Origin of the sequence: Vibrio kyushuensis, assembly GCF_050337325.1 — a bacterium.
In the GTDB taxonomy this organism is placed as follows: domain Bacteria; phylum Pseudomonadota; class Gammaproteobacteria; order Enterobacterales; family Vibrionaceae; genus Vibrio; species Vibrio kyushuensis.
In genome coordinates this window covers 1-57,671 of record NZ_JAKJSV010000009.1, presented here as the reverse complement: position 1 = coordinate 57,671, position 57,671 = coordinate 1, and the positions used below count along the sequence as shown (strand labels likewise).

The 57,671-nt window shown below is 42.8% G+C and carries 49 protein-coding genes, 1 tRNA gene, 3 rRNA genes and 1 other RNA gene (1 of these 54 running past the window's edge); 16 read left to right on the top strand and 38 right to left on the bottom strand.

Going from position 1 to position 57,671, the window contains the following annotated elements; all coding sequences use genetic code 11:
* Positions 1 to 1,058, top strand: the 3' portion of a protein-coding gene (locus L4D20_RS19175) for a multifunctional CCA addition/repair protein (RefSeq protein ID WP_428803196.1). Its footprint begins 154 nt before the window's first position; 1,058 of the gene's 1,212 nt are visible here — the last part of the coding sequence; its start codon lies beyond the left edge, outside the window; the stop codon is at positions 1,056 to 1,058.
* Positions 1,059 to 1,124: 66 nt separating this feature from the next.
* On the opposite strand, the gene L4D20_RS19170 is transcribed toward L4D20_RS19175, so the two are convergent.
* The 6 genes from L4D20_RS19170 to rlmD all read right to left on the bottom strand — a co-directional run bounded on the left by L4D20_RS19170 (position 1,125) and on the right by rlmD (position 10,579).
* On the bottom strand, positions 1,125 to 2,306 hold the full coding sequence (locus tag L4D20_RS19170; RefSeq protein WP_428803195.1) for an MFS transporter: 1,182 nt from the start codon (positions 2,304 to 2,306) through the stop codon (positions 1,125 to 1,127).
* A gap of 351 nt (positions 2,307 to 2,657) precedes the next feature.
* Complete coding sequence (gene eno, locus L4D20_RS19165; RefSeq protein ID WP_428803194.1) at positions 2,658 to 3,956, bottom strand: phosphopyruvate hydratase; 1,299 nt, start codon at positions 3,954 to 3,956, stop codon at positions 2,658 to 2,660.
* Between the two features lie 91 nt (positions 3,957 to 4,047).
* Positions 4,048 to 5,688 carry a CTP synthase gene (gene pyrG, locus L4D20_RS19160; RefSeq protein ID WP_428803193.1) on the bottom strand — a complete coding sequence of 547 codons (1,641 nt, stop codon included), beginning with the start codon at positions 5,686 to 5,688 and terminating at the stop codon, positions 4,048 to 4,050.
* A gap of 209 nt (positions 5,689 to 5,897) precedes the next feature.
* Positions 5,898 to 6,734, bottom strand: coding sequence for a nucleoside triphosphate pyrophosphohydrolase (mazG, locus tag L4D20_RS19155; RefSeq protein WP_428803192.1), 837 nt, complete (start codon positions 6,732 to 6,734; stop codon positions 5,898 to 5,900).
* Between the two features lie 206 nt (positions 6,735 to 6,940).
* Positions 6,941 to 9,163, bottom strand: coding sequence for a GTP diphosphokinase (gene relA, locus L4D20_RS19150; protein ID WP_428803191.1), 2,223 nt, complete (start codon positions 9,161 to 9,163; stop codon positions 6,941 to 6,943).
* A gap of 99 nt (positions 9,164 to 9,262) precedes the next feature.
* Positions 9,263 to 10,579, bottom strand: coding sequence for a 23S rRNA (uracil(1939)-C(5))-methyltransferase RlmD (gene rlmD, locus L4D20_RS19145; protein WP_428803190.1), 1,317 nt, complete (start codon positions 10,577 to 10,579; stop codon positions 9,263 to 9,265).
* A 168-nt stretch (positions 10,580 to 10,747) separates the two neighbouring features.
* Here rlmD and barA point away from each other — a divergent pair, with 168 nt between their 5' ends.
* Entirely contained in the window at positions 10,748 to 13,549 is a 2,802-nt protein-coding gene (gene barA, locus L4D20_RS19140) for a two-component sensor histidine kinase BarA (RefSeq protein WP_428803189.1), read from the top strand.
* A gap of 53 nt (positions 13,550 to 13,602) precedes the next feature.
* On the opposite strand, the gene L4D20_RS19135 is transcribed toward barA, so the two are convergent.
* From L4D20_RS19135 to rpoE, 14 genes are all read right to left on the bottom strand, one after another.
* Positions 13,603 to 14,838: a diguanylate cyclase domain-containing protein gene (locus tag L4D20_RS19135; protein ID WP_428803188.1), complete on the bottom strand. Its 1,236-nt coding sequence runs from the start codon at positions 14,836 to 14,838 to the stop codon at positions 13,603 to 13,605.
* The gene (locus L4D20_RS19130) at positions 14,831 to 15,241 is read right to left on the bottom strand and encodes a hypothetical protein (RefSeq protein WP_428803187.1); all 411 of its coding nucleotides are present in this window, start codon (positions 15,239 to 15,241) and stop codon (positions 14,831 to 14,833) included. The genes L4D20_RS19135 and L4D20_RS19130 overlap by 8 nt, the downstream gene beginning before the upstream one ends.
* Positions 15,242 to 15,250: 9 nt before the next feature.
* Positions 15,251 to 16,519: a hypothetical protein gene (locus L4D20_RS19125; protein ID WP_428803186.1), complete on the bottom strand. Its 1,269-nt coding sequence runs from the start codon at positions 16,517 to 16,519 to the stop codon at positions 15,251 to 15,253.
* 123 nt (positions 16,520 to 16,642) lie between these two features.
* Complete coding sequence (acpS, locus tag L4D20_RS19120) at positions 16,643 to 17,023, bottom strand: holo-ACP synthase (RefSeq protein ID WP_428803185.1); 381 nt, start codon at positions 17,021 to 17,023, stop codon at positions 16,643 to 16,645.
* 5 nt (positions 17,024 to 17,028) lie between these two features.
* A complete protein-coding gene (gene pdxJ / locus L4D20_RS19115) occupies positions 17,029 to 17,760 on the bottom strand; it encodes a pyridoxine 5'-phosphate synthase (protein ID WP_428803184.1) in 732 nt (243 codons plus the stop codon).
* Between the two features lie 2 nt (positions 17,761 to 17,762).
* Positions 17,763 to 18,485, bottom strand: coding sequence for a DNA repair protein RecO (gene recO / locus L4D20_RS19110; protein WP_428803183.1), 723 nt, complete (start codon positions 18,483 to 18,485; stop codon positions 17,763 to 17,765).
* Between the two features lie 72 nt (positions 18,486 to 18,557).
* A complete protein-coding gene (gene era, locus L4D20_RS19105) occupies positions 18,558 to 19,520 on the bottom strand; it encodes a GTPase Era (protein ID WP_428803182.1) in 963 nt (320 codons plus the stop codon).
* Complete coding sequence (rnc, locus tag L4D20_RS19100) at positions 19,513 to 20,190, bottom strand: ribonuclease III (RefSeq protein WP_428803181.1); 678 nt, start codon at positions 20,188 to 20,190, stop codon at positions 19,513 to 19,515. The genes era and rnc overlap by 8 nt, the downstream gene beginning before the upstream one ends.
* A 35-nt stretch (positions 20,191 to 20,225) precedes the next feature.
* Positions 20,226 to 21,122 carry a signal peptidase I gene (lepB, locus tag L4D20_RS19095; RefSeq protein WP_428803180.1) on the bottom strand — a complete coding sequence of 299 codons (897 nt, stop codon included), beginning with the start codon at positions 21,120 to 21,122 and terminating at the stop codon, positions 20,226 to 20,228.
* Positions 21,123 to 21,229: 107 nt separating this feature from the next.
* On the bottom strand, positions 21,230 to 23,023 hold the full coding sequence (lepA, locus tag L4D20_RS19090) for a translation elongation factor 4 (RefSeq protein ID WP_428803179.1): 1,794 nt from the start codon (positions 23,021 to 23,023) through the stop codon (positions 21,230 to 21,232).
* A gap of 98 nt (positions 23,024 to 23,121) precedes the next feature.
* Positions 23,122 to 23,616: a SoxR reducing system RseC family protein gene (locus L4D20_RS19085; RefSeq protein ID WP_428803178.1), complete on the bottom strand. Its 495-nt coding sequence runs from the start codon at positions 23,614 to 23,616 to the stop codon at positions 23,122 to 23,124.
* Positions 23,613 to 24,593 (bottom strand): sigma-E factor regulatory protein RseB, encoded by a 981-nt coding sequence (rseB, locus tag L4D20_RS19080; RefSeq protein WP_428803177.1) that lies wholly within the window; start codon positions 24,591 to 24,593, stop codon positions 23,613 to 23,615. Before rseB ends, L4D20_RS19085 begins: the two co-directional genes overlap by 4 nt.
* Positions 24,590 to 25,231: an RseA family anti-sigma factor gene (locus tag L4D20_RS19075; protein ID WP_428803176.1), complete on the bottom strand. Its 642-nt coding sequence runs from the start codon at positions 25,229 to 25,231 to the stop codon at positions 24,590 to 24,592. Before L4D20_RS19075 ends, rseB begins: the two co-directional genes overlap by 4 nt.
* A 25-nt stretch (positions 25,232 to 25,256) precedes the next feature.
* Positions 25,257 to 25,835: an RNA polymerase sigma factor RpoE gene (gene rpoE / locus L4D20_RS19070; RefSeq protein WP_428803175.1), complete on the bottom strand. Its 579-nt coding sequence runs from the start codon at positions 25,833 to 25,835 to the stop codon at positions 25,257 to 25,259.
* 341 nt (positions 25,836 to 26,176) lie between these two features.
* Here rpoE and nadB point away from each other — a divergent pair, with 341 nt between their 5' ends.
* Positions 26,177 to 27,790 (top strand): L-aspartate oxidase, encoded by a 1,614-nt coding sequence (gene nadB, locus L4D20_RS19065; protein ID WP_428803312.1) that lies wholly within the window; start codon positions 26,177 to 26,179, stop codon positions 27,788 to 27,790.
* A gap of 95 nt (positions 27,791 to 27,885) precedes the next feature.
* On the opposite strand, the gene L4D20_RS19060 is transcribed toward nadB, so the two are convergent.
* Together L4D20_RS19060 and L4D20_RS19055 are read right to left on the bottom strand one after the other, a co-directional pair.
* A complete protein-coding gene (locus L4D20_RS19060; protein WP_428803174.1) occupies positions 27,886 to 28,311 on the bottom strand; it encodes a protein YgfX in 426 nt (141 codons plus the stop codon).
* The gene (locus tag L4D20_RS19055) at positions 28,259 to 28,519 is read right to left on the bottom strand and encodes an FAD assembly factor SdhE (RefSeq protein WP_428803173.1); all 261 of its coding nucleotides are present in this window, start codon (positions 28,517 to 28,519) and stop codon (positions 28,259 to 28,261) included. The genes L4D20_RS19060 and L4D20_RS19055 overlap by 53 nt, the downstream gene beginning before the upstream one ends.
* A gap of 180 nt (positions 28,520 to 28,699) precedes the next feature.
* On the opposite strand from L4D20_RS19055, the gene ygfZ reads away from it, so the two are divergent.
* From ygfZ to L4D20_RS19040, 3 genes are all read left to right on the top strand, one after another.
* Positions 28,700 to 29,671 carry a tRNA-modifying protein YgfZ gene (ygfZ, locus tag L4D20_RS19050; RefSeq protein ID WP_428803172.1) on the top strand — a complete coding sequence of 324 codons (972 nt, stop codon included), beginning with the start codon at positions 28,700 to 28,702 and terminating at the stop codon, positions 29,669 to 29,671.
* The gene (locus L4D20_RS19045; protein ID WP_428803311.1) at positions 29,664 to 30,143 is read left to right on the top strand and encodes an aminoacyl-tRNA deacylase; all 480 of its coding nucleotides are present in this window, start codon (positions 29,664 to 29,666) and stop codon (positions 30,141 to 30,143) included. Before ygfZ ends, L4D20_RS19045 begins: the two co-directional genes overlap by 8 nt.
* Positions 30,144 to 30,739: 596 nt before the next feature.
* The gene (locus tag L4D20_RS19040) at positions 30,740 to 30,946 is read left to right on the top strand and encodes a DUF1107 domain-containing protein (protein WP_428803171.1); all 207 of its coding nucleotides are present in this window, start codon (positions 30,740 to 30,742) and stop codon (positions 30,944 to 30,946) included.
* An 86-nt stretch (positions 30,947 to 31,032) separates the two neighbouring features.
* Here L4D20_RS19040 and L4D20_RS19035 read toward each other — a convergent pair whose 3' ends face one another.
* Genes L4D20_RS19035 through L4D20_RS19025 form a run of 3 tightly spaced genes read right to left on the bottom strand, consistent with a single transcriptional unit; the run spans position 31,033 to position 34,119 of the window.
* Positions 31,033 to 32,259: an FAD-dependent 2-octaprenylphenol hydroxylase gene (locus L4D20_RS19035; protein ID WP_428803170.1), complete on the bottom strand. Its 1,227-nt coding sequence runs from the start codon at positions 32,257 to 32,259 to the stop codon at positions 31,033 to 31,035.
* Between the two features lie 36 nt (positions 32,260 to 32,295).
* Entirely contained in the window at positions 32,296 to 33,528 is a 1,233-nt protein-coding gene (gene ubiH, locus L4D20_RS19030; protein WP_428803169.1) for a 2-octaprenyl-6-methoxyphenyl hydroxylase, read from the bottom strand.
* A gap of 12 nt (positions 33,529 to 33,540) precedes the next feature.
* A complete protein-coding gene (locus tag L4D20_RS19025) occupies positions 33,541 to 34,119 on the bottom strand; it encodes a YecA/YgfB family protein (protein WP_428803168.1) in 579 nt (192 codons plus the stop codon).
* A gap of 276 nt (positions 34,120 to 34,395) precedes the next feature.
* On the opposite strand from L4D20_RS19025, the gene L4D20_RS19020 reads away from it, so the two are divergent.
* From L4D20_RS19020 to serA, 5 genes are all read left to right on the top strand, one after another.
* Entirely contained in the window at positions 34,396 to 34,704 is a 309-nt protein-coding gene (locus L4D20_RS19020; RefSeq protein ID WP_428803167.1) for a cell division protein ZapA, read from the top strand.
* Positions 34,705 to 34,781: 77 nt separating this feature from the next.
* Positions 34,782 to 34,966: non-coding RNA, 6S RNA (gene ssrS, locus L4D20_RS19015), on the top strand.
* Between the two features lie 31 nt (positions 34,967 to 34,997).
* The gene (locus L4D20_RS19010; protein ID WP_428803166.1) at positions 34,998 to 35,588 is read left to right on the top strand and encodes a 5-formyltetrahydrofolate cyclo-ligase; all 591 of its coding nucleotides are present in this window, start codon (positions 34,998 to 35,000) and stop codon (positions 35,586 to 35,588) included.
* 83 nt (positions 35,589 to 35,671) lie between these two features.
* Positions 35,672 to 36,328: a ribose-5-phosphate isomerase RpiA gene (rpiA, locus tag L4D20_RS19005; RefSeq protein WP_428803165.1), complete on the top strand. Its 657-nt coding sequence runs from the start codon at positions 35,672 to 35,674 to the stop codon at positions 36,326 to 36,328.
* 258 nt (positions 36,329 to 36,586) lie between these two features.
* The gene (serA, locus tag L4D20_RS19000; protein ID WP_428803164.1) at positions 36,587 to 37,816 is read left to right on the top strand and encodes a phosphoglycerate dehydrogenase; all 1,230 of its coding nucleotides are present in this window, start codon (positions 36,587 to 36,589) and stop codon (positions 37,814 to 37,816) included.
* A gap of 76 nt (positions 37,817 to 37,892) precedes the next feature.
* On the opposite strand, the gene ilvN is transcribed toward serA, so the two are convergent.
* The 9 genes from ilvN to L4D20_RS18955 all read right to left on the bottom strand — a co-directional run bounded on the left by ilvN (position 37,893) and on the right by L4D20_RS18955 (position 50,736).
* The gene (gene ilvN / locus L4D20_RS18995) at positions 37,893 to 38,387 is read right to left on the bottom strand and encodes an acetolactate synthase small subunit (protein WP_428803163.1); all 495 of its coding nucleotides are present in this window, start codon (positions 38,385 to 38,387) and stop codon (positions 37,893 to 37,895) included.
* 1 nt (position 38,388) lies between these two features.
* Complete coding sequence (locus tag L4D20_RS18990; protein WP_428803162.1) at positions 38,389 to 40,110, bottom strand: acetolactate synthase 3 large subunit; 1,722 nt, start codon at positions 40,108 to 40,110, stop codon at positions 38,389 to 38,391.
* 424 nt (positions 40,111 to 40,534) lie between these two features.
* Complete coding sequence (locus L4D20_RS18985; RefSeq protein WP_428803161.1) at positions 40,535 to 42,343, bottom strand: AMP-dependent synthetase/ligase; 1,809 nt, start codon at positions 42,341 to 42,343, stop codon at positions 40,535 to 40,537.
* 202 nt (positions 42,344 to 42,545) lie between these two features.
* A complete protein-coding gene (gene leuO, locus L4D20_RS18980; protein ID WP_428803160.1) occupies positions 42,546 to 43,505 on the bottom strand; it encodes a transcriptional regulator LeuO in 960 nt (319 codons plus the stop codon).
* 354 nt (positions 43,506 to 43,859) lie between these two features.
* Complete coding sequence (locus L4D20_RS18975; protein WP_428803159.1) at positions 43,860 to 44,906, bottom strand: MJ1255/VC2487 family glycosyltransferase; 1,047 nt, start codon at positions 44,904 to 44,906, stop codon at positions 43,860 to 43,862.
* Positions 44,907 to 44,909: 3 nt separating this feature from the next.
* Positions 44,910 to 45,437, bottom strand: a complete 528-nt coding sequence (locus L4D20_RS18970) for a phosphatase PAP2 family protein (RefSeq protein WP_428803310.1) — start codon at positions 45,435 to 45,437, stop codon at positions 44,910 to 44,912.
* A 199-nt stretch (positions 45,438 to 45,636) separates the two neighbouring features.
* The gene (locus L4D20_RS18965) at positions 45,637 to 48,744 is read right to left on the bottom strand and encodes an efflux RND transporter permease subunit (RefSeq protein ID WP_428803158.1); all 3,108 of its coding nucleotides are present in this window, start codon (positions 48,742 to 48,744) and stop codon (positions 45,637 to 45,639) included.
* Entirely contained in the window at positions 48,741 to 50,063 is a 1,323-nt protein-coding gene (locus L4D20_RS18960; RefSeq protein WP_428803157.1) for an efflux RND transporter periplasmic adaptor subunit, read from the bottom strand. The genes L4D20_RS18965 and L4D20_RS18960 overlap by 4 nt, the downstream gene beginning before the upstream one ends.
* Before the next feature lie 10 nt (positions 50,064 to 50,073).
* Complete coding sequence (locus L4D20_RS18955) at positions 50,074 to 50,736, bottom strand: TetR/AcrR family transcriptional regulator (protein WP_428803156.1); 663 nt, start codon at positions 50,734 to 50,736, stop codon at positions 50,074 to 50,076.
* A 433-nt stretch (positions 50,737 to 51,169) separates the two neighbouring features.
* Between L4D20_RS18955 and leuA the strand changes: the two genes are divergently transcribed.
* From leuA to L4D20_RS18930, 5 genes are all read left to right on the top strand, one after another.
* A complete protein-coding gene (gene leuA, locus L4D20_RS18950) occupies positions 51,170 to 52,717 on the top strand; it encodes a 2-isopropylmalate synthase (protein WP_428803155.1) in 1,548 nt (515 codons plus the stop codon).
* A 76-nt stretch (positions 52,718 to 52,793) separates the two neighbouring features.
* Complete coding sequence (gene leuB, locus L4D20_RS18945) at positions 52,794 to 53,885, top strand: 3-isopropylmalate dehydrogenase (RefSeq protein WP_428803154.1); 1,092 nt, start codon at positions 52,794 to 52,796, stop codon at positions 53,883 to 53,885.
* An 87-nt stretch (positions 53,886 to 53,972) separates the two neighbouring features.
* A complete protein-coding gene (gene leuC / locus L4D20_RS18940) occupies positions 53,973 to 55,370 on the top strand; it encodes a 3-isopropylmalate dehydratase large subunit (protein ID WP_428803153.1) in 1,398 nt (465 codons plus the stop codon).
* A 12-nt stretch (positions 55,371 to 55,382) separates the two neighbouring features.
* Positions 55,383 to 55,985, top strand: coding sequence for a 3-isopropylmalate dehydratase small subunit (leuD, locus tag L4D20_RS18935; RefSeq protein ID WP_428803152.1), 603 nt, complete (start codon positions 55,383 to 55,385; stop codon positions 55,983 to 55,985).
* Between the two features lie 144 nt (positions 55,986 to 56,129).
* Positions 56,130 to 56,909, top strand: a complete 780-nt coding sequence (locus L4D20_RS18930; RefSeq protein WP_428803151.1) for a DUF547 domain-containing protein — start codon at positions 56,130 to 56,132, stop codon at positions 56,907 to 56,909.
* Between the two features lie 118 nt (positions 56,910 to 57,027).
* Here the strand turns inward: L4D20_RS18930 and rrf (L4D20_RS18925) are convergent.
* The 4 genes from rrf (L4D20_RS18925) to L4D20_RS18910 form a co-directional block, all read right to left on the bottom strand.
* Positions 57,028 to 57,143 (bottom strand): 5S ribosomal RNA (rrf, locus tag L4D20_RS18925).
* A gap of 38 nt (positions 57,144 to 57,181) precedes the next feature.
* A tRNA-Thr gene (locus L4D20_RS18920) sits at positions 57,182 to 57,258 on the bottom strand.
* An 89-nt stretch (positions 57,259 to 57,347) separates the two neighbouring features.
* A 5S ribosomal RNA gene (gene rrf, locus L4D20_RS18915) occupies positions 57,348 to 57,463 on the bottom strand.
* A gap of 97 nt (positions 57,464 to 57,560) precedes the next feature.
* Positions 57,561 to 57,671 (bottom strand): 23S ribosomal RNA (locus tag L4D20_RS18910); the annotation flags it as partial.

Here is a 57,671-nt window from a genome sequence, read left to right as displayed (position 1 = left end):
CTAAGACGAAACAAGAGCATGCGCTGGCACGTACAGAGCGAAAAACGGCGGCTGGATATACTGGCTTTGATTGCTATTTCTCAACTGATGTCACTCTAGAAGAGGATCTTCTTCGCCGAGATTTAACTATCAATGCTATTGCACAAGATAATCAAGGGAAATTGATTGATCCCTACGGCGGTCAAAACGATATAAATGATCGTATCCTACGCCACGTATCTGATGCCTTTACCGAAGATCCCCTGCGAGTACTTCGTGTTGCACGCTTCGCCGCTAAGCTTAAACACCTTGGTTTTACCATCGCGCCTGAAACAATGAAGCTGATGAAAACCATCAGTCAATCAGGAGAGTTAGAACACCTCACCGCCGAGCGTGTTTGGCAAGAGTGGCATAAGTCACTCTCGACTCAAGACCCACAGGAGTTTCTTTCGGTACTACAGGAGTGTGGTGCTTTGAAAGTTGTTTTGCCTGAAGTCTCTCAGCTCTTTGGTGTACCTCAACCAGAACAGTGGCACCCAGAAATAGATACTGGCATTCATACCCTAATGGTGGCTAAGCAAGCCGCTCGACTATCTGAATCACTGCCCGTTCGTTTCGCGTCGCAAGTTCACGACTTAGGCAAAGGCATAACGCCGAAAGAGGAATGGCCGAGTCATAAGATGCATTGCCATACTGGGGTTAAGTTGATTAAGACCCTCTGTGATCGCGTCCGTGTACCCAATGAGTTTAAAGAGCTTGCTCTCATAGTTTGTGAGCAGCACTCAAACATTCATCGAGCTGACGAGCTTAAGGCAAGCACAAAACTTAAGGTTCTAAATAAGTTTGATGTATGGCGTAAGCCTGATCGCCTCGTTGATATCCTACTTTGCTGTATGGCTGATAGCCGAGGAAGAACTGGATTTGAAGATATTGAGTACCCACAAAAAAACACCTTCGAACAAGCTTATCAAGCCGCGTTAAGCGTCAATGTTCAAGACATCATTGCTGATGGGTTTACGGGAAAAGATATTAGAACTGAAATGGATAAACGACGTATTGAAGCGATAGCCAATATTTAACGAATTCGTATTGCTAAAAAGCCTTACTTTTCTCACATGAAAGTAAGGCTTTTGTGATATCGATAATTAGTTCCAGCGTAATACTCGAACCTCATTCCCCTCTTCTGGTTTACCAGGGATATTCAGAGACAACAGCAACGAGATCCCAGCCATACCAGCTCCTATATAAAACACGGTCGATGGAGACACTAACCAAATAAGACCAAAAGTCACCGGAATGATAACCGCAGCAATGTGATTTATGGTAAAGGCAACCCCCGCAGTCGACGCCATATCAGCGGGATCGGCAATCTTCTGAAAGTACGTTTTGATCGCGAGAGCCAAAGCAAAAAATAGGTGATCAACGACATAAAGCGCAGCCGCCCATTCAGCGGATTGAACCAAGCCATAACCAACAAAAACAAAGAATAGCCCGACATACTCAAAAATAAGCGCTTTTCTCTCACCCACCACACCAATAAATCGCCCTATTTTTTTCGCGAATAGGAAATTAAACAGATAGTTAATAAGAAACAGAAGTGTAATGTCAGCCACCGAATAGCCAAACTTCTCGACCATTAGGAAACCGGCAAAAACAGTGAATATCTGCCTTCTTGCACCACTCATAAAGGTCAATGCGTAATACAGCCAGTAACGTTTTCGAAGCACCAATTTTTTGTTCTGTGGGGTTTCCGTCTTAAACTCAGGAAAAGCGAAAGTTATCCAAAGCACTAACAAAAACCCGATACCACCAGTAATGGAGTAAACCCAGACAAACTCCAGAGCAAACACCTCGAACATGACCCAAATAGCACCGTAGGTCAGCAGTGATGCCAGCGCCCCAACGGATATCAATTTTCCAAGCATTTCCGGCGCTTCTTCTTTACTCAACCATTGCAGTGAGAGTGACTGCTTTAGCGTCTCAAAATAATGAAAACCCGTCGACATCAGCAGCGTGGTCATGAGTAGCCCAATAACACTTGGAAATAGACCGGTAATCGCCGTACCTAGCGTCAACATTGCTAGCGATATAAGCATGAATCGTTGCTCACGAATAAAGAGCAATACAAAGACAACCGTAAAAGCGAGAAAGCCGGGAATTTCACGAACACTTTGCAGCAATCCAATATCACTACCATCAAAATTGGCTTTTTCGATGACAAAGTTATTGAGTAGTGCCATCCAACTAGAAAATGCTATGGGTACGATAATAGAGATGATTAATAGAAAGTTTTGTGGGGTCTTCCAGTTTGAAGCTTTTTCGGTCATAAGTTCTTCCTTGTCGTGCAACTATCCTCAAGCTGCTCATCTAAGAAGGCACACTTGTGCGTACGACTCTATCATGATGTTAGATTAAACTTACAGTGATTCCTTTGTGGGTATTTCTTACTGGCATAAAAAAACGCCCTACCGAAGTAGAGCGTTTCAAAAGCTTAAGTTAATAATTCAAGCGTGAATTATTGACCTTTAACTTCTTTAAGACCGCTTTCGTTGTAAAAAGGAGGAGCTTTAGAACCTAGAGCCTCTTCCCGCCATTTTCTACGGACAAAAAAATGCCCCGCGTTAGCGAGGCACTCAAAGCTTAGATTAACAATTCCTTTGGTTTAAAAACCAGAGAGATTATTGACCTTTAACTTCTTTAAGACCGTTGTAAGGAGCTTTAGAACCTAGAGCTTCTTCAATACGTAGAAGTTGGTTGTACTTAGCAACACGGTCAGAACGGCTCATAGAACCAGTTTTGATTTGACCTGCAGCAGTACCTACCGCTAGATCAGCGATAGTTGCATCTTCAGTTTCGCCAGAACGGTGAGAGATTACTGCAGTGAAGCCAGCGTCTTTAGCCATCTTGATTGCAGCTAGAGTCTCTGTAAGTGAACCGATTTGGTTGAACTTGATAAGGATAGAGTTAGTGATGCCTTCTTCGATACCACGAGCTAGAATCTTAGTGTTTGTAACGAATAGATCGTCACCAACTAGTTGAAGCTTGTCGCCTAGAAGTTCAGTTTGGTGCTTGAAGCCAGCCCAATCAGACTCGTCAAGACCATCTTCGATAGATACGATTGGGAAGTTGTTCGCAAGCTCAGCTAGGTAGTGGTTGAACTCTTCAGAAGTGAAGATTTTACCTTCGCCTTTCATGTTGTACTTACCAGTTTCTTTGTCGTAAAACTCAGAAGCAGCACAGTCCATAGCAAGAGTAACGTCTTTACCTAGTTCGTAACCAGCAGCTGCAACAGCTTCTGCGATAACTTCTAGAGCTTCAGCGTTAGACTTAAGGTTAGGAGCGAAACCACCTTCATCACCAACTGCAGTGCTGTAGCCTTTAGACTTAAGAACTTTAGCAAGGTTGTGGAATACTTCAGCACCAATACGTAGAGCTTCTTTAAGAGTTTTAGCGCCAACTGGTTGGATCATGAACTCTTGGATGTCAACGTTGTTATCAGCGTGCTCACCACCATTGATGATGTTCATCATTGGAAGAGGCATAGAGAACTGACCAGCAGTACCGTTTAGCTCAGCAATGTGCTCGAACAAAGGCATGCCTTTAGCAGCAGCAGCAGCTTTAGCGTTCGCTAGAGAAACAGCTAGGATAGCGTTAGCACCGAACTTAGATTTGTTCTCAGTACCGTCAAGGTCGATCATCACTTGGTCAACGTCAGCTTGTGCTTTCGCGTCTTTACCAGCAAGTGCTTCAGCGATTGGGCCGTTTACAGCTTCAATTGCTTTAAGAACACCTTTACCTAGGAAACGTGATTTGTCACCGTCACGTAGCTCAAGAGCTTCGCGAGAACCAGTAGATGCGCCAGATGGTGCAGCTGCCATACCTACGAAACCGCCTTCTAGGTGTACTTCAGCTTCTACAGTTGGGTTACCACGTGAATCGATGATTTCACGACCTAGAACTTTAACGATCTTAGACATTGAATGTTTCCTTCTCGTTGAATATATAAATGTCAAATTAAAGGCAGCAATATAAATTCCTATATCACTGCCTGTATTCTTACTTCAAATCTTATTTTTCAAACTCACCGCGTTGGTAATCACCTGCCGCTTTCACAAAGCCTGCAAACAATGGGTGACCATCACGAGGAGTTGAAGTGAACTCTGGGTGGAACTGAGCAGCAACAAACCATGGGTGCTCTGGGTTCTCAATAACTTCTACCAGTTTCTTGTCCGCAGATAAGCCAGATACTTTCAGACCAGCTTTTTCAATTTGTGGACGAAGATTATTATTCACTTCGTAACGGTGACGATGACGTTCATGGATCGTCGCGCTACCGTAAAGTTCATAAGCTTTCGTCCCTTTAGCAAGGTGACACAGCTGTGAACCAAGACGCATAGTACCACCAAGATCTGAGGTTTCGGTACGTTCTTCAACTTTACCTTCGCCATCAACCCATTCGGTGATCAATCCTACTACAGGATACTTCGTCTCTTTGTTAAATTCTGTTGAATGTGCACCTTCAAGACCCGCTACATTACGTGCGTACTCAATTAGGGCAACTTGCATACCTAGACAAATGCCTAAGTATGGAACTTTGTTTTCACGCGCATATTGAGCTGCAAGAATCTTACCTTCAATACCACGGTCACCGAAGCCACCAGGAACTAGAATAGCATCTAGACCTTCAAGCATTTCAAAGCCTTTAGACTCAACATCTTGAGAGTCTACATACTTAATGGTCACGCTTAGGCGATTTTTCAAGCCCGCGTGTTTCAGAGCTTCGTTAACTGATTTGTAAGCATCAGGAAGTTCGATGTACTTACCGACCATACCAATAGTTACTTCAGCTGTTGGGTTCGCATCTTCATAAATAACTTGTTCCCACTCAGAAAGATCAGCTTCTGGAGCTTCAATACCAAAGCGCTTACATACAAGGTCATCTGTACCTTGAGCTTTAATAAGTTGTGGGATCTTGTAGATTGAATCTACATCTTTCATTGAGATAACTGCTTTTTCTTGTACGTTACAGAAAAGAGCAATTTTCTTACGTTCGTTTGCAGGGATAACACGATCGCTACGACAAACCAGAATATCTGGTTGAATACCGATAGATAGAAGTTCTTTCACTGAGTGCTGAGTTGGTTTCGTTTTCACTTCACCAGCAGCTGCTAGGTAAGGAACTAACGTTAGGTGCATGAACATTGCGCGTTCACGTCCTAGTTCAACCGCTAACTGACGAATAGCTTCCATGAATGGTAGAGATTCGATATCACCAACCGTGCCACCAACTTCAACCAATGCAATATCATGACCTTCAGAACCAGCAATCACACGATCTTTGATCGCATTAGTGATGTGAGGAATAACCTGAATAGTTGCACCAAGGTAATCGCCGCGACGCTCTTTACGTAGAACATCTGCGTAAACACGACCTGCAGTGAAATTGTTACGCTTAGTCATCTTGGTACGAATGAAACGTTCGTAGTGACCAAGGTCAAGGTCAGTTTCAGCGCCATCTTCCGTAACGAACACTTCACCATGCTGAGTTGGGCTCATTGTACCCGGATCAACGTTGATGTAAGGGTCAAGCTTCATCATAGTCACTTTAAGACCACGAGCTTCTAAAATAGCAGCTAATGATGCTGCTGCAATACCTTTACCTAGAGAGGATACAACCCCGCCAGTAACAAAAATGTAATTTGTCGTCATGTTTAACCTGAAATTGGTTGAATGAGGGAAATGGACTACTTCTGGACGGGGTGTAAATATACCAGAAGCCCCTTATCGCCACAACGTGAAATCTATCACACTGTGATTTTTTATTTTTTGCTTCAAATCAATTTGTGTGTTCACTTTTAAGTTAGTCAAAATCTAATATGAGTCAACTTTTAACCATTAGTAAACAAATTCACCATCAACTAATTATTCTTATTCTCTTTTTCTAGACGCTTAACTTCATCCCACATTGCATCTAGCTGCTGCAAATTGAAATCCGTTAATGTCTTATCCTTCTGACTGACTAACTCTTCTACTTTCTTGAAACGTGTTGAAAATTTCAGGTTCGCTTTACTCAGGGCCGACTCTGGGTTTTGCCCAAGATGCCGAGATAAGTTAACAACAGCAAAGAGTAGATCTCCAAGTTCACTTTCTACTCGCTCAGAATTCACTTCCACTTGAAGCGCCTCTTCCATGACCTCTTCAATCTCTTCATGAACTTTTCCAACTACTGGGCCTAACGTGTCCCAGTCAAATCCAAATTTAGCCACTTTCTTCTGTATTTTTATCGCTTTGGGTAGAGCTGGTAGAGAATTGGGTATAGCGTCCAAGATGCTTTCAGTCGCTAGCTTGCCACTTTTAGCACCTTCTAAAGCTTTAAGCTCCGCTTTTTCTTTCGCTTTCTCTATTTCCCAGTTAGCGTTAATCGCTTCTTCACTTTCAAATTCAACATCTGAAAAAACATGTGGATGACGACGAGTTAATTTTTCATTGACGGTATCGACCACTTCTGAAAAATCAAACAACCCTTCTTCTTTGGCCATTTGGCTGTAGAAGATTACTTGAAACAGTAAGTCACCCAGCTCTTCTTTTAGATTAGGCCAATCTTTATTATGAATCGCATCCACCACTTCATAAGTTTCTTCAATGGTGTGCGGAACAATTGTGTCAAAGGTCTGTTTTTTATCCCACGGACAACCATTTTCTGAATCACGCAATTGCGCCATGATTTGCTCTAACTGTTCAATTGGGTGACTCATTTCTATCTCTTCCTTTAAATAAAAAGGTGAGTAGCTATTACTACTCACCTTCTAAGTTAATCTATATATGGACAAATTATTTTCACTAAATAGTTGAAGTTCTAGCGCGGCAGCAAAGTTTACGAGACTCCTGAGCATAGCTTGCCTATGTGATGGAGCGAGTAAACAAAGCTAACAAAGCTAGAACACCAAATATGACGTAAAAATCAGCCGAGGCGTTTCACCGACATGACATCTTTCAACTGCTCTACTCGTGTCGTCACTCGCGTCAGTATTTCAATATTCGTCAGCTCTAAATCAAAGTCCATAATGGAAAGCTGACGCTTATAATCAGTGCGGCTTTTCATACTGGTTACTTTTATTTTCTCATTCGCCAGTAGCGATGTTATATCCTTTAATAACCCACTTCGCTCCATCGCTTCGATGCGTACGGTTAAAATGTACGAGCCGACAAAACCACTGCCCCATACCGTATCAATGATTCGCTCTGGCGCATGATGATGAAGCTCACCAAGTTGCTCGCAATCACCTCTGTGGACAGAGATACCACGACCTTGGGTTATATAGCCTTTAATTTCATCACCAGGAATTGGCTGACAACACCTTGCTAGGTGCGTCATTAGGTTATCAACCCCTTCTACAACTACGGCATCTTTATTCGGACGGCTCTGAACGGAAGGCTTGTTTTCAGCTTCTTGAAGTTTTTCAAGCGCCTGCTTGTCTTCTTCTTCCGCTGTTGGTTTATTTACCAGTGCATTAATATGATTAACCACTTGGTTAATGCGTAAGTCACCACTGCCAACACCCGCATAGAGCTCATCGGTTGTATTAACGTTGAAACGTTTTAACGCATATTCCTGAGCATGCTTGAGCGATGCGCCAATTTTGGCTAACTCAACTTCAAGAATCTCTTTACCCGCCTCTAGGTTTTTCTCTCGGCTCTCTTTTCTAAACCAAGCATTAATCTTGGCGCGAGCACGTCCTGAGTGAACAAAGCCTAGTGTTGGATTTAACCAGTCACGAGACGGATTAGGCTCTTTTTGTGTGATAATCTCAACTTGATCACCCATGGTTAGCTTATGGGTAAATGGCACAATGCGACCTGCTACTTTGGCCCCGATACAACGGTGACCGACCATAGAGTGAATGTGGTAAGCAAAGTCTAACGGCGTTGCTCCCATCGGTAGATCAACCACATCACCACGTGGCGTAAACGCGTACACACGATCATCAAATACTTGGCTTCTTACTTCATCCAGCATTTCACCTGAATCTGACATCTCTTCTTGCCAGTCGATCAGTTTGCGTAGCCAAGTGATCTTTTCATCGTAACCACTACGAGCCGTGCTCGGACCCTCTTTGTACTTCCAGTGCGCTGCGACCCCTAGCTCAGAGTCTTCATGCATCTGCTTGGTGCGGATCTGAATTTCTATTGTTTTGCCTTCAGGGCCAAGAACAACAGTATGGATTGATTGGTAGCCATTGGGTTTCGGGTTCGCTACGTAATCATCAAATTCGCTTGGAAGATGCTTATACTTGGTATGAACCATGCCTAATGCGGCATAACAATCTTGCAATTGGTCTGCGATGATCCTTACCGCTCGAACATCAAATAGTTCATCAAAGTCTAAGCTCTTCTTCTGCATTTTTCTCCAAATGCTGTAGATATGCTTAGGTCGACCACTTACCTCTGCATTGATGTTTGAAGTATTCATTTCAGAAGTTAAGTCATCAACAAAATCAGTAATGTACTGTTCACGTACAATACGACGCTCGGAAAGTTGCTTGGCAATTTGCTTGTAGGTATCTGAGTGCTGATAACGGAAGGCGTAATCTTCAATTTCCCACTTTAATTGACCAATGCCCAAGCGGTTTGCCAATGGCGCATAGATATTGGCACACTCTTTTGCTGCCGCTCTACGCACTTCATCAGGGGCTTTTTTAACTTCGATTAGGTTACAGATACGCTCAGCAAGCTTAATAACAACGCAGCGGAAATCATCCACCATAGCAAGAAGCATGCGACGTACGTTATCTACTTGACCAGAAGCCGCGCTCCCTTCAAGAGTCACGTTTAACTGACCAAGGGCCGCCATCTCTTCCACACCATCGATAAGTTTGATGGTCTCTTTGCCATAGCTCTCTTCGAAAAGCTCCCGCTCAAACGCACCCGCGGAAACCAAAGGAAAAAGCTGCGCTGCAACCAAAGTGGCCTTATCCATTGATAAGGTCACCAAAATCTCATTCATTTCTCGCCCACGCCACAATAGTAGTTGAGCGTCTTCTCGCCCCTCGACGATCGTTTCGCAATGGCGATACACTTCTTTTAAGCGTTTCGCGATGTTTTTTTCTTGTCCTAGGCTAGCCACCCAGTTATCTAAATCAAACTGTTCGTTTGGGTTTAAATGTGCGCTTCTTACCGCAACCATCTTTTCATCCTAGAAATTATTATTATGCCTTTGACTAACTGAATCTTAGTTAGTTCTATGTCTTGGTTGTTCTATATTTTATTGGGTTTACGCTTGGTTCTATTTTTCAAAAAGGGCCATTGATTCTAAATGACTGCTATGAGGGAACATATCCAACATACCTATTTTTTTCAGCTGATAGCCCTGTTCAAGTAAGCTCTGGCTATCCCTTGCAAGGGTAGCAGGATTGCAAGAAACATAAACAATGCTTTTTGCGCCAAATTGTGAAAGTTGATCAACGATCCCACTCGCACCAGCTCTAGCTGGATCAAGTAGTACTTTATCGAATTTTTCTTGCGCCCAAGGCTGACTAATCAGCTCATCTTCTAAGTTGGCTTGATAGAAGCGAGCGTTAGTTAGTTGGTTATCTGAGGCGTTATCAGCAGCTTGCTTAACCATCTCATCAACCCCTTCAACTCCAACGACACTCTTCGCAAGCTTGGCCAAAGGCAAACTGAAATTACCTAAACCACAGAAAAGATCCAACACTCGATCTTGGTCAGACACGTTTAGCCACTCAAGCGCTTGATTGATCATTTTTTCATTCACATCTTGATTCACTTGAATAAAGTGATTAGGCATAAATGAAAGAGTGACGCCCGCTTCTTGATAGGTTGCTACTTTTCCTGTGGTTAAAACGAGCTCATCGCTGCTCGGCATTAGATATAAGGTCGCTTGATACTGATCGGCAAGTTCGATTAAGCCATTGCGATCTTTATCTGTCAGTGGTTTTAGGTGGCGTAATACCAACACAATGCCGTTATCGCCTTTGACCAGTTCTACATGCCCTAGGCTATCGGTATTTTTAAAGCCAGTAAGTAACAACTTAAGTTCCGGTAATAGAGCACTTAAGCTTGGCTCAAGGACATCACAATGATCGATATTAACGATCTGCTTGCTCTGTTTTTTTCGAAAGCCAAATTGTAATTTTCGCGTTTTTTTATCAACCATTAGGCTTATACGAGCACGGCGTCGGTAGCCTTTATCACCTTCAGCAATCATTGACGACAACGCGAGTTCTTGGCCGGCAAATTTACTCATCAATTGGCTAAGTGACTGCTGCTTGTACTCACGTTGGGCATCCAAATCGAAGTGCTGTAAATTACAACCACCGCATTGCTGATAATAGCGGCAAAATGGCGTCACTCGTTGCGCACTAGGTTCTAATACTTTGATGAGTTTTGCTCGTGAGAACTTACTTTTGCTTTCCGTAAGCTGAACAACAACTTTCTCACTCGGCAGCGCTTGATCGATAAAGACTGGCTTCTTATTTAAATAAGCAATACCTGAGCCTAGGTTATCGAGTTTCTCAACCAATACCGATTGATGTTTGGTTTCGATTTGTGTTTTCTTTTTTGGTTGGAAAAAACGTGCCATGCTCTTAATGCCTAAAGTAATTGCTTGCTGATTAATTTACTCCCAGTATCACTATTTATCACTGGGTATATTGTCGAAACGCGTCGACTTGATTAAGCTAAGTGATTCACTTAATAATTCGCTTAGCGGGTTATTTTCCCATATCCAACCCACGATGTTTAGATAATAATGACTAGATATGGCTTACGTGCGCGAGTTATTACCCTTACTTTAGCGCCAACCCTTATAATTGGCTTGTTACTGAGTAGCTTCTTCTCTTATAACCGCTACCATGACCTCGAAGCGCAAGTAATTAATTCTGGGTTAAATATCATTGAGCCGCTGGCAATTGCTAGTGAAGATGGCATGAAGAACCAGAGTCATGAAGCGGTTCGACGCTTGATCAGTTACTCTCACCGAAAAAATTCTAAATTCGTTCGTAGTATCGCGGTTTTCGATTCTAAACATGAGCTCTTTGTAACCTCGAACTTTCACCCAAACTTTGAATCTCTCACTTTTCCTAAAGCTCAGCCGATTCCCCTCTATGGTTCATCGCAAATTGATGAAAACTCGCTGATATTAAGAACGCCTATTTTACCGGAATCTCGCTTAGCTATAGCAACTGAAACGGAAGGAGAAAGCCAAGCCTTCGGCTACATTGCTATTGAACTTGATCTCTCTTCACTTCGCCTTCAGCAATATCAAGAGATCGTTCTTTCCGTATTAGTGTTGCTACTTGGTCTTGGGCTTTCTGCCATTTTTGCTATGCGTTTAATGCATGACGTGACCCGCCCAATCGAACATATGAAAAATATGATTCAGCGCATTCGTCGCGGCCATATTGATGTACGTATTGAAGGGAAAATGCATGGCGAACTGGATTCACTACGAAATGGAATTAACGCCATGGCAGAGTCTCTCTCTGCCTACCACAGTGAAATGCAGCACAGTATCGATCAGGCTACCTCGGATCTTCGTGAAACGTTAGAACAACTAGAGATTCAAAACGTTGAGTTAGATATTGCGAAAAAACGCGCCCAAGAAGCGGCACGGGTAAAATCTGAATTTCTCGCCAACATGTCGCATGAATTAAGAACACCACTGAACGGTGTGATCGGCTTTACTCGGCAGATGCTCAAAACACAACTGACCAATAGCCAAACTGATTACCTTCAAACCATTGAAAAGTCAGCCAACAACTTACTTAGCATCATCAACGACATTTTGGACTTTTCTAAACTGGAAGCGGGCAAGCTGGCACTGGAGAATATTCCATTCGAATTCCAAGACAGCCTTGAAGAAGTGGTGAGCTTGCAGGCAACGACAGCGCACGAAAAAGGGTTGGAATTGACGCTAAAAATCGACCCTAAAGTACCGGTTGGTTTAGTTGGTGATCCGCTACGTATTCAGCAAGTACTAACCAACCTTGTCGGCAACTCAATCAAGTTTACCGAGCGTGGCAATATTGATATTAGCGTTGAACTGCGCTCGCAAAAAGATGACATGGTTGAGCTTCAATTTATGGTGAGAGACACCGGAATTGGCATATCAGAAAGACAACAGGCTCAGCTGTTCCAAGCGTTTAGTCAGGCTGATGCCAGCATATCTCGCCGTTATGGTGGTACAGGGCTTGGACTTGTTATTACCCAAAAACTGGTCAGTCAAATGGGCGGAGAGATAAGTTTGACCAGTCGCTTGCACCAAGGGTCAACCTTCTGGTTCACTCTGCGCATGCACGTTACCGATATGCCAATCAGCCCGATAGTTGACTCTCAAGCGCTTGATCAACGCCACTTGTTACTTATTGAACCAAATATGCAAGCAGCCTCGGTTATCCAGCAGATGCTTATTCAAGAAGGTTTAATCGTCACTTATCGCTCATCCATGCCTGATGAAAGTGAACGCTATGATTATGTCATTCTCAATTTAGCGCCTAATAAAAATGCTTCTGTTGAGGCTATAGGGGAATGGGTAGAGAAAGCAAAAACTGTCTCACCAAACGTTATTGTAGGGACACCAAGTACTGAATTAGCGCTTTCAGATCACCTAATTCAAGCTCACCAAGTTCAATGTATTACCAAACCGCTCTCTCGTAAAAAGTTACTTCAGATGATGATTGCGAATCAACCTCCAACACTGCTCCCGGCAATTGAAGAGTCTTATCATGAGACACTCCCGCTGAAAGTAATGGCCGTTGATGATAACCCTGCAAACCTTAAACTCATCACAGCTCTATTGCAGGAGCGTGTTGAAAGTATCATTGCTTGTACCAATGGCCGAGATGCCGTCCAACAAGCTGAGAATCACGCCTTTGATATCGTATTAATGGATATCCAGATGCCTCATATGGATGGGGTGACAGCCTGCCATAAGATCAAACAGACCGAGCTCAACACTAATACACCTGTTGTCGCTGTTACCGCTCATGCTATGGCAGGAGAAAGAGATCGCCTTCTTAACGCAGGGATGGATGACTACTTAACCAAGCCAATTGAAGAGCATGTGTTACAACAGGTTTTAGTTCATTGGAATCCACACACCCTAGAAGGTGAAGTGGAAAAGCTCGATATTTCTCAGTCAGAACAGGTCAATCTTACCCAAGTTACTGAACAGGAAGAGAGTTCAAGCGAGCATCACACTGTCATCATTGATTGGCAAGCAGCCTTAAAGCAGGCCGCCAATAAAGAGGATTTGGCCAAAGAGATGCTTACAATGCTGGTTAGCTATATTCCAGAAGTGAATGCACATGTTGATAATGCACTTGAGAATGAACCTGAGGATACTGAGGAGCTGATTCATTACGTTCACAAACTTCATGGTAGCTGCTCTTATTGTGGCGTACCGAGGCTTAAAAAGGCTTGTGCAACCATAGAAACAGCCCTTCGCTCTGGCAATAGTATCGAAGATGTTGAACCTGAGTTATTTGAGCTACAAGATGAAATGGATAAGGTTCTAGCTACAGCTCAATTCTATTTGGAAGAGTCAGAATAGCCCTACTCTAAACCCTCAGCGGTATCACTATGAAACGATACTGCTGAGGGTTATTAGATATCAGAGGAGAGAGAAACCAACGCATCGTAGAAAAAGTAATTATTTTTCCCGTGATCCTTAACGTGATACATGGCCAAATCAGCCTCATGCATGAGGTACTCCAACGTACAGTTTTCCCGAGACACAATACTGATACCAATACTCGCCCCCAATTTTGCCTCTCGCTTGCTGGTTAGCGGTACTTTTTCACAGCTACTACTGACCAATTGAGTCGCTACTTTTTTTAATGGAATCTTGTCATCACTGGCTAAAGGTATGATGATGATAAATTCATCGCCACCAATACGACCCACTGTCCCTTTTCTTCCAACCACTTGCTTATAGCGTAACGCCAATTTAATTAAGACAGTATCCCCAGAAGCATGACCAAAGCTATCATTCACTGATTTAAAACCATCAAGATCAATTAGTAACAATGCAATATAAGGTGAATCCAACTGAGAAATTAAAAGTTCACAGCCTAAGCGGTTTTTTAATTGGGTCAAGCTATCAAATTCCGCAATATGCCTGTAATGCTGCTCCATCTCCTCGACCTTTAATCTCAAGGATTTTTCACGCTTTAGAGCGCTATTAGTCGATTCGACAAATTGGTTAATGCTACGAGTCACCAAACCAATTTCGTTACTTCTGTTTTTTTTATTGAGCTCTATTTTTCTCGGATTTCCAGGCATTACATTAAGTAATTCACTGGCCAAATTAGTTAAAGGCTCACCAATCACCTGCTTAACAACAAATACGATAACAACGAAAACCACCAACCACTGAATGAGTAGAAATGAAATCTGATAGATGATCTCATTGATCATTTTTTGCCGAATAAACTCTTCATTATCATGCAGCTGCATGTAACCAATCACGGAGCCATCAACCGGTGAGTGTAAATCAACGCTAAACGATTGCTCCCAAAAATGTTCAATCTTTAAGTCATTCTTACACTTTTCATAGGTGGCGCCCTTAGTACTTACAATTCGAGCTCCTTCCATCTCTTCATGTAACAGAATTGCATCTAATACTTCGTCAGCAATTTGCTGATTATTGGCAAAAAGAGCAATCGCAGCCGAATTGGAAACCGTTAATGCCAACTTACTTTTAAAGACATCTTGTTGTTGATAACGCGTAACCATCCCATGGCTTGTGATAATGATCATCGCAATCACCATATAGCCAATAGCACTTAAAGCGACAATTGATAATAGATGATTAGTTAAGGAGCGGGTGACTCTATTCATGAATCACCATAACTACTTTAAGAAGCTCATTCTCAGGATTAGCCTCTAAATAACCAATGCTCGTAGGATTAGAAAGCAATTTTTGTTCAAGTAGCGCTACGTCATCAAATTTATCCAACGGTCGTACTCGGCCTGAGAAACGTAGTTTAGCCCAATATGCGTTAACCTGATTAACCGACATATTGGTAATTGACTCAAAAAAGTTCGCCCGGATCTCTCCCTCTCGATCGAGCGGGTTGAGGCGAATGTCATTATTAACGGGTCGTTGACGTCCTAAATACAGTGCTGCAAGCTCACTTTTAGAAATGCTCTCGATATGGCTATCTTGACTCACCACAACATAAATATCCGCTCTCACAAATGAAGAGAAAGTAATGAATGTTAGTAATAATAGTAGTTTCATACTCCCTCCTTAAAAAATAAAGTTCAGTGATAACGTATATAATTCAAGCTTGGTTTCCATTGAATTAAGAGATGTTTCGTTCGCCCACAAACCATAGCCATTAGGTGCAATTTCGATGAAGTCGACTTGCGCCTTTATCGCGATATTACTCATGAGATCCCACCGAACACCTACCGACCATGTCTGCTGATCCACGCGACTGGTGTTGATATTATCGATCACTAGATTTTGCAGATAGCCTAACGCTGGGTCGAAGCTCCCCCAGTTAGACTGCGCAGACTGAGGGTCGATATCAGGAGAGAATAATGAAGCGATGACATAGGGAGACCAACCATTGGTGTAGTAAGCCACTGATAAGTAGCTACCGATGCCAGAAGGAATAATGACTTTATCGTGTTCCGATTGGATCGATACAACCTCACTCGACACTAGCCAGTTTCCGGTAAAATACTCCAAACCAAGTTGGGCATAGAGCACTCCTTCATCTTCAATAACAAGTGCATTAGCCAATGAACTTGCTTCATCAGCAACCTCTGTAGGTAATGGCAGTGCTACAACAGCATTAAGTTGATCAAGAACGACTTGTGTCGAACTTGCTGTCGATGAAGACAAGTTAGGGGTATAAATTAATGCCGTACGGATTCGCCATTCATCCCATACAGCTTTTACCGACAAGCTCATTAGCGGAGAACCTGTCGTTTTAATCAAATCTCCAGAAGAAGACTCTACATTCGTATGAATAACTCCAAACTGGGAACCAAAATACCAATCAATGTTAGAGCTATAGGTGTGATACAAAACATCGATGCCATCCACCGATTGAAATGCCAGCCATGAATAAACTTCTAACGGTGGACGTACCCAATTATGGCCATAATCGATATTACGCGTTTCTGTTGCCCAGAATGCATCAGGTGCAACGCGCCCCACTCGAAAATCCCAACTCTCGTTTGGCTGATAACCCAAAAACGCGATCTCTAATACATCACCCCACTCCTCACTAGAACGATCTTTAGCAATGATCTGCAGTGCAGTTCTCCATTGATTATTAATCGAATAATCAAACTGAAGACCAAATCGAGAGTCCGATAACCAAAAGCCATTAACAGAGGAATTATATGGATGCGAAAGATCGCGCATGAAGCCAATATCATCTTCCGATTCATAGCTATACGCAACAGTACCAAAACCTGAAATATGGGCATCACTTGACCATGAAGCCATTGGTAGAAGGCTAGATAATAATAAGAAAAAACAATTAAGATGCCGATTGCGCATTAAGGCAAACTCCCAAATAGGAGAAGACCAGACAATTCGTTACTGATTACATCGATTAAGCCTTTATTATTATTGCGATAGCGTCAAGGATTGCCTACTCAGAATAACTTTATAACGTTAATATTAGGACTCAAGTAGCACAGTCGCCACTGCATAATGACGCTCATCAGAAATTGTCAGATGAATGTTGACGACACCCATATGAGTAGATAACTCTAATGCTTTGTTAGAAAAGGACAATATCGGTTTACCATGCACATCGTTACTGATATTGAAATCTTGAAATGAAATACCTTGGGCAATCCCCGTCCCTAAGGCTTTTGATGCCGCTTCTTTTGCTGCAAATCGTTTCGCTAAAAATCGCCCTTTCTGTTTTAAACTGTTATAAATCCCCATTTCATCAACAGTCAAAATCCGCTTTGCAAAAGCCTCCCCCGAACGGGAGAGTGCTTTTTCAATGCGTTCAATCTCAGCGATATCTGTACCTAAACCAAGAATGGACATAGGTATTAGCCTCTTGCTTCTTGCATGACCGCTTTCATATCAGCAACAGCTTTTTGCAAGCCATCAAACATTGCTCGACCCATGATGGAGTGGCCAATATTCAACTCATAAATTTCTGGTAGAGCAGCGATTGGCGCAACATTATGATACGTCAAACCATGGCCTGCATTCACAACAATACCAAGATCATTTGCGTAGCTCGCAGCAGCGGCAATTTTCTTCAGCTCATCTTGCTGGTCTTCTTCTGTTTTTGCTTCCGCATATTGACCAGTGTGCAGCTCAATAAAAGGCGCACCCGATGCTTTAGCTGCATCTATTTGCTGACGATCAGCATCTATAAACAGAGATACCTTAATACCAACTTCAGCCATTTTTTCCGTTGCCGCTTTAATTTTATCAAGCTGACCAACAACATCTAAGCCGCCTTCGGTTGTTAGCTCTTCACGCTTTTCTGGAACTAAACAAACAAACTCAGGGCGTGTTTCTAAAGCGATATTAACCATTTCATCGGTTACCGCCATCTCCAAGTTCATGCGCGTTTGCAATGTTTCACGTAGTACTCGAACATCTCGATCAACGATGTGACGACGATCTTCACGTAGGTGAATCGTAATACCATCTGCACCCGCTCTTTCTGCAATTTCCGCTGCATGAACAGGATCTGGGTACTTAGTGCCACGCGCATTACGTAGCGTAGCAACATGATCGATGTTTACCCCAAGGTAAATTGAGCTCATTTTCAAATTCTCCGTGCTTTGGGAAGCCCTACTCTAGGTAGAAATAGCTCCCTGCTTTTTAATGGTTTGCCGCCAAGATAAGGCTTTAATGCCATGCGTGTAAAGCGTTTTGCTGCTTTTAGCTGCTCCTTAGTGGTGAATCTACGCTCACTAATCGCAATCAGTTCATTACCCGCGAATGAATAGTGATCTTTTCTGACTGAGGCAATAAAACCTTGCTGCTCTCGATAGCGATACGTCATATCAGGCTCAACAGGCTCGCCAGTCCCTGCGCAATGGATAAAGTCTACCCCATAGCCAAGTGCAGCAAGTAGCGCCAATTCAAAGCGTCTCAGAGCAGGCTCTGGATTATCACACTGGGCAAGCTCAGTCAGAGCATGTAGATAATCATGAAATAGAGAAGGCATTGCGACTTCGGCAACGAGCACCCGACCGACAAGCTCATTCACATACATCGCAGAATAGAGATTTATTCCAGTAAGAGGCAGGCCTAAACTGATTGGTTCAGCTTGGCGTAGTGTTTTCATCGAGCTGTTACCCGACCATTTTAACAGTAATGGAGTAAAAGGTTGCAACGCACCTTTGAGGTTAGATCGTTTACTACGGGCACCTTTAGACATAAGGGTAATGCGACCGTACTCTTCACTGAATACATCGAGGATTAGGCTTGATTCACTGTAAGGGCGCCGATGCAATACAAAGCATCGCTGTAATCCTTCACTCATAGTGCCACCCTATTAAAGATACAAAAAGAGAGAGTTAATACTCTCTCTTTTGTCTAGCAAAAACAAATCTCGTTATAGATCGTCGATGTAACCCAACGAGCGCAGTGCACGTTCGTCATCAGCCCAACCAGATTTCACTTTTACCCATGTTTCTAAATACACTTTACGACCGAACAACTCTTCCATATCAAGACGCGCTTCACGGCCGATAGTTTTGAGTTTTTCGCCCGCTTTACCGATTACCATTTTTTTCTGACCGGTACGCTCAACCCAAATAAGGGCATTAATATGGAAGCCATCATTATCTGGATTGTAATCAAAACGCTCAATTTCAACGGTTACTGAGTATGGCAATTCATCACCAGTGAAACGCATAAGCTTTTCACGAATAATTTCAGAAGCCATGAAACGTTGAGAACGATCTGTTACGTACTCTTCAGGGAAATGGTGTTTCGCTTTTGGTAAATGATCGCGTACGTGCTTGCGCAATACGTCCACATTTTTACCTAGCTTGGCAGAAATTGGCACAACATCGAGGAAGTCCATTTTTGAAGAGACTTTCATCATATGTTGCATCACGTCATTACGATCTTGAACGTTATCAACTTTATTAATACACAGCACGACTGGGTAGTCTGCTTTTCTTAATTTGTTCAATACCATTTCGTCGTCTTCCGTCCAATGCGTACCATCGACAAGGAAAAACACCAAGTTAACATCACTAAGTGAACTGTTAGCCGCACGGTTCATCAAACGGTTAATCGCACGTTTCTCTTCGATGTGAAGCCCTGGGGTATCGACAAAGATTGCTTGATAATCGCCTTCAGTTTCAACACCCATAATGCGGTGACGAGTCGTCTGTGGCTTACGAGATGTGATGGAGATTTTCTGACCCAAAATATGGTTCAGCAGCGTTGATTTACCTACATTCGGGCGACCAACAATGGCGACAAAGCCACAGTGGTGATTCTCAGGAGTGCTAGGTTTGTTGCTTGATGCAAAATACGCATCAAGATCGAATTCGTTATCAGCCATTGGTTACTTGCTCTAATGCTGTTCCAGCGGCCGCTTGTTCTGCTTTGCGACGACTAGTGCCTTTTCCAATAACAGGCTGTCCTAGGCCTGCCACATCACACGAAACCGTAAACTCTTGGTTGTGTGCTTCACCTTTAATATTAGTCACTGTGTAGACAGGGAGTGGCTTTCTTCTACCTTGAAGAAATTCTTGCAGGCGAGTTTTAGGATCTTTTTGCGAAACACCCGGTTCGATTGCATCTAAGCGAGTTTTATACCAGCTTAAAATAATCTTACGAACCATTTCAGTGTCGCTATCTAAATATACAGCCCCGATAATAGCTTCTACTGCATCAGCGAGAATAGAGTCACGGCGAAAACCACCACTCTTCAACTCACCTGGACCTAATTTTAAGTAATCTCCAAGTTCAAATTCACGGCCGAGTTCTGCCAGTGTATGACCTCGAACTAAGGTAGCGCGCATACGACTCATGTCGCCTTCGTTTACCTTAGGAAAACGATGATAAAGATCATCGGCTATTACAAAACTTAAAATTGAATCGCCCAGAAACTCAAGACGTTCGTTGTGCTTACCGTGAGCACTTCTGTGTGTTAATGCTAAATCTAAATGATCGGCATCATTAAACTGATAACCGATCTTTTTTTGTAGCTTTTCAATAGGAGAATTCATACTCTCTCGTTTGTTTAGGTCCAGCTCGCGCTGGACTAGTTAATACCACCGACACGACTGAATCGTACGCCGGTTGGGATCCATGAAGGCAGGACACTATCTTCACTACGTTCAAATTCAAAACTAATCCAAATGCCTACGGCTTTTCCGACTAGATTTGCTTCTGGAACAAAGCCCCAGTAACGGCTATCAGCACTGTTGTCACGGTTATCACCCATTACAAAATACTGACCTTGTGGAACAATCCACTCACCGACACCACTGCGAGGCTCATAAGCTTCACGGCGATCTTGACGTAGTGGATTAACCAAAATTTGGTGTTTTACCGGACCCAGCTTTTCATCAAGTTGAATCAAAGGGATACCGTTTTGAGAGAATTCACTCTCTTCCACATTGGATAAATGCACAGGCTTACAGCTGCGCTCACCTTGTGGTTGGATACAAATCTCTTTCTTTCCGTTGTAACGAACAGTGTCACCCGGCATACCGACAACACGTTTGATGTAGTCAATGTTAGGCTGTGGCGGGTACTTAAATACCGCAACGTCACCACGCTCAGGTTTACCCGTCTCTACAAGTTGACTACGCCATACGGGGTCTTTAATTCCGTACGCATACTTCTCAACTAAGATAAAGTCACCCACCAACAGCGTTGGCATCATCGAGCCAGATGGAATCTGAAACGGTTCGTAGATAAAAGAGCGCAATACAAGAACAAAAGCGATCACAGGGAAGATAGATACACTATTCTCAATCCACCAAGGCTGAGTCTGCATTTTTTCGATCGTTGCAGCATCTAAACCATTAGTTTCTGCTTCAACATCAGCTATTTTCTGCTGGCGTTTTTTAGCCCAAACCCATTTTTCCAATGCCCATACCACACCAGTAATCAGTGTTACGATGACAAGAATCAGTGAAAATGTATTTGCCATTAGCTTCCCTTATCTAAAAAATACGAAAGTGAAAGAGCCGAAACCCTTTCACTTAATAATGTTACTTCTAAGCAGCCCACTTAAACAAAGCAGCGTGCGTAGAGATATTAATCTTTACCAATATGAAGAATGGCCAAGAATGCTTCTTGAGGCAGCTCAACGTTACCGATCTGCTTCATACGCTTCTTACCTTCTTTCTGTTTCTTCAACAGTTTCTTCTTACGGCTAATATCGCCACCGTAACATTTTGCGATTACGTTTTTACGTAACTGCTTAACAGTAGAGCGCGCAATAATGTGTGCACCAATAGCCGCTTGGATCGCAATGTCGAACATCTGACGAGGGATGAACTCTTTCATCTTCTCAACCAATAGACGACCACGACCTTGTGCATTAGCGTGGTGAGTGATGATCGCTAGTGCGTCAACTCTGTCACCATTAATTAATACATCTACACGAACCATGTTTGATGGCTCATAGCGGTGGAAGTTATAGTCCAATGAAGCGTAACCACGAGAGGTTGACTTCAAGCGGTCAAAGAAGTCTAAAACCACTTCTGACATTGGAATATCGTACGTTAATGCAACTTGGTTGCCGTGATAAACCATATCTACTTGGATGCCACGCTTCTCAATACACAGCGTAATAACGTTACCAAGGTAATCAGCAGGCACTAAGATGTTACAACGAGCGATTGGCTCTCGAATCTCTTCTAGATCGTTAACAGCAGGTAGCTTTGACGGGCTATCTACATAAATGATCTCGCCTTTATTTAGTTCAACTTCATACACAACTGTCGGCGCTGTCGTGATCAGATCAAGATCGTATTCACGCTCTAGACGCTCTTGGATAATTTCCATGTGCAGCATACCAAGGAAACCACAACGGAAACCAAAGCCAAGTGCCGCAGAGCTTTCTGGCTCGTAAAACAGTGACGCATCATTAAGGCTAAGTTTGCCTAGAGCGTCGCGGAAGTTTTCGTAGTCATCAGAAGAGACAGGGAACAAACCCGCATAAACCTGAGGTTTTACTTTTTGGAAACCCGGTAAGCGCTCTTCACTGCCGCCTTTTGCTAGCGTTAATGTATCACCAACGGGAGCGCCAAGAATGTCTTTAATACCGCAGACAACCCAACCTACTTCGCCGGTTTGCAGTACGTCTGTATCGATCTGTTTTGGTGTAAAGATACCAATGCGGTCAATGCCCCAAACTTGATCAGTACTCATTACCTTGATCTTGTCGTTTTTCTTTAATGTACCGTTTTTAATACGTACCAAAGAAACAACGCCAAGGTAGTTATCAAACCATGAATCGATAATAAGCGCTTGAGTTGGCGCTTCAGGATCGCCTTCTGGTGGTGGGATCTGCTTAACAATCGTTTCTAGAACGTCATCAACACCAAGACCAGTTTTTGCTGAACAACGCGTTGCTTCCATCGCATCGATACCAACAATTTCTTCGATCTCTTCCGCTACGCGCTCTGGATCAGCCGCTGGTAAGTCAATCTTGTTTAAGATTGGCACGACTTCTAAATCCATCTCAATCGCGGTGTAACAGTTCGCTAGAGTCTGAGCTTCAACACCCTGACCAGCATCAACAACCAATAACGCACCTTCACACGCTGCTAGAGAGCGAGATACTTCATATGAAAAGTCTACGTGTCCAGGAGTGTCGATAAAGTTAAGTTGATATGTTTCGCCATCTTTAGCTTTATAGTCGAGTGTCACACTCTGAGCTTTAATGGTGATACCACGTTCACGCTCTATATCCATTGAATCTAAAACTTGAGCGTCCATTTCACGTTCGCTTAATCCACCACAAACTTGGATTAGACGGTCAGATAGGGTCGACTTACCGTGGTCGATATGGGCGATAATCGAAAAATTACGAATGTGCTTCATAGGCTTGGGGTGACTAAACTCGTTGCAAAAAGGGAATAAAATGAAAGCGGCCTAAGGCTGCGTTTCAATCAAGTTGGCAGATTCTACCCAATTTCTACTCAATTCGCACCCTTATTTGAGCTTTGGATAATAGGCTCACCCAGTACTCGCAACAAAATCACTTGCTGCGCAGAGGCTTGTTCCAATTTAGATGCGATACGTTTTGCGATTTTAAATCCGACAAAAGCACTTAAGAAGGCGCTAACAATAACGCTTAGCTCACCAAGTTTAAAATAAGGCACAAGTAGCCATTGAGCCAAAATGGCACCAAGCATTAAAAAGGCAAGTGGGAGTATGTAAACTGTTACCGCAGATTGCAGCAGTGTTTTTTCAGGAAAGCCAATCTCAACCACTTGACCTTCACTGATCGGTTTTTGGCTAACAACACTCCAAAAAAGGGATTTAGCTCCTACCGCTTTACTAACAATACCGGTACCGCAGCTTTTTTGAGAAGCGCAACTTGAGCAGCTTGTCTTCTGCTCACAGCTGAGATCGAGAACATAATCACTGTTGCGACGATGAACTGCCGCAACCGTTGCTAATGCTGTCATCATTGAGTAGTAGCCTTACTCTCATCAAGGCTAACCTTATCAAACGATATGGATTGAGCGATACGCTTAGCAGTAGCCGGTGGAATATCACCTACGATTGATATTTCAGAGCTGCCTTTAACAAAGCTATGCAATGTTCTGCGCCCTTGGCGTACCAATTGACCTTTCAGTGAATTGTCATCGCTCTCTGAGACATACACAGAGAAGCTAAACAAACCATCCGAATACATTTGGCTCTCAACCATACGATCAGTCACTGCCATTCGATAGCGATTCAGTTCTTTAGGTTCAAAGCCCACAGGAATCCAACCGACATTCCAAATGGCCTCTTTGACATTACCTTTAGGAAGAGACAACACTTCAGGTAATTGAACTTCATTAAGGCCACTCAGTACCCCTTCAATTTGATCATTGATGGAGTAAGAAATAGTTCGATACTGCTCTAATACTTCACCATCTCGATCAACTAAGTCTGCTCGAAGCGGTAAATTACTTTTTTCATCCACCCACAATACATACGAATATCGCAAGCCATCTTTAGGGACAACTCGAATAACCTGACAAGCCGTTCCGGCTTCTCTCGCTCGGCCAACGGTAATGAAGTCGTAGTTTTCACTTAAATGATCAACATTGGTATTCAAGAGAGGTATTGTCGGAGCGACCATTTTTCCAGATTCAATGGTAAAAGGTTCAACCCCTGGCTCTATGTAGCTCACTTCATCCCCGCGACGAATAACTTCACGAACAGGGCCACTTAAATAGATAAGATGTGCAAGTTGCTGAGATTCACTTCGAGCGTGACGGTATAGCAAAGGTTCAATGCTATTTTTCTTAATTAGGATATAAGAGAGTTCATAACTGAGCTGCTGACTTGCTTCATTCATTTGATGTAATAAAGCCTCTGCAGGCGATGGCTCTGCAAAGGCACTATGTACATTCAAACTGAGCAGTGTCAGAGCACTGATCAGGATTTTTTTCATTCAATTACCGATTCAATAGTGTCGCTACCTGACTGTTCGCTGTTCAACCTTAGCTGAAGTTCGTAGTCAAGAAGCATTGCGTTTACACGGCGACGCTGTTCTTGAACATTCACATTTTGATTTGGTTTTTCTACCGACTCGCGGCTTAAGCTAACAGGCTCAACGCTGCCTGATAACGGAATAGTTTGTAACACTGGAAGTTGATCAATCGACGATGATTCCGCACCACCATATTGCTGTACACCCAATATCACAGCTAGTGAGACACACGCGGCAACCGCGACTTGTCCAAATTGAGACAACCACTCTGGCAACTGGCGCTTCGCCTGAGCAGGGGTTGGCTGCGATTCGATTCTGCGTGTCGCTAACTCTGAAACATTCTCTTCAAGAACCTTCTCTTTAAGAGCACTGTTACTGTTAATTAAGCTATGCGCTGGCTCGTCTTCTAGAGCTAATGCAACACTCTCAGCGATATTCCACTCTGCTACCTTCGGCGTGTCACCACGCATCACATCACCAATTAAATGATAATTTTTCCAGGTATCTAGAGACTCTTGGTCAAGTTCGATCTCTGAAATCAGAGCCTTATCGACAACTTCTCCATCCATGAGTGCTGAAAGTTTTTCTTGGTCAGCCATTATTTTCACCATTTAATTACTAGTACTAGCGCTGCAAAAGAGGGTTTATTTTCTTTTCCACCGCTTCACGAGCACGGAAAATACGCGAGCGTATCGTTCCTACGGGGCAATCCATTACAACTGCGATCTCTTCATAGCTTAAGCCATCAAGCTCTCGCAAAGTCATCGCGGTTTTTAAATCTTCTGGTAGTGCTTCAATCGCGCTAAAAACTACTTGTTTCAATTCGTTGGACAACGTTAAGTTCTCAGGGTTCGATATTTCTTTTAATGCACTACCTGTTTCGTAATATTCAGCGTCTTCTGCATCAACATCGGTGGCTGGCGGTCTTCGGCTCTGCGCAACAATGTGATTTTTAGCAGTATTAACAGCAATACGATATAACCAAGTATAGAACGCACTCTCTCCACGAAAGGTCGGTAACGCTCGATACGCTTTGATGAACGCCTCTTGGGCAACATCAGCTACATCTCCGGAATTGCTCACATACCGAGAAATAAGATTGCAAACTTTGTTTTGGTACCGCAATACCAACAGATTGAATGCTTGCTTATCTCCACTCTGAACTCGCTCAATCAAGACTTGATCGGTTAGCTGCTCGTTCATTCGAGCGTGTACTCCTATTGTTATTTACTCTTATCCTCACAGATATGAGTATTAATGATGCACATTGCAGTATTGACACCACTGTCTACATGAGCACTATTGTGACTAAGTAATAAAAGGAAAGTTCAAAACTTTCAAAAAATAATGACCAATAATATTTTACAGTGTGATGTGCTCATCACTTATTCAGCTTTGAATTCTGAAGCTGATGTACATCAATTGCAATCGCATTTACAAGGAATTGCATTGGATGTAGTGATAAGATATCTCAAATATGGCGCTTTTAAGCGCATTTACGTTAGAGTTGGATGACTCTTACAGTCCGGGATTTTAATAGCTTTATGAACGCAAACCGTGAACATCAATGTGATGTATTAGTGGTAGGAAGTGGCGCAGCGGGTTTATCTTTGGCCTTGCGTGTTGCTGAGCATGGAAAAGTAATTGTACTGAGTAAGGGGCCTCTTAGTGAAGGCGCTACCTATTATGCTCAGGGAGGCATTGCTGCAGTATTCGATGAATCTGACAGTATTGAATCTCACGTACAAGATACACAAATTGCTGGTGCAGGGATCTGTGAAGAAGAGACCGTTCGATTCATCGCTGAAAACGCTAGAGAATGTGTTCAGTGGCTGATTGATGGTGGCGTACCCTTCGATCGTGAAGAAGATGATAGCGACGAAAAACCTCGTTATCACCTGACCCGTGAAGGTGGTCATAGCCATCGCCGCATACTACACGCTGCAGACGCAACGGGTATGGCAATGCAGGCATCTTTGCAGACCAATGTTCAAAACCACCCTAATATTGAAATTTTTGAACGCCATAATACGCTCGACCTTATTACCGAAGATAAAATCGGTGGTGATGCTAACAAGATTGTTGGTGCGTACATATGGAACCGAAATAAAGAACACGTTGAAACAGTTCGCAGTAAATTTGTTGTTCTCGCGACCGGCGGCGCCTCTAAGGTATATCAATATACGTCCAACCCAGATGTATCTTCTGGTGATGGCATTGCGATGGCATGGCGTGCAGGTTGTCGAGTAGCGAACTTAGAGTTCAATCAATTCCATCCAACCTGCTTATTTCACCCTGAAGCAAGAAACTTTCTACTTACGGAAGCACTTCGTGGTGAAGGCGCGTATCTTCTACGCCCAGATGGCACTCGCTTCATGAAAGATTTTGATGAGCGCGGTGAACTAGCACCCCGTGATGTCGTCGCACGTGCTATCGACTTTGAAATGAAGCGATTAGGCGCAGATTGTATGTATCTCGATATCAGTCACAAGCCCGCAGACTTCATTGAAAAACACTTCCCGACTATTCATACGCGCCTACAAGATCTTGGTATTGATATGACTAAGGAAGCGATTCCAATTGTCCCAGCAGCGCATTATACCTGTGGCGGAGTCATTGTAGACCAGTTCGGTAAAACCGATTTATCTCAGTTATACGCCATAGGTGAAGTTAGTTATACAGGCCTGCATGGTGCGAATCGAATGGCTTCTAACTCTCTATTGGAATGCGTCGTTTACGCTTGGTCTGCAGCTAAAGAGATCGTTAATCTAATCAAGGATGCAGAGTTACCACCAACTCTACCCGCTTGGGATGAAAGCCAAGTGAGTAATTCAGATGAAGAAGTCGTCATACAACATAACTGGCACGAATTACGCTTATTTATGTGGGATTACATGGGCATTGTGCGTACAGATAAACGCTTAGAGCGAGCCCTGCGCCGAATTCAACTGCTTCAACAAGAGACGTTTGACTACTACAGCCACTTCCGAGTATCTAACAATCTGTTAGAGCTAAGAAACTTACTACAAGTCGCTGAGTTGATGGTTCGCTGCGCGATGCAACGTAAAGAGAGTCGTGGGCTTCACTACACCTTAGATTATCCAGAGTTAGCTGAAGACAGCGGTCCAACTATCTTAGACCCAAAGAAAATGCTTTAACCTCAACATTTTGAGTAACGAAAAATAGTTAAGGAGCGATGCAGTGCACGCTCCTTTTTTTATTAACGCCTTTTAAATTATCGGCAACGATGATCTTAACTGCCGTTAAACGCTCTCATTTTCACTAATAATTTTCGATACTCATCATCGGGAACGCTATCTCTCCATAAGAAAAACCGCTGCTTATCCGACAAACAAATTATCACACCGATAAACGTTATATTTAGAACCACATGACTGAGTGGATACTTTTCATCTTGATACTCCAATATGCCTTCATCTGTAATACCAAATGCGCCAGTCAAAGAAGCGGGTAAAAATCCAGATTGGAAAAATAAGATAAATAATGAGATGAGTAATATTGAGGTAACAACAAGCGGGAGTGATGAGACAACTAAAAACCACACCATCAATAACAACAGAGTGATATTAATGATGCGGGCATAAATAGAGGGTTTAGCCGATGTGCTAACGAACCTTTGAGAGGTTATGTGCGACAATTTTATCGACCATTGATGCATGACCTAAATTTTCACTGCGACCATGTCCCATTACCCAAGTAAACAGATCTGGGTCGTCGCTCTCAAGCAGTGAAACAAAGTCTTGCTGTTCATTACTGCTTAATGATTCAAAACACTCTTCAAAAAAAGGCATAATTACTACATCTAGCTCTAGCATTCCACGGCGGCATGCCCACTTAACACGTGCTTTTTGTTCTTTGGTGTACATGAATGATTTCCTACTTTGTATTCACTGACCGTGAGTGTATCAACCCCCGCCAGAGACAACTATTATCCCAGTCACAGTCCGTCACCTTGAATGAAAAAAATCCCGCACCTTGAATTTGGTAAGGTTTAGCGATTACCATAGGCGTCAATCACTTCTAATCATTGTATTTAGGACAATCGCATGGACTGGCAGCAACAATTTAGCGCACTTTCAACCTCTCCAGAGGCTTCGCTTCCATCACTGATGTTAACTCACCTTAACTCTTGGGGTTCTATCACCATGACCGGTGATGACAAAAAGTCCTATTTACAGGGGCAAGTGACCTGTGATGTCGTTACCTTAGGCAACGAGCAATCAACCTTTGGTGCGCACTGCGATGCGAAAGGCAAAGTGTGGACTGTGTTTCGTTTGTTTCACCACAACGATGGCTATGCCATGTTTCAGCCAAACAGCGCCATTGAAACTGAATTAACCGAACTAAAGAAATACGCGATTTTTGCTAAGGTCGATATTCAACAAGGCCAAGATATTGCGTTAGGTGCGATCGGTGATCAAGCTCAAACATGGGTAGACTCATTAAGCAGTGACAGCGGAGACGTTAGAAAGATCCAAGGCGGCACGGCTATTAAAATCGATGCTAAGCGTTGGTTATTACTCGTGACACCCACTGCGGCAAGTGACTTAGTAGAAAGTAGCGAAGCGGTCAAAGTAACTGAAGAACTATGGACTCGCTTTGATATTGAATCAGCAATCCCATTTATCGATAAAGCCCTACAACAAGCACATATTCCTCAAGCGCTGAACTTACAAGCTCATGATGGCATAAGCTTCACGAAAGGCTGCTACACAGGACAAGAGACCGTAGCACGAGCTAAATATCGAGGAATGAACAAGCGTGCAATGTATATCGTATCAGGGACAGCGTCTGAAGAATTATCTGAACTTGAATCCATCACGCTAGAGAGAGCGGTAGGAGAAAACTGGCGTTCAGCTGGTGAACTTCTTGCTCATTATCAGTTTGAAAACGGTCAAGCTATTGGGCTTATTATCTTATCGAAAGATCTAGAAAGTGATACTCAATTTCGACTTTCTAGCCAACCCGATCAGGCTTGGTCACTGCAAGCTCTTCCATATTCATTAGATGATGAGTAAAAAACTCATAACGCCTGTTACACAGTATCTTGATGCGCAGCAAGTTAATTATCATTTGCTGCCTCAAGAGCGCGCAACGATTACCATTGAAGAGACCGCGTTGCAGCGGGGTGTGCGACCAGCACAGATGGTTAAAAGCATTCTCTTACGAGATATGGGGAATCAATATGCGCTCGCCTGTGTTCCCGGAGATCAAAGTGTTGACCCTAAAAAAGTTCGCGCCATCCTAAAGTGCCGAAGAATGACATGTGTTGGACTTAACGAAATAGCCTCTATTACAGGGTATCAACCCGGTACTGTAACCCCGCTACTACTCGTTACCTCAATGCCCATTGTGTTTGACTCACAACTACTCAACGAGGCAACAGTCACCATCAGTAGTGGCCACTCAATGCTTGGTATCGCTTTACAAAGCGATGATCTTGTCTCTCTTTGTCACCCCACTATTGCCTCTATTTGTCGCATTAATTAATTAACAAAGAGACACTATTACATATTGTTGTGATCATCCTCGAAGTTAATATCACACCACTAGGAATTATTATTCATTACGAAGACATAAATAGTCACAAATGATTTTTTACAGTAAAGTAGTTCTGTTGGTTAATGTTAAAGCAGGCCTTATGTTTGCTGAGATCCTTCTCCAACAAAAAAAGTGAATCCACTGATTGTTCTAGGACATCCACTTTTTCGTGTAATGCATCTGTGACTATTCGCCCGTACTTCATGTTACGGGCATTTTTTTGTCTGTCTATCAGCTACCGTTATGTTTTATTACACTTATACTTACAAAAAATTAACACAATTCAAAATAATCACGCTATTCTTAAAAATGTCACAACTTTCCAGCATCATCGTGGAAAAATTGAACAACAAAAATTCAGGCTTACATTAACTTTGAGGAGTTCATCACGCTAAGTCGGATATTTGTCTTAATATCTGCCTAGAGCAGCACAAATATCCAAATATGTCAGTTAATTCTGCATAATCCCCTCGTCTATCACAATAAAATTAGTGGGGGATTTATATAATTCGCGGTGCTAGGAAGAACTATAAGGATATAATAATATGAGACTGTTCAAGCGCTATACGCCAAGTATGATTGCTAAACATATAAGTCGGCTTTTTAAAGGGAAAATCTACATTTACGGTGTAGGAAAATTTGAATTTGATAACGGTAAACTGATATTACCTGAACGCGCTGATAATCGTCATTTCCAAGCGGTAAAAGAAGTGAACGGCGAAGTGAAAAAATTGCGCTGCGCATACGCATAACGGTAATAGAAAATCAGGCTTAAAAGAATTGTAAGGGTTGGCATATTGCCAACCCTTTTTCATGGAGGAAGCATTTATCTAGTTATCTAGGCAACAATACTCTTCGTCGCCTTTGCAAGCTCAGGTAAGTTACCTTTTAACCCAAGAGCCCTTTTCATAATTTCATCCTTAGCCCCTGGGATCTGACCCGTTAGCTTCATCCCAATGCCACGAATCAGTTTCTTCGCTGGATTATCACCTTCAAAGAGATCTTTAAACCCTTGCATCGACGCTATCATTTTAGCCGCTTCTGCTTTACGCCATCGCTCGTAACTGCGTAAATTACGTTTACTTCCTATATCTTCTCCTTGTCGCCATAGCTGATTAACTTCTTGCGCCAAACTCGCAGCATCAAGCAATCCAAGGTTGACTCCCTGCCCGGCTAAAGGATGAATAGTATGAGCAGCATCTCCGACAAGCGCGACTCTATCTAGAGCAAAATCACGTGCGTAACGCATCTTCAATGGGAAAGCAGATCGCTCACCAACGACTTTACATAATCCCAGTCGATTATCGAATTCAGCCGTTAAAGAGTTATTAAATTCACGGTCAGGCATATTAACTAATTGCTCGGCACGGTTTGGATCTGTCGACCAAACAATCGAGCTCATATTAGGGTCGGACATCGGAAGAAACGCCAATGGGCCTAATGGTGTGAACACCTGACGAGCAATCATTTGATGTGGTTCTGTTGTCTTGATATTCGCAACAACGGCACTGTGCCCATAGTCCCAGTGCGTTAACGGGATATCGAGCTGATTTCTTACCCAAGAATTTGCGCCATCAGCACCAACAACAAGCTTTGCAGTTAAAGACTGACCATTATCCAGTGATAACCATGCTTCGCTCTCTCCAACTGCGATACTCAAACACGTATTGGGCATGAACAAAGAGACATTGGATTGCTGCTTCACTTTCTCTAGTAGGGATAGCTGAATAACACGATTTTCAACAATATGACCTAAGTTAGGTTGAGCATGTTGCTGTGCTTCAAATTCGATACGAGCAAAACTGTCTTGCTCCCATACTTCCATTCCAACATAAGGTGACAAGCGACGCTGCTCAATGCCTTGCCAAGCACCTACATTTTTTAAAATAGTTTCACTTGAACGGCTCAGCGCAGACACTCTAACATCCGGCAGATCATGTAAGGCAGGATCAGGAGAGTACCCTTCAATAATGGCTATTCGCAAATCTGTATCTTTAAAGGCGGCAGCAAGAGTTAAACCAACCATTCCACCACCAACAATAGCGATATCGACGCTTTGCATCATGTCTTAATACCTTTTAATAGTTATCGTTGTTTAAAGCTATCGTTGAACGATACCCAAAGTTCTTCGTAATAATGGCATTTTCAAAATAGGAAGGTTATCCATTGCCACTAACGCTAAATTACGACCAATTCTCATCGTGAGTAAGTCATTTGAAAATGCGTGCACCAATTGTGATGTTATTGAAATAGTACTGTCGCGGTCCTCTTGACGACGCTTAGAAAACGCCATCAATATTTCGTAACGCCCCACATCTTCATTACCTGAGCACACAATTTCTTCCGCTAAACTAGCGACATCTCGAATACCGAGATTAAACCCCTGCCCTGCTATCGGATGTAAAGTTTGGGCTGCATTACCCACTATTGCAAAGCGATGAGAAATATTTTTTTGTCGGCTACGCAAAAGAAGGGGGTAACTGGCTCGACTACCCACTTTTAAAAACTGGCCTAAGCGCCAGCCAAAGTCTTGCTGTAGCTGGTGTAAAAACGCATCGTCACCTAACGATAGTACTTGCTCGGCACGCTCAGGTGGTAAACACCACACCAAAGAAAGTCGCTTGTCACTCATTGGTAAAAGAGCAAGAGGGCCGTTCTCAGTAAAGCGCTCAAAAGCTCGACCATGATGCTCTTCACTGCTGACAATATTAGCTATGACTGCAGACTGATTAAAATCATGCTCATCTAAATCCAAACCAATTTTCTGACAACAGGTAGACATCGCACCATCGGCCGCAACCAAAAGCTTACCTTGGATAGACAAGCCACTAGAGAGGATGACCGATACTTTATCAATATCTCTATCGACCTGTGATACCGAATTCGGGCACAACAATTCAATATTAGCTTCAGCTAACATCTTAGATTGATAAATTTGGCCTATGTCCGCCAGTTCGACCACATAACCTAAAGCATCAACATTAAGCTCATGATTATAAATATCCGTCACCCCTAGATGAGAACGATCAGAGACATGAATATGGTTAATAGGCGTCGCAACAGAGCTTACCGCATCCCAAAGCTTAAACCGCTTTAATATTTCAACCGTACCAGCAGAGAGTGCGATAGAACGGGAGTCAAAACCGGGGTGAGATTGATGATCGGCTTGGTACGATTCAACAACGGCGATGGATAGTGTTTTTCCGCTAAGTTGTGTTAACGCTAACGCTAATGTAGCCCCAGCCATCGCACCGCCCGCTATAATCACATCGTAGCTTTTTGTTGGCCCAGCTTTTTGCTTACCTGCTTGATCTCTGTCCACTTTATTGGTCACTCACTGCTAAGTTTAATGAAGTGTTGGCTTTTCAGCAGCATTGTCAGCTTTAGCACCAAACTCTGCATGAATGGTTAATACACAGGCTTTCACGTGCTCAATCACCTGCTCTAACAATAGAGCCTGCTCTTCAATGTCATCTTCTTCATCAATGCCCAATTTGGCCATCTCTTCTAAATCAGCCAACGCTTCTTTGGCATCTGATGAGGACTTTTTAAGCTTTGCTCCTGCCAAACCAAGTCCCGAAATAAAGTGATTAATCCAATCAGCTACACCATCGGCTAAGTCAAATACTGTCGCACTGGCTTCTTCATCAGGCAAAAGCATAGAGAGTTCTAGGTCGGTACCTGTTAGCTCTTTTGACGTTACATCAAAAACCTGTTGTGCGATAAGTAGAGCACGATCAGGCCAGCCCATCCCTTCATTAGTGTAATCAAAAATTAGCGGCTGCCAGCTTTTATCATTTAACGCTAACCCGCCACTTAACATCCCTGTAAGCAAGCCGTGTAATTCAGAAGGGTTGACAGCTAAAGCAGCAGACTGCAACTCTGTCGCACTAGATAGATATTTAGGTAGTGTTAATTCACTCATGATAAAAACCAATTTCTTTAGATTATTCGATATCCTAACATCTCACTCTACAGAGCGAAAATGGCGATGATACGAATATGGTTGGCTTTTAGACAATTTGTCCAATATCTGTGTTCTTGGCACTCGTTTTTCTTAACGGTTACGGGAAAAGCTTGAATATTATGGATGCTTTTTCTATAGTTTCCGACTCGGTGGTGACATTCATTACTACCATCGTAAATTGCGAGATCCCTTAACTGTGTGATCCTTATATTGCGAAAGTAGAGTTGAACCATAATGAGTAATCAAGCGGTAGACGTTAAAATTTTAGGCAAGCTAACTCGAGTCAATTGTCCCGATGGACAAGAAGAGTCATTGCAACATGCAGCCAGAGATCTTGATAACCGCTTGACTGAGTTAGCAGAACGTACGAAAGTGACCAATGAAGTTCAGCTGCTAACGTTTGCTGCTCTCAATATTTGCTATGAATTGCATAGTAAAAATTTAGATGATCAGTCTCAGCAAACTAAACTTACAGAGAGAATGGAGCTTCTTTCGGCATCACTTGATGATGCATTAAGCCAAGTAACTGAAAAATCGAAGTAACTCATTAACCACAGTAACTCGAGAAGTACAGTAACTTTGCCATACAGATAAACGCGTTAGTTTAGGCTGTTACCCTATTTACCCTGGAGTGTGCGTCAGCAGGATTTAAGTCCCTGAGCCGATAAGCAATACCCTAGGGTTAGTATTCGCTGACTATTGAGCAAGCTCGGCTCGTATCGAGAAGCCTACGGTCAACCTTGCTGACCCGCCTTGAACCAGATGGTTCAAGGGCCACAATCCTCAACGGCACTCTGGGGTATCCTCTTCGATACCCGCTAAAATTAGGCGGAAATATGACCTTATCTCGACAAGCGATACGTTCACAGATCCGAGAAAAACGTAATCAGTTACTCTCTGATACTCAACATCAAGCAGGGCTTGATCTCATCAAGCTGTTCTCCACGATTTCTGAACTCTCAAGCAGTACCCATATTGCTTTATATCTCTCTACCGACGGTGAAGTGAATACAACACCATTAATAGAGTGGCTGTGGTCACAAGGGAAATCTGTCTACTTGCCGGTGTTACACCCTTTCTCAAAGGGCCATTTACTTTTTTTGCACTACACGCCAGCGACTCCCATGACGCTAAATAAGTATCAGATTGTAGAGCCTCAACTCAACCAAACCTTAATCAAGCCTGTTGCAGAATTGGATCTTATCTGTACCCCTTTAGTCGCATTTGATTCTAAAGGCCAACGGCTCGGTATGGGCGGCGGCTATTATGATCGTACTTTAGCCACTTGGTTTAAAGACAAACAGGGAGCGAAACCGGTTGGTCTTGCTCATGACTGTCAACATATCGAAAGCTTACCAAGTGAAGCGTGGGATGTACCACTACCAAAAATAGTGACCCCAAGCAAAGTATGGCAATGGGAATCTTAGTTCAATACCGTTATAATCGCGCCGAAAAATCCAGTTAACTAATCGCTATACCTATTCGTATCAGCAACTCGTAGGAGATGAGCATGACTCAAGATGAAATGAAAAAAGCAGCCGGTTGGGCAGCGCTAAAATATGTAGAAAAAGGCAGTATTGTTGGCGTAGGTACAGGCTCTACGGTTAATCACTTCATCGATGCTCTTGGTTCGATTAAAGGTGATATTAAAGGTACGGTGTCAAGCTCTGTCGCATCAACTGAAAAGCTTCTTGAACTGGGCATTGAAGTTTTTGATTGTAACGATGTAGAAAAACTGGATGTCTACGTTGATGGTGCAGATGAAATCAATGCAAGCCGAGATATGATCAAAGGCGGCGGCGCTGCACTAACTCGTGAAAAAATCGTTGCAGCTATCTCTGAGAAATTCATTTGTATTGTTGATGGCACTAAAGCCGTTGACGTGCTGGGTAAATTCCCTCTTCCTGTTGAAGTGATCCCAATGGCTCGCGATCACGTGGCACGCGAGTTAACTAAGCTAGGCGGCAACCCTATCTACCGTGAAGGTGTTCTAACAGATAACGGATGTGACATTCTAGATGTACACGGCTTAAGCATTACTGACGCAAAAGCGTTAGAAGAGACCATTAATGCGATCGTCGGTGTGGTGACAAATGGCCTATTTGCTGCTCGTGGTGCAGATGTGGTTATTACCGGCACACCCGAAGGTGCAAAAATCGAAGATTAATCGAAAAAAGAAAGGTACTTTCTGTTATTTGATTACAAACGGCACCCTTGGGTGCCGTTTTTTATGGTTTTCGACAATATTATTATGGCTTATTCCGTAATTTTCTTACCCAAAAGCAAAATTTTTTGTTACTTTATTGAACAGAAGACGCACAAGGAAACGTTTGTCTTCCAACAAAATCGATGATTTCCCCCTTTTCATTGCTTTTGACCAATGTGCGCCGCGTTTGCCCACCTTTCCATTTTAAGGACGAGAATAATGGCCAAAGTTTCACTGGAAAAAAACAAGATCAAAATTTTACTTTTAGAAGGGCTTCACCCTTCTTCTGTTGAAGTTCTTCAAGCCGCTGGCTACAGCAACATCGAATATCATAAGGGCTCTTTATCTGAAGAAGCGCTATTAGAAGCGGTAAAAGACGCACACTTCATTGGCATTCGTTCTCGTACTAACCTATCTCAAGAAGTTATTGATGCCGCAGAAAAACTCGTTGCGATTGGCTGCTTCTGTATTGGTACTAACCAAGTTGACCTACAAGCTGCGACAAAACGTGGTATTCCTGTATTCAACGCACCGTTTTCAAATACTCGAAGTGTTGCTGAACTTGTTCTTGGACAAATCCTATTATTACTTCGTGGCATTCCAGAGAAAAATGCACTTGCACACCGTGGGATATGGAAAAAAAGCGCGGACAGCTCATACGAGGCACGTGGTAAACGCCTAGGTATCATCGGCTACGGTCACATCGGTACTCAGCTAGGTATCATTGCTGAAAACTTAGGTATGCGTGTCTATTTCTACGATATCGAAAACAAACTCTCTCTTGGTAACGCGACTCAAATTAGCACCATGAGTGAGCTACTCAACAAATGTGATGTTATCTCGCTGCATGTTCCTGAAACAGGCGGCACAAAAAATATGATGGGCGCTGAAGAGTTTGCTCGTATGAAGCCAGGTTCAATCTTCATTAATGCTGCACGCGGTACTGTAGTGGATATCCCAGCATTGTGTGGCGCTCTAGAATCGGGTCACCTTTCTGGCGGCGCGGTAGATGTGTTCCCAACGGAACCAAAAACCAACGCAGACCCGTTTGAATCACCTTTGATGCAGTTCGATAATGTCATCTTAACACCACACGTTGGTGGTTCTACTCAAGAAGCACAAGAGAACATTGGTGTAGAAGTAGCAGGCAAGCTGGCTAAGTACTCAGACAATGGCTCAACGCTATCAAGTGTTAACTTTCCGGAAGTATCACTACCAGAGCACGGTGATTGTTCTCGTCTACTGCATATTCACGAAAACCGTCCGGGTATCCTAACGCAAATCAACACTATCTTTGCGGCGGAAGGCATCAACATCGCAGGCCAGTATCTACAAACCTCGGCTGACATTGGTTATGTTGTTATTGATGTTGAAACTGCGCGTTCTGTAGAAGCTCTGGCTAAGCTTAAAGGCATCGAAGGTACACTTCGCGCGCGTATTCTGCACTAATAGCTCACAGCAAATGACACAGACTAAAAAGGCCACTCTAAGTGGCCTTTTCTATTACGGTTTTAATTAGGTTGATTTATGCTTTTAGCGATCGCTCTCCACGAGCAATACCAACAACACCACTTCGAGCAACTTCAATCACATCCGTCACTTCCGACAATGCTTTGATAAAGGCATCCAGCTTTTCACTGGTTCCCGTTAACTGCACCGTGTATTGAGAAGCGGTCACATCGACGATTTGACCTCGAAAGATATCTGCAGTGCGCTTCACTTCAGCACGTGCAAAACCGCTGGCTTTCACTTTCACCATCAGTATTTCACGCTCAATGTGCTCAAGTTCCGTTACTTCTTGTACTTTAAGTACATCAATCAACTTATGCAGCTGCTTTTGGATCTGCTCTAGCTGCATCTCGTCTGAGTTCGTCGTTAAGTTTAAACGAGAGAGTGTCTCATCATTTGTTGGAGCTACTGTGAGTGATTCAATATTGTAACCACGCTGAGAAAACAGACCAACCACACGAGACAAAGCACCAGGTTGGTTTTCCATTAATACCGAAATAATATGTCTCATATTATGAACTCTCCGTTTTGCTTAACCACATACGATCCATACCCTCGCCACGAACTTGCATTGGGTATACGTGCTCTGTTTCATCTACCGTAATATCGACAAACACTAAACGATCTTTCATATCGAGTGCTTTCTTCATACCAGACTCTAATTCGTCAGGAGAAGTAATGCGGATACCTACATGACCATAAGCTTCAGCGATAGCTGCAAAATCTGGAACGGAGTCCATGTAAGAATTTGAGTGACGACCCTCGTACACAATGTCTTGCCACTGTTTTACCATGCCTAAGAATCGGTTATTCAGGTTGATTATTTTTACTGGAATATCATATTGAAGTGCCGTAGAAAGCTCTTGGATATTCATTTGAATACTGCCATCGCCCGTGACAACAACCACTTCTTCATCTGGTTTCGCATATTTCACGCCCATACCTGCAGGCAAGCCAAAACCCATGGTGCCTAAACCACCCGAGTTAATCCAACGACGCGGCTTATTGAACGGGTAGTAAAGCGCAGCAAACATTTGGTGCTGGCCAACATCAGAGGCGACATAGGCATCTCCATTAGTCAGTTTGTGTAGCATTTCAATGACTTGCTGAGGTTTAATGCGATCTGGCAGTTTTTCATAAGACAAACATTTACGATCACGCCATACTTGAATTTCACTCCACCAACGGTCGATAGCTTCTGAATCGTTACTACCGCCCTGCTCTTCAAGCAGCTGTACCATCGTCTCAAGCACTTTTTCCGCAGAGCCTACAATCGGCAAATCAACTTTAACGTTCTTCGATATTGAAGACGGATCAATATCGATATGCATAATCTTGGCGTCTGGACAGTATTTTTCTAGGTTGTTAGTTGTACGATCATCAAATCGAACACCAATACCAAATATCAGATCAGCGTTGTGCATCGCCATATTGGCTTCATACAGGCCGTGCATGCCTAACATACCTAACGAGTTTTTATGCGTACCAGGGAACGCACCTAAGCCCATTAGAGTACTAACAACCGGAAGATTCAAAGATTCTGCCAGTTTTAATAATTGTTGATCCGCTTCAGAAATGACAACACCGCCACCAACATAGAGAACTGGTTTTTTAGCCGCTAACAACGCCTTCAACGCTTTCTTAATCTGACCCTTGTGGCCAGTAAGCGTTGGATTATATGAACGCATGTTGATTGTTTTAGGGTATTCAAACGGAAGTTTATTGAGCGGGCTCATCACATCTTTTGGAAGATCAATCACAACCGGACCTGGACGTCCTGTTGTAGAGATATAAAATGCTTGCTTCATTACCTCAGGGATTTCTTCGGTATTTTTAACTAAGAAGCTGTGCTTAACGATTGGGCGAGAAACACCAACAATGTCACACTCTTGGAATGCATCATTACCGATTAAATTACGTGGAACGTTACCTGAGATAACGATCATTGGGATTGAATCCATATACGCTGTTGCAATACCAGTAACGGTATTCGTAGCGCCGGGACCAGAACAAACTAAAACAACACCCGGTTTTCCGGTTGAGCGCGTATAGCCATCAGCCATATGCGTTGCTGCTTGTTCGTGACGTACTAGAACGTGCTTAATTTCTTCCGATTTAGCATGCAGTGCATCGTAAATGTCTAAAACAGAACCTCCAGGGTAACCAAAGATCTGCTCCACACCTTCTTCTATCAGAGACTGAACCACCATCTCCGCGCCAGATAACTTCTCCATATTTTTTCTCCTTACCAGTTGCTACTTTGATTTGGTTAATCAATTAGTCTGGTTTTCATAGTCTAGGGCTTATTTGTAGCCTATTTCCAAGTTGTGATACTTTTTGGCTATGTCTTGTCTTGTTATCACCAAGTACAAGAAACTAAACAACTGTAACGTTTTATTAGCAAAGGATCTAATGCGATAGAGATCGATAAAAACCAAATAAACCAAATTACCTCTCATTATTAGATATAAAACCTATTAAAAACAAAAAATACAAACCCAAAGAACAGTTATAACAGATAAAAAAGATAATAATTCTTTATCAATTATCTAACAAAGAATGACAACCTAACGTTCAGGTAATAAAAAACCCCCATCAACAATTCTCATTGTCGTATGGAGGTTTTTTGAACACTCAGAAATTTATCTGGTTAAGAAGTTACTTATCTTTCTTCTTTTCTGTATACATTTCTTCAATTTCATCTTGATACTTATCGCTAATCACCTTTCTACGCAGTTTTTGCGTTGGTGTTAACTCACCATCGTTCATTGAAAAAGCTTTTGGTAACAGTTTAAACTTCTTAACTTGCTCAAATTTAGCCAGCTCATCTTGCAGCCCACTAACTCGGCTTTCAAACATCTCAACAACTTTATGGTGCTTAACTAGCTCCATACGATCGTGGTATTTGATATTGAGCTCTTTGGCATACTCTTCAAGCGTATCAAAACAAGGCACGATTAAAGCGGATACAAACTTACGTGTATCAGCAATAACAGCGATCTGCTCTATGTAGTGATCTTTACCGATAGTGCCTTCAATCATCTGTGGCGCAATATATTTACCATTCGATGTTTTCATCAGCTCTTTAATACGATCAGTAATGAAGACGTTACCGTTCTCATCAATTTTACCAGCATCGCCTGTCTTCAAGAACCCATGCTCATCAAAGGTTTTCTCAGTCTCTTCTGGCATTTTGTAATAGCCACGCATCACCATAGGGCCGCGCACTAGAATCTCATTGTTTTCACCAATTTTAACTTGAGCGCCCGGCATAGACATACCAATCGAATCAGGGTTGAAACACTTATCATCCCAACAAGAAACCGTCGCTGTTGTTTCCGTCATTCCGTAACCAAGCTTCACGTTGATACCGATAGCGTGGAAGAATCGACCAATGGTTTCATCTAGTTTGGCGCCACCACATGGCATAAAGCTAATGCGGCCTCCAAGCAGTGAACGCAACTTAGACAACACAAGCTTGTCTGCTAGCTGATGCGACTTCTTCAACATCAACGATGGCTCACGCCCTTCTTGATGACAAAGAGAGACCTTAGCACCCATGTTCACAGCCCAAGTGAATAACACTTTGCGAATGAATGGAGCTTTAGACACTTTTTCATGAATGGCAGAGAAAATCTTCTCGTAGAAACGAGGAACCGCACACATAACCGTTGGGCGAACTTCTTCAAGTGCACTTTTTACTTGCATAGTATCTTGCAAGTAGCAGTTGGTTGCGCCTTTATAAAGAACGTAGAAAGTCCATGCGCGTTCAAATACATGTGATAACGGTAAGAACGCCAGTGACACATCGTCAGTCGTTAAACTCAGACGCTCATCATGACCTTCAAGTTGTGCCGCAATGTTCGCGTAATCAAGCATCACGCCTTTCGGTTGGCCTGTAGTACCTGAGGTATAAATCAGCGTTAACAAATCATCTAGACAAAGCTCTTTGACACGAAGGTCTAACTGAGCACGTTCAGCATCACTGCCTTTAGCTAGAAAATCTTGCCAACTAATAGCATGCTCTGCATCACCAATATTGATGTCATCAGACATCGCGACAACAAGCTCTAACTGTTCACAGTCATCGAAAAGGCCCATTGCGGCATCGAACTGGTCTTGCTCACCAACGAATAGAATGCGTACGTCGGCATCTTGAATAATGTAAGACGCTTGAGCGGCAGTATTAGTCGGGTAAATAGGTACCGATACGGCACGAGTTTGTAGCGCAGAAAAGTCAGCCATCGTCCATTGAGGCATGTTGTTGGCGTATATACCAACCTTGTCTTGAATTCTCAGTCCTTGAGCCAATAGTGCAAGTGATAGTGCATCGACTTGCTGACCAAATTGCTTCCAGCTAATACCCTGCCATGCGGTACCCACTTTATGTTTAAGCGCGATGCGATCGCCGCCCTTTGCAACTTGCTCTCGAATACATTTAATAATGTGAAAATCTAAATTGGCCATGTCTCTTACCTTTGGCTTACACATGTAAGCTATTTTGAGCGAACAAGTGTACATTCCAGTTTAAAAAAGGCAACTGACTAACTTCAAAGTTATCAATTATTGGGTATAAAAAAACCTTGAACCGATATCATCAGCACAAGGTTTTGTTATCACTTTGTATGAAGTCGTTTCAATTTGTATCAAACGAATTCATCACTCAAGTTTAGTTCAGTGCGACTACTTCGCCACAGATCATCATTAACTGATCGCGGAACCAGATATGGCCTTTGTCTTTCTCGCTAGACTCATGCCAGCTTAAGAAACCACTGATGTTCGCATTTTCAAATGGGAAATCTAGAATTTGTAATTGATCGCGGTTCGCTGCATTTTCTACCATCCAACGAGGTGCAATCGTTACAAGCTCAGATTGACCAACAACGTAAAGAACATTGCTTAAGCTCGTTCCTTCGTAGTATGGCTGACAATCTAATTCACGGTACGCTTGCTCAGAGAAGCTGCGTTGACCATGGATTTTTGACAATTTAGCGTGTTTTTCTGCCATTAAGCAGTCAGCTGAAACTTCACCTTGAATACGAGAGTGAGACGTTGAAGCAACAACCACTAACTCATCTTGGAAGATCTCTGTGCTTGAAAAACCTTGCTCATCAAAACGTGCGTAATCAATAACGAAGTCAATTTCTTGGTAACGCATACGCTCAGCCAGTTTGCGATCAAATTCCGCATCTAGGTGAAGCTGAACGTTTGGCGCTTGCTCATGTACTGTCGACATGATCTTTGGAGCAAAACGCATGTCACAAGGGCTGCAGATTGCCAGTTTAAATAGACGAGTCGATGTTTCTGGTGAGAAAACAGAGCTAGGCAGTTCATTACGGATTAACTGTAATGCTTGACGAATAGGACCAAACAGTTGACGAGCACGCTGAGTAGGTTGAATACCACGACCCTGACGCATGAATAGTTCGTCATTAAACATTACTTTAAGACGCGCTACTGCGTTACTCACTGCAGGTTGAGACATACCTAAGTTATGTGCTGCTCTTGTAATGTTCTGTTCTTGCATTACAGCATCAAACACTGTGAGTAGATTTAGATCTACACCACGTAAAGTACTTTCCATGCGGTAGCTTGCAATAGCACTCATCGCGTCTTTTTTCTCTAACATTGGGTAGCCTCTTTTGTTTCGTTATCGTCAACATTTATAATTAGTATTTAAGGAAATACATAAGCGACATTGCTAATATTTATTTCTTAGATACTTCCTAGCTGACAATTACTATCTGCGAATCAATCGATGATTAGCAACAAGATTGACAATTAATCAGTTAATTTTATCTTATATCAATAAAACTCCATGTAAAACATACTCTTAGCCAATATATAAAAAACCATAAAACATGTAAATTTATGGTTTTTACAACTAACATTGATACCGTTTATTAATTAACCAACTTACACCCTGTTACATTTACCCCATGTATACTTCAATCTGCCAATCAAAAAGCCATCGATATATTAGTTATATATTTGAAACATAACTCGGGAAGTCCACCCTTTCCCACAATGAACGGCATAGCATATCTTGCGTCTCCCATTGCCCATTGTGCACCCATTCCGCAATCGCTTGCGCGACATCTGGGTAGATCACTTTCTCACCAGGTTTTTCATCCAACCAAATTCGAACTTTACTAGCATCTAAAAAATCCATACAGCTTGCCAAACCTAAACTATCCAGTGTCGCTACATTACTTTGTTGTTCGAACTGCCCCGATAATGGCTTTAATAGTAGCTTTTTACCCAAAGTTAGTGCCTCAGACGGAAGTTCAAAACCACCGTTTGCAATAACACCGTTACAACGATGTAGATGTGACTGAAAGCTTTCGTGTGATAACGGACGTAGCTCGACATTTTCAATTGTTTCCACTTTGTTAACGCTTGGGTGGAAACACACAAACTGATAACTCGAAAAACGAAACAATAAATTACAAATTTCATTGCTATTTTCGAAGGGTAAGTAGACCAAAATGAAGTTTTCTTGCTCTATTTGCTGCTTTATCGAGTGAACTATCGGAGGAAGTATATCTTGGTCGAAGTGATACCAATGCAGTCCAATGGAATAATCGGCAGGCGCAAGGTGGTGAATTAACCTTTTATCGACCCAATTCGCCCCTTTTAACGGTACGGAATGCTTAAAGGCATTCTGATGACTAATGCTGATGCAGGTTTTATTCTGTCGTTTCGCTGCCCACGCGGTAATGGGTTCAAAATCATTAAGTATCAGATCATAACTCGATAGATCTAGCTGCGTTATCTCATCATAAAGCGAGGATAAGCTATTATTTTTGACTGTTTTTAAATAACTCACCTGACCATTTTCAGTTTCGAAAGTTAACCCCTTGCGAGTTTGATAGTCACCAAATTCCTGCATAGAAAAGTATTTATCGGCATCTCGACCCGAAAACAGATAGTCCACCTCAATTCCTCTCGCCTTCAACGCCATGCTCATTGCTCTTGCACGAGCAATATGACCATTTCCCGTTCCTTGAACCCCGTAAAGAATCTTCATGATTTACATCCCTATAAATGTAAGAACAAGACGAGCACTGCCAATACCTAACAACGCACCTATCACAATGTCCGTTAAGAAGTGGACACCAAGTAGAACTCTTGAAGCACCAATTAGACAGGCCCAGACAAAAGCCACTGGCAGTAAGGTGGGATAAAACGCACCGATCAAGGTAGCAAATAAAAAGCCTGCCGCTGTATGGCCAGAAGGTAAGCTGTAGCGATCAGAAGGGGTAATAAATGCAGCAATATAGGGAGTCAGCTCTTCCGGCCTGCGACGTTTAACGCTATTTTTCATCAACCAGTAGATTGGCAATTCAATAGCGTACGCCATTAACACACTCCAAAAGAACAACTCTCCCTGAGGACCATCAAAGAAAAAGGCCGTCAGTCCCAACACTAAATACAAATGACCATCGCCACTGTGTGATATCGCTTTGCTTACTCTCGCCACTTGATGTGAAAACCGGTGTTGTAAGCAGAATGAAGAAAATGCTAAATCAAGTCGTGTTACTGATTCTAAACTACGCATCATTGGCTCCTTTTGATGATCGCGCTTTGTTTGATGTACAAAAACCAAGCTAAGGGAGTTAAATGACAAGTAGGTGACGTTTTATTTTAGGTACGATGAAGATTACCCTCACTTGAATGTGAGGCACAAAAAAGGGAGCAGCTGCTCCCTTATAATTAAGATTTAGACGTTCTTAAATAAGACAGTCCCATAGCTGTTACTAGGCATCAATAGGCTCATGTTTATGGACCAAGCCAAAGTCTGCAAGAACAGCATATGCTGCGGGGATCATAAACAGCACCAGTAATGTCGAAGCAAAAATACCAAACACGATTGAAACCACCAGCGGTTGAATTACCTGAGCTTGTAGACTGGTTTCAGTCAACAGTGGCAAAAGACCTGCAGCGGTGGTCATTGAAGTAAGAAAGACCGCACGAAAGCGTTCTCGACTCGCTTTAACAACCGATGTATGAACATCGTCTCCATCATCGACATGATGACGAATATACTGCACCAATAATATTGAGTCGTTCACGACAATACCTGCCAAAGATACAAAACCCATCATGCTTGGCATGCTTAGTGAGTGCCCTAAAAGTATATGCCCCCATACCACACCGATGAATGCCAATGGAATCGCTAACATCACCACGAACGGTTCTAAATAGCTTCGGAACTGATAGCTGAGTATCGCGAATACACCAAAGAGACCAAGTAAGAATCCTTTACCCATTGAAGCACCCGTTTTGGCTGCATCTTTCGCTTCCCCTTCAAAATCAAAACGAAGCCCTGGATACTTATCGAGTAACGTTGGAGCGAGTTCCTTTCTAAACTGTGCAACGATGGCTGACGAACTGACCTTATGGCCATCGATATCACCAAAAACACTCACTGTTCTTAGTCCATCAATACGTTGAATACGGACGTAATTACGCTGAAAATCAAGCGTCGCGATAGTAGCAAGTGGAACCTGACTGCCGTCTGGTAGAATAATGGGAAAGTTAGCCAGCTGCTGAAGATCACCCGCTTGCGTTTTATTCAAACGTACTTCAATGGAAATATTTTCCACCCCAACTTGGATCTCATCCGCCGTTTGACCAAAAAATGCCGCGCGCAGTTGCCCTGCAATCATCTGCCCATTGACACCATAAGTCTCTGCGCCTGAACGAAGCTTCACTAAGATCTCTTCTTTACCCATTCGCATATCATCTAATACGCCAGAGACACCATCAAACTGATTAAGGTACTGCTGGATATCAATCGATGCGGCTTTGAGCTCATCAAGATCGTCATGTTTAATTCGAATATCAATCGCTCGTCCACCCGGCCCCATGGTTGGCTGCTTATAAACCAATGAAATAGGATCCGCTAATTCACCAACATCCTCTCTCCATGCTGCAACAAAATCATCGATTAATGTGTTTCGTATTTCGGCACCAAGAAGATCAAGTCGAACAGTGGCTAGGTGTGGTCCTGACTCATTGGCATCAGCATTGACATTAAACTGTGTCGTCACATGCTGAATCAATGTACGACCGTTCTCGACCTCTTCACTCCACTCAAGGTTTAGCTTCTTAGCTGAAGACACGACTCGTTCTACTACACGCTCAGTTTGCGACAGTGAAGCACCGGGAGGAAGTATGATCCTCACTTCAGCTATATCACCATCTAAGTCAGGGAAAGGCTGAAATTTAAGTAATCCACCCACAATCGTTGCCACAGAGATCAGCATTAGTGCAGCAACACCACCTAAGAAAGCATAGCGATACTCAACCACCTTAGTTACAGCTGCCACTAATTGCTTATTACGGAACTGTTCAAATTTCTCTAGAACAACTTTTTTGAATTTAACGGGTTCACGCTCTTTCTTCTGGCTATGAAGTGAATGCGATAAGTGATTAGGAAGAATAAGAAACGCTTCCACCAAACTCAGCACTAAAACCAAAATCAACACTTGCGGCACTGCTTTTAATACCGCTCCCATCTCACCGTCAAGGAAGAGCAAGCTACCGAATATACAAATCGTAGTTAAGAAAGAAGACAGTACGCCAGGAAAGACTTTCTTCACGCCATTAATCACCGCGTCATCGATACTCTGTCCTTTATCTAAATGCGAGGCGATCGATTCAGCAATGACGATAGCATCATCCATCATGATACCAATCGCCATTAAGAGGCCTACTAACGACATGATATTGATGGATAGCCCTAGATTCGCCATCAAGAACATCCCACCGAGGAATGCCACAGGTAACCCAGCCGCAACCCAAAAAGAGTAACGAAAACTAAAGAAAAGCCACATGGTTGCAAATACTAATATGATTCCCTGCCACCCATTTTTAAGCATCATCGTGAGGCGATCCCACAGTACTGAAGAGAGGTCGTTGGTCAATTCAAGCGTGACACCATCTGGGGCGATTAATTGCTGGGCAGCCACAAACTCCGTTACTTTCTCTTTGATCCTAAGTGCATCATCTTCTTTATTTTTACTCACTTTGAGTAAAGCAGATGGGTGGCCATTAAAATATACTTTCTGTTCATCGAGTTCGAAGCGATCACTGATTGTTGCAATATCTCTCAAGCGGATCAAAGAACCGTTAGGCCCAGAGCCCACGACAATACTTTCCAGTTCAAAAGGCGTAACGCGTCTTTCATCAAATCGAATCAGAAAGTTTTTATCTGTCGTTTCAATATTGCCGCTGGGTAGTTTTACATTCTGACGTTTAATTTGTTCTGCAATATCCCCAACACTGATACCAAGTTGCCTTACAGCTTGAAGGTCCAATTCAACTCGCAATTGATGGTCTGAAAATCCACTGACTTCCACTAAGGACACATCATAATCAAGCTTAAGAATTCGCTTTAATTTTTCTGCGTAAGCTTTTAGCTCTGGCCAAGTAGTATTAGCTGACACCGCAACATCCACTACTGGTTCATTCCAATCCAACTCTTGAACCATTGGAGATTCAATCTCTGTTGGGAAGTCATTAATCGCATTAATTTGAGTCTGTACATCCACCAGCATACGACTAATATCCGCTTTGCTATTAAGCTTAAGCGTTAACCTTGCAGATCCCTCTATCGCTTCACAGCGTGTCTCTTCAATATTGGCTAGACCATCAACCGCATCTTCCATTCGTACACAGATACTTTCTTCAACTTCTTGAGGCGACGCTCCTGGGTAAACCACCGCGGCCATAATGTAAGGCGGAGTAAATTCAGGAAAGGTTTCGCGCTTAATCGTCGTTAAAGTGGATATCCCTAGAATAAGTAGCGCGAGCATCAACAAGTTGGCAGCCGTTGGATGTCGAGAGAAAAAACGGATCATATCGCTGACTCCTCATTCACTTGAACTTGTACTGGCTCTTTAAGCAACATTCCTTCAATCGCTGGTAACAGGTCATTTAATATTAATCGCTGCCCTTGCTCGATATCACCATCAATAACGACGTGATTATCGCGCCTATAGAGTACTTCGACCGTTTTAATTACCAATCGCTCTTGTTCGTCTTTTAAGTAAATTCGATCGCCATGCAATGCTCTCTCGGGAATCACCCAACTTGGATTAGCTTGACCTTCTATCGACGCTTTAACAAACATACCGTTAACCAAAGGGGGAACAGAGTCAGGGGTAAGATCTTTATAATCCTGAGAGATCTCTAAGATCACGCCAGCTGTCGCTTGGTTAAGATCAACCGTTTCACTGATTCTTGCCACTTTTGCAGGCCAAGTCGCCGCCATGCTACCGCTACTGAGTTCGATTGATGCTTGGATAAACGTCATATCGACTTGCGGGATGCCAGATTCATCTCGACCAAAGTCGCCAAGGCTCGACACTAATGTCTGCATGTCATGAATGGAAAGTTGCGCTTCGACTTCCATGACACTAATACCATGAGCAATGATCATCGTTTGTTGTAGATTCACCACTTGGTTTTGTTCAATGTCAACTTCAGAAATGCGCAAATCCCGTGGCAATACAATGGACGTTTTGGTCAGTAATCGCTGCGCTTCTTGAACCTTAGCTTCGTTCACATTGACTACAGCCTCGGCTACCTGCCTTTCATCGGGCATGAGTGCAAATTGATGCTCTATATCAAGCACCAATTTTTGTTGAGACAAATTACTTTGCTGCTGCTGATCAACATCTGACTGCGATGTTAAGCCTTTCTTACGCAGATCCAATTTTCTCTGTAATTCTGTATTCGCAATCTTTAAGCGATTCTTTTCAATGTCTAACGTATGTTTTAGGTTTGTCTCATCAAGGTTCAGTTTCGCCAGTGATGTTTGGCTAGATTTAAAATCGGCCTGAGCTTGAACAAGCTTTAACTCATAATCCAAAGGATCAATCCGCAGGACTTCGGTACCTGCGACCAACACCTGACCTTTTTGCAGTTTTGGGTGACGATAAACGACTTTGCCAGTCACTTCGGCAATCGCTTTCCATTCAACTTTCGGTGCCACTTTGCCAAAGCCTATAGCAAGTGGTGCAATGGACTTAAGTGTCATAGGCACAGTTTCCACTAGCCTTGCTCGATCCAATGCAGGCTTAACAGGTAAAGAGGGCTTCATCTTTACGGCTAAGACTAAGATCACCACACCAATCATGACAGCAGGGAAAAACAAAAATTTACGATTAATGGTCATGCCAATATCCTTATAGAGAATTCGGGGTCAAAAAACCCTGAGTCATGAGTTTAATATTGTGATCAAACAACTTAGCTAGAAACTCTTCATTAAGCTCAACACCATGAAGCTTGAGCATGGCAGGGGGAGCGATAAACGGGAAAACCATCAAACTTATATAGGATATTCGGCATAATTTAGCGTCCATATCCGAACGTATGACTCCACTCGATAACAGCTTGTCAAAAATAATCTCCTGCATTGGGCGAGTCATATCTAAAAAAACTTTCTCAACCAACTGTCTCTGCTTATCACCAGATGGCATGTTCATAGTGTTCATGATTAAACGGGGCATCTCTGGAATCTTAATCATGGCTTGATAATAGGTCCTCATCAGTTCAACCAAATTTTGATGAGAGCTGTCTTTTATTAACAGCGCCATTTGTTGCTTCATCGGCGATAAAGAATCTCGCAACATCGCTTCAAATAGACCCTCTTTATTGCCGAAGTAATAACGGATCATCGCAATGTTAACCCCTGCATTTTCAGCGATACTACGTGTCGACACCTTGTCATAAGGTTTTAATGTGAACAGCTCTCTAGCATGAGTTAAGAGTAAAGCTCTCGATTCTGTCTTATCACGCGGCCGCCCCGCTTTTCGAGATTCACTGTTTTTTATCGATGCGCCAGTCATTAGAATTCCATATATTAATCGAACGATTAATTATAGATGGATTACATAGCAATCGACAGTGCAATAATTAATCACTAATTCATCATTCGATTAATTTATGGTTTAAAGAGTAAATAATGCATGAACTGATCCGATATGCATAAAAAAACAACTTAATGGTTGACGTTACAACGCGAGTGCGGTACTAATTTGTTAACTTAATTTTGTGGTTTCTTTAACTCCTAATAGGAAGTCGTTAACAATGACAAAGAATTTTTCTATCCTGCTCAACCTCCTCCTTATCGTGAACAAATCGCGCGGGTAGGTCATGGAAGAAAAATAGCCACACAAGAATTCCAAAAACCCGCACTGAGATGCGGGTTTTTTTGTAATTATCGACCGGAAGTAAACGATTAACTGACGCAAAAGACGTCTAGTCACTAAGGAAGCAAACATGAAAGATCAGGTCATTATATTCGACACCACGCTACGTGATGGTGAGCAAGCGTTATCAGCAAGCTTAACAGTTAAAGAGAAGCTGCAAATTGCCTACGCGCTCGAACGTCTGGGTGTTGATGTGATTGAGGCCGGTTTTCCTGTTTCTTCACCTGGTGATTTTGAGTCGGTTCAAACGATCGCTCGTAACATCAAAAACAGCCGTATCTGTGGCCTTTCCCGTGCTGTCCCTAAAGATATTGATGCCGCAGCTGAAGCGTTAAAAGTCGCCGAGGCTTTCCGCATTCATACCTTTATTTCAACGTCCACTATTCATGTTCAGGACAAACTTCGCCGTAGTTATGATGATGTGGTTGAGATGGGTGTTAGAGCAGTTAAACATGCACGTAAATATACCGATGACGTAGAGTTCTCGTGTGAAGATGCCGGACGTACTCCAATCGACGATCTTTGTCGTATGGTTGAAGCTGCTATTAATGCAGGTGCCAATACCATCAATATTCCAGACACAGTTGGCTATACAGTACCAAATGAGTTTGGTGGCATTATACAAACACTTTTCAATCGCGTACCAAACATCGATAAAGCCATTATTTCAGTTCACTGTCACGATGACTTAGGTATGTCGGTTGCTAACTCTATTGCCGCTGTTCAAGCTGGTGCTCGTCAAGTTGAGGGAACGATTAACGGTATAGGCGAACGTGCTGGAAACTGTTCACTTGAAGAGATAGCGATGATCATCAAGACTCGCGAAGAGTTACTAGGTGTACATACAGGACTAAAACACGATGAGATTCATCGTACGAGTAAATTGGTAAGCCAACTGTGTAATATGCCAATTCAAGACAATAAAGCGATTGTCGGTTCGAATGCGTTTAGCCACTCTTCAGGTATTCACCAAGATGGCATGATTAAGAATAAGAACACTTATGAGATCATGACACCTGAGTCAATCGGTCTAAAAAATAAAGCACTTAATCTAACAAGTCGAAGCGGCCGCGCGGCTGTGAAAAACCATATGGACTCCATGGGCTACAAAGATGAAGAGTATAACTTGGATGCTTTGTACGACGATTTCTTGAAGTTAGCCGACCGCAAAGGACAAGTGTTTGATTACGATTTGGAAGCACTAGTCCACTTCTCAAACCTTCGTGAAGAAGATGACTACTTCAAGCTAAACTACCTAAGCGTTCAATCAGGTAGCGTAATGGCAACAACCAGCATCAAGATGTTATGCGGTGAGGAAGAGACGGCTGAAGCAGCTGTAGGTAATGGCCCAGTAGACGCGCTTTACCAATGTATCTATCGTGTTACTGGTTATGATATTGTTCTAGACAAGTTTGATCTTACCGCCAAAGGTGAAGGTGAGGACGGCCTAGGGCAAGCAGATATCATCGCCAACTATAAAGGTCGCAAGTACCACGGTACCGGTATCTCAACCGATATTGTAGAAGCCTCGGGCCAAGCGCTATTACACGTTATCAATAGCATCCATCGTGCTGACGAAATCGCTGAAATAAAGCAGAAGAAAATCGCGACGGTTTAACAGAATAAATGCGTTCTAGCCTAGTGAAGAGATCCTTCAAAGGCTAGAAACAACAATCAATATTTAAAGGATTAACATGACAGACAAAACTTACAAAATCGCTATTTTACCAGGCGATGGTATTGGCCCAGAAGTAATGCAACAAGCACATAAAGTTCTTGATGCAATAGAGAAGAAGCATGCGATTGGTTTCTCTCGTGAAGAGCACGATGTCGGTGGTATTGCGATTGATAACCACGGCTGTCCACTACCAGAAAGCACGGTTAAGGGTTGTGAAGAATCAGACGCAGTTCTTTTCGGATCAGTAGGCGGTCCTAAGTGGGAACACCTTCCGCCAAATGATCAGCCAGAGCGTGGCGCACTTCTTCCACTTCGTAAGCATTTCCAACTGTTTTGCAATTTACGTCCAGCGCAAATTCACGCAGGTCTTGAAGCATTCTCTCCGCTTCGTGCCGACATTTCAGGGAACGGTTTTGACATTGTGGTTGTTCGCGAACTAACAGGCGGTATCTACTTCGGTCAGCCTAAAGGACGTGAAGGCGAAGGTCCAAATGAAAAAGCATTTGATACCGAGATTTATCATCGTTTTGAAATTGAACGCATTGCAAAGATTGCATTTGAATCAGCTCGTCTACGCGACAAAAAAGTCTGTTCAGTCGACAAAGCGAACGTACTTCAGAGCTCTATTTTGTGGCGTGAAGTAGTTGAAGAAATTGCAAAAGACTACCCTGATGTTGAGCTTTCTCATATCTACATCGATAACGCGACAATGCAACTGATCAAAGACCCTTCTCAATTTGATGTCATGCTTTGTTCAAACATCTTCGGTGACATCATTTCTGATGAGTGTGCAATGATCACAGGCTCTATGGGAATGCTTCCTTCAGCAAGCCTTAACGAAAGTCAGTTCGGACTATACGAACCAGCAGGCGGTAGTGCTCCTGATATAGCAGGTAAGAACATTGCTAACCCAGTTGCTCAAATCCTCTCAGCAGCATTGATGCTTCGTTATAGCCTTAACGAAGAAACAGCAGCTCAAGATATTGAAAATGCAGTATCTAAAGCACTGTCAGCCGGTGAACTAACTGCAGATCTTGCGGGTAATAATCCTGCACTAACAACATCAGAAATGGGCGACAAAATCGCTGAATACATTTTAAATTCATAATAAAAATTACAGTCGTCAATTATGAACAATAAAACCAATGATCGTACCTCTAGGTCATTGGTAAAAAGACGACAAGGAAAGAAAGCAATGTCTAAAACACTATATGAAAAAGTCTACGATGCCCATGTTGCTGTCGCAGCAGAAGGTGAAAACCCAATTCTTTATATTGATCGCCACTTAGTTCACGAAGTGACTTCACCGCAAGCGTTTGATGGCCTGCGTGAAAAAGGGCGTAAAGTACGCCAAGTGAGCAAAACGTTCGCGACAATGGATCACAACGTATCGACCACAACCAAAGACATCACCGCTTCTGGCAAGATGGCGCAAATCCAAATGGAAACGCTATCAAAAAACTGTAAAGAGTTTGGCGTTACCCTTTACGATTTAAACCACAAATACCAAGGTATTGTGCATGTCATGGGTCCGGAGCTAGGCATTACCCTACCGGGTATGACAATTGTATGTGGTGATTCCCATACAGCGACTCATGGTGCATTTGGTTCATTGGCATTTGGTATTGGAACCTCTGAAGTTGAGCACGTACTAGCAACTCAAACCCTTAAGCAAGCTCGTGCTAAAACGATGAAAATCGAAGTTAAAGGCAAAGTAGCACCTGGCATTACAGCAAAAGATATCGTGCTTGCCATTATTGGTAAAACAACGGCTGCTGGCGGTACGGGCTACGTTGTTGAGTTCTGCGGCGAAGCGATCACTGACCTTTCTATGGAAGGTCGTATGACCGTGTGTAACATGGCCATTGAATTAGGTGCTAAAGCAGGTCTTATCGCTCCGGATGAAACGACATTTGAATATATTAAGGGCCGTAAGTTCTCGCCACAAGGTGCTGACTTTGATGCTGCTGTAGAATACTGGAAAACATTAACGACTGATGCTGATGCTCAGTTTGATGCCATAGTTACGCTAGACGCAGCGGCTATCAAACCGCAAGTAACTTGGGGAACTAACCCTGGTCAAGTAATCTCAGTTGATACGCCTATCCCGTCACCAGAAAGCTTTTCAGACCCTGTAGAAAAAGCATCAGCAGAAAAAGCTCTTGCTTACATGGGACTAGAAGCGGGTAAGGCTCTATCTGATTACAATGTAGATAAAGTATTCGTAGGTTCATGTACTAACTCTCGTATCGAAGACATGCGAGCTGCTGCGGAAGTTGCTAAAGGCCGCAAAGTTGCTTCACACGTTCAAGCTCTGATAGTACCAGGCTCTGAGCAGGTAAAAGCACAAGCAGAAGCAGAAGGGTTAGATAAAATTTTCATTGAAGCAGGCTTTGAATGGCGCTTGCCTGGCTGCTCTATGTGTCTTGCTATGAACAATGACCGATTGGGTCCACACGAACGCTGCGCATCAACTTCAAACCGTAATTTCGAAGGACGACAAGGTCGTGATGGTCGTACTCACCTAGTTAGCCCTGCAATGGCAGCAGCTGCGGCTGTCGCTGGTCACTTTATTGATATTCGCGAACTTTAGGAGGCGAGTTTTATGTCAGGTTTTAAACAACATACAGGTTTAGTCGTTCCTCTAGATACGGCGAACATCGATACCGATGCAATTATTCCAAAACAGTTTTTACAACGAGTTTCTCGTTTAGGGTTTGGAAAAAACCTTTTCCACGATTGGCGCTTTCTTGATGATGCGGGTGAGCAACCAAACCCAGAATTTGTAATGAATGCTCCACGCTATAAAGGCGCTTCAGTGTTATTGGCGCGAGAAAACTTCGGCTGTGGTTCATCTCGTGAGCATGCACCATGGGCATTGGCTGATTATGGTATTAAAGCAATGATTGCTCCGAGTTTTGCCGATATTTTTTACGGAAACTCAATCAACAACCAAATGGTACCTGTTCGCCTTACCGAGCAAGAAGTGGATGAAATATTCCAATTTGTTGAGGCCAACGAAGGTGCCCAAGTTGAAGTCGATCTAGAAGCAATGAAGGTTCGTGCAAACGGAAAAGAGTACGGATTTAAAATCGATGAATTCCGCCGTCACTGCCTACTTAATGGCTTAGACAATATTGGCTTAACTCTTCAGCATGAAGAGAAGATATCAGCCTATGAAGCGAATATCCCAAGCTTCTTAAAGTAACGAGTAGTTACTAATCTGAAATTAATCACGAAAGGCTGGTATCGATACCAGCCTTTTTTATACCTATTACTTTATTCAAGCCACCATATGAAAGAAAAATAACGACACAGAGGTCTACTTACAAAATCAAAATGGATTTAACCAATGAAAAAGATATTCACACTTCTTCTACTCACTCTCTCCTTTTCCACATGGGCTGCACCTAAAGCTGAGTTATGGTCCTACTGGGACAAAAGCAATGAGCAAGCAACGGATACCATCTCCCACGATGATTGGCAGTTGTTGCTAAACAAATACCTGATCACCAAGAATCAACACACCCTATTTCGTTATAGTGACGTGAGTAAGAAAGACAAAATCAAATTGGAATCGTATATAAATACACTTGCTTCATTAAAGCCTCAAGATTACTCAAAAAAAGAACAATATTCATATTGGGTGAACTTCTATAACGCACTAACAGTGAACCTAATTTTGGATAATTACCCAACTAAATCTATAACTAAACTGGGAGGTTTTTTTAGCTTTGGGCCATGGGGAAAGGCGATAATTACTGTTAATGATAAGAAACTGACTCTAAATGATATCGAACACAGAATCCTAAGGCCTATATGGAATGATCCACGCACTCACTACGCGTTAAATTGTGCCAGTTTAGGTTGCCCGAACCTTCAACCGAGTGTATTTACCGCTACCACGAGTGAAACGTTGTTAGAAAAAGCGGCTGATGAGTTCATAAACAGCGATAAAGGTGCAGAGTTGTCAGAAGGTAGGCTTCAGCTATCTTCTATCTATGACTGGTTTTCAGATGACTTTGGTTCCAAAGAAGAGCTGTTTATTCATTTAGCTCAATACCGCCCTGAGCTATCTCAGTTTCGTGGCAAGGTTAGCTATGATTATGATTGGGCCCTTAATGGGAAGTAATTTAGGAACAACGGAAAATAACCATATTAATTAGACGTTAGAAAGCAAAAAACCTCAGCATTTCTGCTGAGGTTTATGACTTTCATCTCGACACCAATTCGGTGGAGGTATAATTAAAGCCTGACGATGTCCTACTCTCACATGGGGAAACCCCACACTACCATCGGCGCTATTGTGTTTCACTTCTGAGTTCGGCATGGAATCAGGTGGGTCCACAATGCTATGGTCGTCAAACAAATCTCTAACTATCGTATTAAACGCTAGTGTTAAACTGGTGCTGATACCCAGACTCGAACTGGGGACCTCACCCTTACCAAGGGTGCGCTCTACCGGGCTGAGCTATATCAGCATGCTGCTTTTAGTCTAATGGACTAAAAAAGCCCGTTACAATTACGGGCTATTTTCTCTTTGCCTTAAAAAGGAAAAGATAAATTTAAAGCCTGGCGATGTCCTACTCTCACATGGGGAAACCCCACACTACCATCGGCGCTACTGCGTTTCACTTCTGAGTTCGGCATGGAATCAGGTGGGTCCGCAACGCTATGGTCGCCAAGCAAATTCTAAAATTCGGAAAACTGATTAATAAAAGTTCTGTCTACACATTCAAATATGTTCTTGCTTTGAGTCCAATCAAAACCCCTTGGGTGTTGTATGGTTAAGCCTCACGGGCAATTAGTACAGGTTAGCTCAATGCCTCACAGCACTTACACACCCTGCCTATCAACGTTCTAGTCTTGAACAACCCTTAAGGGCACTTAAAGG

Bases quoted from the DNA above. Each gene is read 5' to 3' on its own strand.
- pyrG (WP_428803193.1), bottom strand. From the start codon at position 5,688: ATGACGACAAATTACATTTTTGTTACTGGCGGGGTTGTATCCTCTCTA.
- rlmD (WP_428803190.1), bottom strand. From the start codon at position 10,579: ATGGCACGTTTTTTCCAACCAAAAAAGAAAACACAAATCGAAACCAAA.
- L4D20_RS18985 (WP_428803161.1), bottom strand. From the start codon at position 42,343: ATGGCCAATTTAGATTTTCACATTATTAAATGTATTCGAGAGCAAGTT.
- L4D20_RS18960 (WP_428803157.1), bottom strand. From the start codon at position 50,063: ATGACCATTAATCGTAAATTTTTGTTTTTCCCTGCTGTCATGATTGGT.
- L4D20_RS18990 (WP_428803162.1), bottom strand. From the start codon at position 40,110: ATGGAGAAGTTATCTGGCGCGGAGATGGTGGTTCAGTCTCTGATAGAA.
- leuC (WP_428803153.1), top strand. From the start codon at position 53,973: ATGTCTAAAACACTATATGAAAAAGTCTACGATGCCCATGTTGCTGTC.
- L4D20_RS18955 (WP_428803156.1), bottom strand. From the start codon at position 50,736: ATGACTGGCGCATCGATAAAAAACAGTGAATCTCGAAAAGCGGGGCGG.
- recO (WP_428803183.1), bottom strand. From the start codon at position 18,485: ATGAGTGAAGGATTACAGCGATGCTTTGTATTGCATCGGCGCCCTTAC.
- L4D20_RS19130 (WP_428803187.1), bottom strand. From the start codon at position 15,241: ATGAAACTACTATTATTACTAACATTCATTACTTTCTCTTCATTTGTG.
- eno (WP_428803194.1), bottom strand. From the start codon at position 3,956: ATGTCTAAGATCGTTAAAGTTCTAGGTCGTGAAATCATCGATTCACGT.
- L4D20_RS19085 (WP_428803178.1), bottom strand. From the start codon at position 23,616: ATGATGACAGCATTAGCAACGGTTGCGGCAGTTCATCGTCGCAACAGT.
- L4D20_RS19060 (WP_428803174.1), bottom strand. From the start codon at position 28,311: ATGCATCAATGGTCGATAAAATTGTCGCACATAACCTCTCAAAGGTTC.
- L4D20_RS18975 (WP_428803159.1), bottom strand. From the start codon at position 44,906: ATGAAGATTCTTTACGGGGTTCAAGGAACGGGAAATGGTCATATTGCT.
- rpoE (WP_428803175.1), bottom strand. From the start codon at position 25,835: ATGAACGAGCAGCTAACCGATCAAGTCTTGATTGAGCGAGTTCAGAGT.
- relA (WP_428803191.1), bottom strand. From the start codon at position 9,163: ATGGTTGCGGTAAGAAGCGCACATTTAAACCCAAACGAACAGTTTGAT.
- L4D20_RS19035 (WP_428803170.1), bottom strand. From the start codon at position 32,259: ATGATGCAAAGCGTCGATATCGCTATTGTTGGTGGTGGAATGGTTGGT.
- L4D20_RS19045 (WP_428803311.1), top strand. From the start codon at position 29,664: ATGAGTAAAAAACTCATAACGCCTGTTACACAGTATCTTGATGCGCAG.
- leuD (WP_428803152.1), top strand. From the start codon at position 55,383: ATGTCAGGTTTTAAACAACATACAGGTTTAGTCGTTCCTCTAGATACG.
- rnc (WP_428803181.1), bottom strand. From the start codon at position 20,190: ATGAATTCTCCTATTGAAAAGCTACAAAAAAAGATCGGTTATCAGTTT.
- L4D20_RS19075 (WP_428803176.1), bottom strand. From the start codon at position 25,231: ATGGCTGACCAAGAAAAACTTTCAGCACTCATGGATGGAGAAGTTGTC.
- rpiA (WP_428803165.1), top strand. From the start codon at position 35,672: ATGACTCAAGATGAAATGAAAAAAGCAGCCGGTTGGGCAGCGCTAAAA.
- leuO (WP_428803160.1), bottom strand. From the start codon at position 43,505: ATGTTAGAGAAAAAAGACGCGATGAGTGCTATTGCAAGCTACCGCATG.
- L4D20_RS19020 (WP_428803167.1), top strand. From the start codon at position 34,396: ATGAGTAATCAAGCGGTAGACGTTAAAATTTTAGGCAAGCTAACTCGA.
- ygfZ (WP_428803172.1), top strand. From the start codon at position 28,700: ATGGACTGGCAGCAACAATTTAGCGCACTTTCAACCTCTCCAGAGGCT.
- leuA (WP_428803155.1), top strand. From the start codon at position 51,170: ATGAAAGATCAGGTCATTATATTCGACACCACGCTACGTGATGGTGAG.
- L4D20_RS18970 (WP_428803310.1), bottom strand. From the start codon at position 45,437: ATGCGTAGTTTAGAATCAGTAACACGACTTGATTTAGCATTTTCTTCA.
- L4D20_RS18965 (WP_428803158.1), bottom strand. From the start codon at position 48,744: ATGATCCGTTTTTTCTCTCGACATCCAACGGCTGCCAACTTGTTGATG.
- nadB (WP_428803312.1), top strand. From the start codon at position 26,177: ATGAACGCAAACCGTGAACATCAATGTGATGTATTAGTGGTAGGAAGT.
- L4D20_RS19040 (WP_428803171.1), top strand. From the start codon at position 30,740: ATGAGACTGTTCAAGCGCTATACGCCAAGTATGATTGCTAAACATATA.
- acpS (WP_428803185.1), bottom strand. From the start codon at position 17,023: ATGTCCATTCTTGGTTTAGGTACAGATATCGCTGAGATTGAACGCATT.
- lepA (WP_428803179.1), bottom strand. From the start codon at position 23,023: ATGAAGCACATTCGTAATTTTTCGATTATCGCCCATATCGACCACGGT.
- L4D20_RS19055 (WP_428803173.1), bottom strand. From the start codon at position 28,519: ATGTACACCAAAGAACAAAAAGCACGTGTTAAGTGGGCATGCCGCCGT.
- lepB (WP_428803180.1), bottom strand. From the start codon at position 21,122: ATGGCAAATACATTTTCACTGATTCTTGTCATCGTAACACTGATTACT.
- barA (WP_428803189.1), top strand. From the start codon at position 10,748: ATGACTAGATATGGCTTACGTGCGCGAGTTATTACCCTTACTTTAGCG.
- L4D20_RS19135 (WP_428803188.1), bottom strand. From the start codon at position 14,838: ATGAATAGAGTCACCCGCTCCTTAACTAATCATCTATTATCAATTGTC.
- L4D20_RS19125 (WP_428803186.1), bottom strand. From the start codon at position 16,519: ATGCGCAATCGGCATCTTAATTGTTTTTTCTTATTATTATCTAGCCTT.
- L4D20_RS19025 (WP_428803168.1), bottom strand. From the start codon at position 34,119: ATGAGTGAATTAACACTACCTAAATATCTATCTAGTGCGACAGAGTTG.
- L4D20_RS19170 (WP_428803195.1), bottom strand. From the start codon at position 2,306: ATGACCGAAAAAGCTTCAAACTGGAAGACCCCACAAAACTTTCTATTA.
- ilvN (WP_428803163.1), bottom strand. From the start codon at position 38,387: ATGAGACATATTATTTCGGTATTAATGGAAAACCAACCTGGTGCTTTG.
- mazG (WP_428803192.1), bottom strand. From the start codon at position 6,734: ATGAGTCACCCAATTGAACAGTTAGAGCAAATCATGGCGCAATTGCGT.
- era (WP_428803182.1), bottom strand. From the start codon at position 19,520: ATGGCTGATAACGAATTCGATCTTGATGCGTATTTTGCATCAAGCAAC.
- serA (WP_428803164.1), top strand. From the start codon at position 36,587: ATGGCCAAAGTTTCACTGGAAAAAAACAAGATCAAAATTTTACTTTTA.
- L4D20_RS19010 (WP_428803166.1), top strand. From the start codon at position 34,998: ATGACCTTATCTCGACAAGCGATACGTTCACAGATCCGAGAAAAACGT.
- pdxJ (WP_428803184.1), bottom strand. From the start codon at position 17,760: ATGAGCTCAATTTACCTTGGGGTAAACATCGATCATGTTGCTACGCTA.
- leuB (WP_428803154.1), top strand. From the start codon at position 52,794: ATGACAGACAAAACTTACAAAATCGCTATTTTACCAGGCGATGGTATT.
- rseB (WP_428803177.1), bottom strand. From the start codon at position 24,593: ATGAAAAAAATCCTGATCAGTGCTCTGACACTGCTCAGTTTGAATGTA.
- L4D20_RS18930 (WP_428803151.1), top strand. From the start codon at position 56,130: ATGAAAAAGATATTCACACTTCTTCTACTCACTCTCTCCTTTTCCACA.